Source organism: Erwinia sp. PsM31 (assembly GCF_030433775.1).
Classification (GTDB): Bacteria; Pseudomonadota; Gammaproteobacteria; order Enterobacterales; family Enterobacteriaceae; genus Erwinia; species Erwinia aeris.
Map to the genome: position 1 here is coordinate 56,718 of NZ_JARUWZ010000015.1, position 41,646 is coordinate 98,363.

The following is a 41,646-nucleotide window of genomic DNA, read 5'->3' on the forward strand; positions in this document are numbered from 1 at the left end:
TTTCGCCTGACCGGTTTTGCTTTCCTGCGGGCTGTGATAAAGGTCATAAATAACGTAGATAGTGGAATAGGGAAATAGCTGAAATGTTGGATCTGCTGGATATAAAATATCGTCATCTCTCTGAAATGAAGTCAACTGAGCTATTTGGTTTAAGAAAAAGAGTATTTAAAGACAGACTCAACTGGATGGTCAACAGCCAGGATGAGATGGAGTTCGATGAATATGATAATGAACAAACCACTTATGTTTTTGGCGTCCACCAGGATACCTGCGTTTGTAGCCTTCGCTTTATAGAAACCCAACACCCGAATATGATTACCGGCACGTTCCGGTCATGGTTTAAAGATTTTACGCTTCCCGAAGGGAACTACGTAGAGGCCAGCCGTCTGTTTATCGATAAAGAGCGGATGACGATGTTAAAGCTGCGTGAGAAACCCGTCAGCGCGCTGCTTTTTTTATCGATGATTAATTATGCACGTCACTATAAATATGACGGCATATACGCCATCGTCAGCCATCCTATGTATCTCATTTTTAAGCGTTCTGGCTGGAAGGTTTCGGTAGAGGCACAAAGTCTTTCCGAGAAAAAAGAAAAGATATTCCTGATCTTTATGCCTGTAGATGATGATAACCAGCGTATATTGATTGACCTGGTAAAATCTAAGGCACCCGAGTTAACAATGGCCCTGGATGCCTGGCCGCTCTCATTCCCCGTCGGTCAGCACCGGCCTGATTAGCTGTAGCTCAATGCTTAATCTGATGGCATGTTTCATATTGGTAACGCCCAACTTTTTCACCGCGTTACCAATATGATATTTAACCGTGGTGAGCTTGATGCCCAGAATTAACGCGATTTCCTGGTAGGATTTGCCCACGCTGGCCCAGTAAATAATCTCATTCTCTCTTTTAGAGAATATTTCCCGCGTGTTCATTTCATCAAAATCAGTTTTTCTTGCCTGCTCCTGATACAGCTCCGTCAGCTTTTCATGGGCGTTAATCAGCAGCATTTGCAATTTGCTTTTATTCGTCTGGATCACTTCTTCAATATTATCGTCACAGTGCTCGTCCAGCATGATTGAGAGCACGACAAGATTGTTATTGTGGTCGTGAAGAACAAACGTATAGCCGTTGATGATATTGTGGTTACGCGCCATATCAAAAAGCTTAGGAACCTTGACGCCCTTGTTCAGCATAATGTTTTCGTCCCATGAGAAGGGCGAAACACGGTAAAGCGCCGTGATCAGAACGGGATCGATAAACTGAAAGTTGTTTTCGACATAAACCTGAAACCATTCCGGCCTGTTAGAAATTATAGAGAAATCCGCAGGGTTGCGTTTACTCATAATCGCATAGGCATACTTAACGTTACTGAACTGAGTCAGTTTCCTCTCAAGGTAATCTTTTATGGAGGAATTGATAACCTGATTACTAAAATATGATTTAGACATGTAATTATCTCCCTGAGAAAGTGGGGCTTCCATCGTCAATAGCCGACTTTACCATGTTTTTAAAGCCAGACCTAACGATGCACCCTGCTCAGACAGGCTGCCGTAGATGAGCGGCGTTAAAGTAAATGGCGGAATAATGTTCAGCACGTCCGGCGCAGCCGAAAAATCATAGTAACTTTTTATGGAAGCTGAAGAAACAGGGTGTTGACGTAAGGGCACAATTTGATGAGAGAAGCGAGGGAGGAGAACCAAACCAGACCCTGACACGTCAATCATGAAGCAAAATTTACGTGTTTATCCAGAAAATCTGAGAGTGGTTCCCTTGGTGTTGGCAAAAAAAACTTCTAATTACTTAATAGTATTATGTATTTATTGTTTTGTTCGCCAATACAATACGACTTTCACCAACAAATTAATAGCCATACTTAAGTACAGTTAAGCACTGTCTTTTTTCAGATGGGTTTTTGCCCAGGCAATGCCTTCAGCATAATCGGCAGGTAAATCCTGCGCCAGCGCGCTCAGTGCCTGCTGAAGCGATTCACGGCTGGTATTGCAAAGGTTCAGGTGCCCTACCTTGCGTCCCGGACGCACTTCTTTTTCATACCAGTGCAGGCGAACCAGCGGGTGCTCCAGCCACGCAAGGTTAACTGCCGTGCCGATCAGGTTAATCATAACCGACGGCGTGCTGACGACGGGCGCAGGCAAAGGCAGATCCAGAATGGCGCGCAGATGCAGCTCGAACTGGCTGATGGAAGCGCCGTTCTGCGTCCAGTGGCCGCTGTTGTGCACGCGGGGCGCCAGCTCGTTAATCAGCAGTCCTTCCGGCACCACAAAGCATTCCATGGCCATAACGCCTACATAGTCCAGCTCGTTCATAATAGCGGCCAGCATACTTTCAGCCTGCTGTTGACGTTCCGCATCCGGCGTCGGTAACGCGACGCTGGCGCGCAGAATACCGTCCTGATGCAGATTGTGGGTGAGGGGATAGAAAACCGTGCGGCCGTCATGAGCGCGAGCGCCAACCAGAGACACCTCGCCGGAAAAATTAATGCCCTGTTCCACAATGCACTCGCCGTAGCAATCCGCAGGCAGGGAAGCGACATCGTTCTGCCGTAAACGCCACTGGCCGCGACCATCGTAGCCGCCCGTACGGCGCTTAACGATAGCCAGCTCGCCCAGCCTGGCGAAAACATCGGGCCACTGCGCGGCATCGCTCAGCAGCTGCCAGGGCGCGGTAGCCAGGTTCAGCCGATCCAGCAGCTGTTTTTGCGTCAGACGATCGGCCAGCAGCGGGAAAATATCGCGGTTTACAAAGGCATTATGATGCGAGAGTTCACGCGTCAGCGCCGTTTCCGGCCAGCGTTCGATTTCCGCCGTGATCACGCTTTGTTGGATAGGCAGCGCTTCCGGTTCCGCATCCAGCCCGACAGGATAAACGGCTATTCCCAGCGGTTCACCAGCCTGGCGCAGCATCCGCCCCAGCTGACCATTTCCTAATACGCAGACTGGCTTCATGCTTCCTCCCGCGGATCCGGGTTATTCAGAACTTCGTCAGTCTGGCTTTGACGCCAGGCGGACAGACGCTGGTTTAACTCCGCATCGTGTAGCGCCAGGATTTGTGCGGCCAGCAGCGCCGCATTAGCCGCGCCTGCTTTACCGATAGCCAGCGTGCCGACCGGGATGCCGCGCGGCATCTGGACAATGGAGTAAAGGCTGTCAACGCCGCTCAGCGCCGCGCTCTGCACCGGTACGCCCAGCACGGGCACCAGCGTTTTCGCCGCCAGCATGCCGGGCAGGTGCGCCGCGCCGCCAGCGCCGGCGATAATAACCTGAATACCGTTTTCTGCGGCCTGTTCGGCAAAGCTGAACAGCTTGTCCGGCGTACGGTGCGCTGAAACCACTTCACAATGAAAAGGAACGGCCAGGCTGGTGAGAATGTCCGCGGCGAATTGCATGGTTGCCCAGTCACTTTTAGAACCCATTACAATAGCGATGCGGGCCGGTGCGGCAGTAGAAGACATGCGGGTGTGACTCCTGTGATTATACAAACAGTGTCTGAAAGCTGGTCGGTCAGCCAGACAGGAAGGGCTGAGAGAATAGCATGACTCACCGGGCAGGAAAACGGTTGCGTCGGTTCAATCGCATCACGGAATGGGGAACTTCGCGCCTGTCAGCTGACCAGCAGCAGGCTTAAAGCCACTGCATCAGATGCCGGAACGTTAAGCCGGGAGGCTTTTGGCGTAGCTCAGACAGCAAGCGTTTTGGTCGACGGTAATATGGGAAGAATTTACAGGGGAAAAGCGATCAGTTCCGTTCCGGATGAGGTCACACGGATCATCGATCCTTCCGTGTGCCAGGCGCCCAGCACCACGCGTTCGGCGGGCAGACCGTTAACGGTGAGCGTATGAACGGCGGGGCGGTGCGTATGGCCATGAATAAGGCACTGCACCTGATAGCGGCTCATCGTATAGGTAACGGCTTCGTTATTGACGTCCATAATCGCCATCGTTTTGCTGCTGTTGGCCTGCTTGCTGCCAGCACGCATTTTCTGAGCGATACGCTGACGCAGCGACAGCGGCAGCGACAGGAAAAGCTTTTGCAGCCAGCGCTGATGGACCTTGCGGCGAAAGCGCTGATAGCCTTCGTCATCAGTACACAGCGTGTCGCCATGCATAATCAGCAGCGGCCGACCATACAGCTCCAGCCGTTGCGCTTCCGGCAGCAGCCGCATACCGCATGATTTTGCAAAGCGCTGACCGAGCAGGAAATCGCGGTTGCCGTGAATAAAGTAGCAGGGAACGCCCGCGAGCCTTAATTCATCAAGCGCGGCGGCGACTTTGGCGTGAAGCGGATTGGGATCGTCATCGCCAATCCAGGCCTCAAACAGGTCACCGAGGATGTACAGTGCATCGGCCTGACGCGCGTCACGCCGCAAAAAAGCAAGAAAACCGGCAGTGATTGCCGGTTCTTCTTCACACAGATGTAAATCTGCGATAAACAGCGTATGCGACATTATTCGCTAACGGTGACTTTCTGGATCACGACGTCTTCTTTTGGCACGTCCTGATGCATTCCGCTGCGGCCAGTAGAAACGGCTTTGATTTTCTCAACCACGTCCATACCTTCCACAACTTCAGCAAAGACGCAGTAGCCCCAGCCCTGCAGACTTTCGTCACGGAAGTTCAGGAAGTCGTTGTCCGCCACGTTAATGAAGAACTGCGCGGTCGCGGAGTGTGGCGCCTGGGTACGGGCCATCGCCAGCGTGCCTTTGGTGTTTTTCAGGCCGTTGTTGGCTTCGTTACGGATTTCCGCTTTGGTGGCTTTCTGCTGCATGCCAGGCTCAAAACCGCCGCCCTGGATCATAAAGCCGTTGATAACACGGTGGAAAATGGTGTTGTCGTAAAAACCTTCACGGCAGTAATCCAGGAAGTTTTTAACAGTTTCAGGCGCTTTATCGTCAAAGGTTTTGATAACGATATCGCCATGGTTAGTCTGGAAAGTGACCATATTCTCATCCTGTAAAGGTTGAAGGGGTGGATTTAGCTGCCGTCAGCGGAATAATCAGGCTGACAGGCGATAAAATAGAGGGCTCTTATATCACAAAATGTGATGACGAGTCAGCACCGCCGCATAAACGGAAGCGTGCCGAACCTTGCTTTGCGTGGCGCTTGCGTTAACAATACGGCAGAATATGCCTGTTACTATCACGATCGCACACGTTAAAAACGGAATGTCTCAATGCTAAAGATTTTCAACACCCTGAGTCGTCAAAAAGAGGAATTTAAGCCTATTCATGCCGGTCAAATCGGCATGTACGTGTGCGGCATCACCGTCTATGACCTGTGTCATATTGGTCACGGGCGCACCTTTATTGCCTTTGACGTGGTCGCCCGCTATCTGCGCTATTTAGGCTACTCGCTGAAGTACGTGCGTAACATCACCGATATTGATGACAAAATCATCAAGCGCGCCAACGAAAACGGCGAAACTATCGACGTGCTGACCGATCGGATGATCGCGGAAATGCACGCTGACTTCGCCGCGCTGAATATTCTGCCGCCGGATCTGGAACCTCGCGCTACGCACCATATCGCCGACATCATTGAACTGGTCAGCAAGCTTATTGAGCGCGACCATGCTTACGTCGCCAGCAACGGCGACGTGATGTTCTCTGTTGCCAGCGACGCCGATTACGGCCTGCTGTCGCGTCAGGATCTGGAACAGCTCCAGGCCGGTGCGCGCGTTGAGGTGGCCGCCGACGTTAAACGTAATCCTATGGATTTTGTGCTGTGGAAAATGTCCAAGGCCAATGAGCCGGGCTGGCCTTCGCCGTGGGGCCAGGGGCGTCCGGGCTGGCATATTGAATGTTCCGCCATGAACTGCAAGCAGCTTGGCGAGCACTTCGATATTCACGGCGGCGGTTCCGACCTGATGTTCCCGCATCATGAAAACGAAATCGCCCAGTCTACCTGCGCGCATGACGGCCCCTACGTCAACTACTGGATGCATTCCGGCATGGTGATGGTTGACCGTGAAAAGATGTCCAAGTCGCTGAACAACTTCTTTACCGTGCGCGACGTGCTGGGCTATTTCGATGCCGAGACCGTGCGCTACTTCCTGATGTCGGGCCACTATCGCAGCCAGCTGAATTACGGCGAAGATAACCTGAAGCAGGCGCGCGCGGCGCTGGAGAGGCTTTATACCGCGCTGCGCAACACCGATCCGCAGGCTGAAGCCGTGGGCGGCGAGGCTTTTGAAGCCCGTTTCCGCGAGGCGATGGACGACGATTTCAACACGCCGGAAGCCTATTCCGTGCTCTTTGATATGGCGCGCGACGTTAACCGCCTGAAAACCGAAGACAGGGCGGCCGCAAACGGGCTGGCGGCAAAACTGCGTCAGCTGGCTGGCGTGCTGGGCCTGCTGGAACAGGATCCTGAAGTCTTTTTGCAGAGCGGTGCGCAAAGTAACGACGATGAGGTCGCCGAGATCGAAGCGCTGATCAAAATGCGCCTGGATGCACGTAAAGAGAAAAACTGGGCGCAGGCTGACCTGGCGCGTGACAAGCTGGTCGAAATGGGGATCGTGCTGGAAGACGGCCCGCAGGGAACCAGCTGGCGTCGTAAATAAGCTAAAAAAGTTCAGGAGCCGATTGGCTCCTGAATGGTTTTTACTTTCTTCACCGACCGCTCAGCTTTTAAAATGCAGCCTGCAGCTGACTTTACTCAGCGACGGTGATGCTGTTGCCGTTAAAGCTGACGGTCTGGCCCGCAACGATTTTACAGCGTTTACGGGTTTCTGTTTTGCCATCTACCGTAACCTGGCCGTCCGCGATTGCGTCTTTTGCCGCACCGCCGCTTTCCACCCAACCTTCCAGCTTCAGCAGATCGCATAAATCGACGTGGGCATGTTTACCCAGAGAAAAAGTTGCCATTATTGTACTGCTCCATCATGAAATTCTTCGCAGGCTTGCAGGGTATTCTGAATCAGCGTTGCCACGGTCATCGGGCCAACACCGCCTGGAACCGGCGTAATATAAGCTGCCCGCTCGGAAGCTGCAGCAAAATCTACGTCACCAACCACTTTGCCGCTTTCCAGACGATTAATGCCCACGTCAATCACGATCGCGCCAGGCTTGATCCAGTCGCCAGGAATAAAGTTTGGTTTACCTACGGCCACCACCAACAGATCGGCATGTTCGATATGGTGACGAAGGTTTTTGGTAAAGCGATGGGTAACGGTAGTGGTGCAGCCTGCCAGCAGCAGCTCCATGCTCATTGGACGACCAACGATATTGGACGCGCCAACCACCACGGCGTTCAGGCCAAAGGTGTCAATGTTATAACGCTCTAGCAGCGTGACGATGCCGCGCGGCGTACAGGGACGCAGCTTAGGCGCGCGCTGGCACAGGCGACCAACGTTATAAGGATGGAATCCATCGACGTCTTTTGACGGCGAGATGCGCTCCAGCACCTTTACGTTATCAATGCCTGCCGGGAGCGGCAGCTGCACCAGAATGCCGTCAATTTCGCTATCGTCGTTCAGCTTATCGATCAGCGCCAGCAGCTCCGCTTCGCTGGTGGAGGCCGGCAAATCGTAAGAGCGGGAGATAAAGCCCACTTCTTCACAGGCACGGCGTTTGCTGCCCACGTAGATTTGTGAAGCCGGGTTCTCACCTACCAGTACCACCGCCAGGCCAGGCGCGCGTTTACCCGCGGCCAGACGCTGCTGCACTTTTTCTGCAACCTCAAGGCGCACCTGCTGCGCAATCGTTTTACCGTCAATAATCTTTGCTGCCATCAGAGAGAGGATCCATCTGTGTTGAGTTGAAACGGGAGATGGCGCCTATTCTGGCAGAAGCGCGCGCCGCTGTCAGGCACAGATTCGGAGCGGGCTGTTCAATAGTGCAGCAACAGATTGGCTTAGTAAGCAAAATCGTTGACTCGACGGCTTCGCGCCGTATAATCCGACCCTGTTCCCCATGCGCCCTTAGCTCAGTTGGATAGAGCACCGGCCTTCTAAGCCGTAGGTCACAGGTTCGAATCCTGTAGGGCGTACCAAATTCAAGTCAACACACTTCTACTGAACTCTCTCTCTTTGCTTTATACTCCCTGATATCACTGGATTTTTCTGTCGCGAGCTCAACCAAAGTCTACCTGGTTCTACCCAAATCAAGTGGTGTCTGGGGGCCTTTGCGGGGGCTCATCTCGTTCAATGGAAATTAGGGGCCCCTATGCCACTAAATGCACGGCAGATCGACACTGCAAAACCAAGAGAGAAAGAATACAAACTAACGGATGGCGGTGGGCTTTACCTGCTGATCAAACCCAATGGTGCTAAATATTGGCGCTTGAAATATCGCGTGCTGGGTAAAGAGAAAAAGCTCTCCATCGGCGTTTTTCCCGATATCTCATTGTCAGATGCTCGCTTGAAGCGAGAGGAAGCAAGCAAGGTTGTTGCGCTTGGTGGAGACCCAAGCGAAGAAAAGCGTGTTGAAAAACTGGCGCAGAAGGCAAGTGTTGAAAATAACTTCAAAGCTATCGCGCTGGAATGGCATGAGTATAAGCGTACCGGATGGTCAAAAGGCTACGCTGACGACTTAATGGAAACATTTGAAAACGACATCTTCTCAGATCTCGGCAAGCGACCCATTGCAGAGATAAAGCCGCTGGAGATGCTGACGACGCTGCGTAAGCTAGAGAAGCGCGGTGTACTCGATAAACTGCGCAAAATTCGTCAGGCGTGTAATCAGGTATTCAGATACGCGATTGTTACTGGCCGGGCGGAAAGCAATCCTGCTTCTGAGCTATCCGGTGCATTGGCAACACCAAAGTCGCAACATTTCCCTCATCTACTCGCTGAAGAACTGCCTAAGTTCTTGCAAGCGCTAGAAGCCTATTCGGGTAGCCCAATCACTCGACTTGCAACCCGTATTCTGATGCTGACCGGTGTACGTACTATTGAGCTACGTCTGGCGGAGTGGAAAGAGTTTGATCTTGATAAAGCGATCTGGGAAGTGCCTAAAGAACGCATGAAGATGCGGCGACCACACATGGTGCCGTTGTCAACTCAGGTGGTAGAAGCACTGCGCGAAATCCAAGTGGTTACAGGGCGATATTCATTGGTATTTCCTGGGCGGAATGACATCACCAAACCAATGAGTGAAGCGAGCATCAATCAGGTGTTGAAGCGAATTGGTTATCACGGGAAAGCGACAGGACATGGATTCCGGCACACGATGAGTACCATTCTACATGAACAAGGCTACAACACGGCGTGGATCGAGTTGCAGTGTAGTGGTCAACAAAAACTGGCCACCGCGTTAGAGTTTTTCCAGTATCGGTTTTCCGATTCGTTTGGTGGTAACCCACCATTATATTCGTGCGGTCTTAGTGCACTGTAATATCCAACAATATAGTCCGTTATGGCGTGAGCTGCATCGCTAAAGCTTACGTAACCCGTCACCGGCACCCATTCGCTCTTCAGACTCCTGAAGAAGCGCTCCATTGGGCTGTTATCCCAGCAGTTTCCGCGCCGGCTCATACTCTGTCTGATCCTGTATCGCCACAGTAACTGCCGGAACTGCCTGCTTGTATAATGACTACTCTGATCGCTGTGGAACATCACCCCGACGGACTTACCGCGAGTTTTCCATGTCATTTCCAGCGCTTTCATGGTGAGTCTGCTGTCCGGCGAGAACGACATTGCCTAGCCCACTGGTTTTCTTGCGAACAGGTCGAGAACAATGGCGAGGTACGCCCATCGTTTACCTGTCCAGATATAGGTCACATCACCGCACCACACCTGGTTGGGCTCCGTTACGGCGAACTGTCGCTCAAGATGATTCGGGATAGCAACGTGCTCATGACCGCCACGCTTATACCGGTGAGTCAGCTGCTGGCAACTGACCAGTCCCAGCTCTTTCATGAGCCTGCCAGCAAGCCAGCGCCCCATCTGGTAGCCTCTCTGGGTTGCCATTGTGGCGATGCTTCTTGCTCCGGCCGAACCGTGGCTGATGCCATGCAGCTCAAGTACCTGACTGCGTAATATAGCCCGTCTGCCGTCTGGCTTTTCAGGACGGTTTTTCCAGTATTTGTAGCTGCTGCGATGAACCCCGAACACATGGCAGAGTGTGGCCACAGGATAACGCGCCCTGAGTTTCCCGATTATCGAGAACTGTTCAGGGAGTCTGACATCAAGAGCGCGGTAGCCTTTTTTAATATTTCGTTTTCCATTTCAATACGTTGCATCTTCTTCCTGAGCTCACGTATTTCGATTTGTTCCGGCGTTATCGGGGAAGCTTTTGGCGTTTTGCCCTGACGCTCATCACGCAGTTGTTTGACCCATTTCGTCATCGTGGAAAGACCTACATCCATAGCCTTAGCGGCATCAGAGACGGTGTAGTTTTGATCGACAACCAGCTGAGCAGATTCGCGTTTGAATTCAGGACTAAAATTTCTTCTTTTCATTGGAGCACCTGTGTTGTTCTGAGGTGAGCATATAACCTCTGCTCAGGTGGCCAAATTCAGTAAACCACTACAGTTCTTTTTGTGTGTGCGAAGAATAGAGCTATTCTTTCTTTTTGAAACTCATCGTTGAAGGTGCGCTTATTACTACGCAACCATCAATGCCATTTATCTTCAATACCCCCTCCTTAAACTTCGTATGTTCTTGCGTTGAACGTGTGCAGTCCCACAGGAAGCTGATGATATAAGAATCCTTATAAATTTCGTCAACACGATAGAGAGAAGCGTCTTCGGCGATTTCTCCAATTAATGTTGGAAAAGATTTTTTTGTATCTTTGCGGTACTTTACTTCAATAATTGTGTGCAGTGATGGCAAATAAAGGTCAATGCGGGGATTTTTTTGCCCGACAGGCTGAAGATTCACCTCATCTGCAATATCGTTGAATATTGGTGCAAGTAGGATATAAAGCAGATTCTGAACATGATATTCATTTTCAACTTGCCACTTTACGGGTTCTGCGCCTCTGGTTCGACCTGAGTCCTCCCATGTCCACCGTTTTAACCCAGCAGGGATATGTTCCAGAAATCTTAGCAGGTCATCCAGTGTCCATCCAGACGGTGGAGCAATGGCAATTTCCTGATTAATTTGATTAAAAACGTAAAGCATTACGCACAAGAGAGTAACTGAAGGATTTTCTGTAGCTTGTGCTTGAAATTCGCTCATGAAACGTTCGACAAGAGAAAGTCGGTTCTGATGGCTATTGATCTTCAGTAACTTTCGATAATGAAGGAAGAGTGGTATGCAGGCACTACTAAAGGAGGCTGATTCGCTGTTACTGACATATGCCGCGATATCTTTCTCGAAGATACTTAGATGGTTGCTTTCAATCTGCTGAGCCAGAAACCCTGAAATCCACTTTTCGAACTCGTGATCTATGCTCTCATCTTGCATCTGTGCGGTTAGCCATTTCACTGCCATTACACCGAACATATCCGATACCCAAGGTCTCGGTGTTGAATCAATCTTGGGAGCTTGTCCGAGCAGGCGAGAGACATCTTGGACCGAGATAGTTTCATCCAGAATACCTAAACCTGAAATTGCACAGCGTTGGTATAAAGATAAGTCCGCAAAGCTAAAATTCGTAATGCAGCTTTTAACTCCTTCCAGGAGACTAAAAAAGCAGGACTTAAATGGATCAATGTGAGCGGATTCGATCACCTTACTGTGAAAATAGTCGCGTAGCTGATAAACGTTTTCTTTCTCTATAGGAACCATTGTGAATGCCCTATTTTTCCAATCATGACAGAGTCACTCCAGCCCGGAAGCTGATTCAACCATCCTAAATTATGGGCGATAAGATCGGAATAAGTGATGGTAACTGGCATGGGATTGGGGAAGTAACTACGCCAGGAGTGTGATGCGAAACTATAGAGCTGAGCACTCAAATACTTAATATCTTTGAAGGTCGAGTCTTTATGAACGTTGACGATCACACCACGTGGATGACCGTCCGTTTCTTGTCGTAATTCACGTTGGCCGATCAGGTAAACAAGCATTTCGTTTTTAGAAAGCTTGAACGTTTTTCCGCGATGCGTCGCCAGGCGTCCTTTAGGCATGGTTGCCGTTGAAGAGTCGAACATGTGGAGTCCGTGATTCTCTGAGATTTTCACGAAGGCATACTCGATCTGGTAATCTCTATACTTATCGATCACCGTACGGACTGCCTGAACCTCTTCCTTGTTAAACTTTTTGACTTGTGCATGAAAAATTAAACGAATCGAATCGCCTTTCTGCCAATTCATTCGCCTTTGTATTTTTTCTATATTCTCTCCTAGAACAGAGGTTAGGGCCTCGCAGTAAGCTTCCGGCACAACGGCATTGGACGTACTCGAAACAATGTAACTTCCGTCTCCCGAAAATACGGTGGTGATTCCCATGATGCGCTGATTGTGGGCACCACGCTCTTGGACGATATTGGCACTGCCAATGCCGATCACGAGTTCATGGGATAGAGTTGGCGATGATTTGAGCAGCCACGGTACTCCACCCATCTTCGCGTAGCAGGCTAATGACATGTTGTTAAGCGAGTAGCCGAGTGAATAATCTGACTGCGATAGCAGCTCTATTGTGAAATCCTGTACAGGAACTTGGTGCATGTAAAATAGGCTTTTACCAAGATAGTAAGGATTATCAGTAACTTTGAGTTGTTTGAATGACTGTCGCACTTGTACGAGGGCGAGATCCCAACGTCCTCCGTCATCAGCTTTTTTGCGGATTGCAGCTTCGATGGCACTTTTGTATGCATCGACGCTGTTTGTGGATGTTTCGAACACTTCAACACGACTGGTTCCAAGTGCAAATTTTCCCTCAAGACCATTTTTAAAATATTTGCTATTAGCCATGCCTTTCAGAAGCTTACGTACGAACTGCTCGACTCGCCCTCTGTCATGTTGGGCGCAGATCACGCAGATTGACGGATCGTTCCTATCGAAGGTACGTTTTGTATAGGGGCCATTTTGTGTAAGACCCTTCTCCGTCCAATCTGCTTCACCATTATCGTTGAAGACGAACACCGGCTTTTGCATTTGTGCACAATCTTTTTGAATGTCGGATGGATCCTCTATTTCGATACGCGTCCCATCGAGCAGCGAGATGTTTGTCGCTTGGATATACTTCTTAAGGGCTTCGATGCGATCTTTTTTATTCTCACCTCCGTTGAAAATGGAAACGGACTTCCGAATATGTTCGACAATGGAGTCTTTCTTCGTACCATGCGTATGAAGGATGTAGTCGTCAAAATTCGCTCGACTAGCTTCGAGATAAACGTCTTTCGCCTCAGCATGAATAGCTTGGCCATCAGGACGAATGACACTCAAAGTTCTCCCTTCGTGGCAGCTTTCTACAAAACCTAAAAGTTTTCTAAATCCGTCATCTTGCTCGGTGACGACGTAGCGACCAATAACATTAAATCCGGTTTTTAGGAAAAACAGGCAGTTCTCTTTTACTACACGACGTGTTGTGCAATCAATTATAAGACACGGTTGGCCCTGAACAGTACGGGTGTCGATTGAGTATTTGGCACAAATTTTTAAGGGATAAGTCTCACCAAGAATTGAGGCTAAAAGATTGTCTTTTGGTTTGGCACTTACCACCTCGATAGGATTGAAACCGCAAGGAGTTCGGCCCAATCCAGCGAAGTGCTTGAGCAGACCATCTTTAACCAAAGAGCAAAAGGTTCCCAAATTATCCTTTAATTGCAGTGTATGCTGTGTACCAGATTTGGGGAACGTACCATCACTCGAAAAGATCTGAATATTGTCACCCTGACGCCGGAAGACGTGCGTCTCTTTATGGGAGGAGCGGAGGCTATCTAGAGTTGTCTTGTCGTAGGGTATCTGGACAAATTTCAACTCCAATTCAGGGACTTTCAGTGGAAACGCATTCAGGACAATCGGCAAGACCCACCCCTTTTGTGTTAGTGAAAAATCCAATATACTGCGCCTTGATAATTATTCCACATAATGAAGGCTAATGCTGGCACTTAAAATGACAGGTTGTTCATATATAGTACCAAATTCGGCTTTCCCCCTTTAAGATAGATTGCATTTCTGTGTGTGAGGTTTACAAGGAAAAACTGTCAACATGCATCGCTCTGTTTCTGAGTTTTATCGCATTCCCACTTTACTTATTCGGGCGCTAAAAAGCGGAGTCTTCTCCGTGGTGGAGCTTCATCTCAGCAGGGGATTACCGAAAGATTCACGAGATTCTCTGGGAAATAGCCCATTGATGATTGCGGCCCAGAATGGACATTTCGCTATTTGCGAAATGTTGTTGCGTGCGGGTGTCGATGTTGAACATCAAAACAACCTCGGGTTATGCGCCAGTGACCTCGCACAGGAGCAAATGCTACGTGATCTGTTGGCCCGTTATCGGCAATCTCATTCGCCTGCCGGGCAGCAACCAGCGAGAGGGCCAGTCGATGATGCCGTAGTTGAGGTTGAGGTTGAGGTTGAGGTTGAGGCCGATGTTGAAGTTGAAACAGAACCTCCCGAAACCGAAGCCGCAATGGATTTCATGCTGTGGGACGCTGAAGTCGAATCGGAACCCGCCGAAGATAATCTGACATTACGACACGCTTCCGCGGAGGTTCAGCAATTATTATCCCGCTATCGCCCGAAAGATGACGCTGCTGAGTGGAGCGATATCGAACTCACGCTTCCTGACCCGCCGAAGCCAGTCTCTCACTCTTCGCAAAATTATCCTCATCTCTCAACGTTGCTCGCTGGCGCACTGAATGCCGGTCGTGTCTCTGTGCGTGACATCCGGTTTGCCGGGGAAGAGGATTTCGGTATGTCGTGGCCTGAACTACGGGTCAGCGTAGAGGCATTGATCAAGGACTTACCTCTGATTGTGGATGGCGATGATGCTTTCCCAGAAAGTGATGTCTATGGGGCATTAACAGCGAGTGACGATCTCGAACCTTGGTTTGACGCTTTCGGTGCATTGCGGCAGTCCGGCATCTTTGAACGTTATCTTGTGGACATTCGCCAATGGGATGTCGTGGATAAAACAAAGGAAGAACGACTCGGGCAGCGCATGGATACGGCGCTTATCAATTTGATGATGATCCTGGCGGAATTACCCGAAGCAGAATATCTTCAGTTGCTACATCCGAATCGACTTCCGGCGCCAGCGCCTGAGATTTCTGAAGAAGACGACGCGGAAGAAGCGGATGAGCAAATGTCTTCCGCATCCGATTACGAAGACGCCATCAGCTTTAACGATCTTCTCTTTCTGTTGAGAAGTGGAAAAGCAGAAGAGTACCAAGATAATCATATTCCCCGTCCGGAGTACGCTGACCTGCAACTGATAGTCGAGCGCGCCCGAACGCTCATCCCTGATGAATGCCATAAAATGAGTCTGTTTGTAAGTAGTTACAGAGAGGCTTGGGAGGGATTAATCCACGCTAATTTGCGTCTTGTAGTCGCGATTGCGAAAAAATACTGCGGGCAAGGATTAGATGTCGAGGACCTGATCCAAGAAGGCAATCTGGGTTTGATCAAGGCCGTTGAAAAATTCGACTATCGGCGCGGATTTAAATTCTCCACCTATGCCTCTTGGTGGATCCGCCAGAAGATCACACGTGCGATTGCCGATCAGGCGCAGCTCATCCGTTTACCCGTTCACTTCTATGAGCAATTCAGGCGCTGGCGGATCTGTCGGGATCAGTTTCTGCATCGCCAGGGGATAACGCCCACCCTCAAACAGTTACAGAAAATGACCGACCTGCCAGAGCGTCAGCTTCTTCGGATGGCTAAATATGAAGAACAGACGGCGCTGATTGGCGATTTTCATGATGACGCCCATGACCGCAAAGTGGCGTTGCCGGGGGATGCGCTGCTGACTAAAAGGGATTTTACCAGTGCCCCTGTTCAGTCTCTGGAGCTAAGAGAGCGCATTTCATCGGTTCTGGATACGCTGCTGCCACGCGAAACACAGATTATAAAAATGCGTTTTGGCATCGGCATGACGCAAGATTTCACGTTGGAAGAGGTAGGTAAACAGTTTGATGTCACGCGAGAAAGGATACGTCAGATAGAAGCCAAAGCGCTCCGTAAGCTCCGTTATCATAGCCGGGCGTCAAAATTAGGCGGCTTCGTTGAACAGTGGGAAACCGCGTTGATTGAGATGCAGGAAGAAGAAGAATGACGACCATGCGCCATGCGCCACCGAATGCAGCAATTATGATCGAAGCTCTGCGAGGGCTCGGTTACAACACCGCCACCGCACTGGCTGACATCATCGACAACAGTATTAGTGCCGGTGCCCGTAAGGTCGATCTGACCTTTTACTGGTGTGAGGCGGATAGCTATATCGCGGTTCGGGATAATGGCTGCGGCATGTCGGCCCCTGAACTGGATGTTGCAATGCGACTGGGTGTCAAAAACCCGCTGACAAAGCGCCCAGGACACGATCTGGGCCGCTTCGGTCTTGGACTCAAAACCGCCTCCTTTTCGCAATGCCGCCGCCTGACTGTCTCTTCCAAAAAAGAGGGGGTAACGACGATCCTGCGGTGGGATCTGGATATTCTCGCCGCAAGTACGGACGACGGTTGGTATTTGCTTGAAGGTGCTGACTCAGGAAGTCAGGAGGCGCTAGCAAATGCGGAACCTGACGCCCACGGTACGGTGGTGCTGTGGGACGTCTTAGACCGAATTGTCACCCCCGGCTCCGGTGAGAAAGATTTCCTCAATCTGATGGATGGCGTTGAACAACATCTGGGGATGGTATTTCACCGATTCCTTGAGGGGGGCTCTCCCAGACTCACTCTCACCCTCAATGGTCGCAAAATTAAAGCCTGGGATCCCTTTCTCAGCGGGCATCCTTCCAAGCCCTGGCATTCGCCTGCGGCAATGGCGCCAGGTGCCCCTGCCGTGAAAGTGGAATGCCATGTTCTGCCGCATCAGGATCACCTGACGACGCAGGAGTATCAACAGGCTCAGGGACCGGCAGGCTGGACTGCTCAGCAAGGATTCTATGTATACCGGAATGAGCGATTGCTGGTGGCGGGCAACTGGCTTGGACTCGGTAGTCCCCGGGCCTGGACGAAAGATGAAACCCACCGCCTTGCGCGGATCCGTCTGGATATTCCTAATGATGCCGACATCGACTGGAAGATTGATATTCGTAAATCGATGGCGCGCCCGCCTGTTTCGCTGCGTCCTTGGTTAACCCAACTGGCGCAATCAACACGTGACCGTGCGGTAAGGACATTTGCAAAACGCGGGAAAATGAATAAGCGCAAACCCGGCAAGGAACTCGTTCACCTCTGGCAGGCGCAGAAGACGTCATCAGGTGTTCGTTACCAGATTTCATTACAACATCCTGTCATCAACAATGTCCTTTCGCAGGCTGGTGAGTTATCTCCACAAATTCAGGCCATGCTAAGACTGATTGAGGAAACCGTTCCGGTTCAGCAAATCTGGCTTGATACGGCTGAGTCAAAAGAGACGCCGCGGACAGGCTTTGAAACAGCACCGCCCGCAGAGGTGTTATCCGTATTGCAGGTCATGTACAAGACCTTGGTTGGTCAGCAGGCGCTGTCACCGGCGCTAGCGAAGCAGCATCTGCAAAATATGGAACCCTTCGATAATTATCCCGAATTAATTGCACAACTCCCCGACGATCAACACGAGAAATCGCTATGAATCCCCTAGATGACACACAACTGAGTGTATTGCAGATTGTGCAGACGCTCCTGCAAGGCCAAGATAAAAGCACGATTACCCCTAGTATTCTGCGTCAACATATTGACATGGTTTGTCAGATGAAACCGGGATGGATCTGCCTTGATAACCGGGAGATTTTGGTCGAAGAGTTGATCCGCCGTTATAGCATCTGGATGGGAGAAGATACTTCTCTGAGTAATGACGAAGGGCATAGACCTTGGTTGACCGCTGATGCGAAACGCGAGTGGCGATACTGGCACCGATATCGCCAATGGCTTGGTAAAACAATGTCTTGGGGGGTACTGGATACCCTTGACCGTTCAACGGATCGTGTTCTTGGATTACTTGAGCAGCCTGGGCGGGAAGGGCGTTGGGACCGGCGTGGTCTGGTGGTCGGCCATGTTCAGTCGGGGAAAACCAGCCACTATACCGGTCTGATCTGTAAAGCCGCGGATGCGGGATATAAGATAATCATTGTGCTTGCTGGTTTGCATAATAATCTCCGATCGCAAACCCAAATGCGTCTTGATGAGGGATTTCTTGGCTACGAGACGAGTCCACTTAGAGAAAAAGTGACCATCATTGGGGTGGGTGATATTGATAGCGATCCCGTCATTCGTCCCAATTACGTCACCAACCGATCTGAAAAGGGCGACTTCAGTGCCGGAGTGGCTAAGAATCTGGGGATCAGCCCCGAGCAACGGCCCTGGCTGTTCGTGGTAAAGAAAAATAAATCTATTTTGAAGCGCCTGCATACCTGGATTGAAAACCATGTTGCCACTAGCGTTGATCCCGTCACCGGAAAGCGTTTCGTTTCGGAATTACCGCTGCTGATGATTGATGATGAAGCGGATAACGCCTCAGTTGATACGGGGGAAATCGTTTACGATGACGATGGAAAACCGGATGCTGAACATCAGCCAACGGCAATCAATAGTCTGATTCGTAAGCTGTTGGTGCAGTTCAGCCGTAAGGCATATGTCGGCTATACCGCCACGCCCTTTGCCAATATTTTTATTCACGAGAGCAATGAAACGCGTGATGAAGGCCCGGATTTGTTCCCTTCAGCCTTTATCATTAACCTCGGCGCACCTTCTAATTACATCGGCCCTGCGAGGGTATTCGGTCGGGCAACCGCGGAAGGCCGGACTGGTGAACTCCCTTTGATCAGGCGGGTGAGCGATCATTGTAGCGATGATGGAAAAAGAGGGTGGATGCCAGTTTCTCATAAGAGCTCGCACCATCCCACGCTTGATACGCTAACCCATTTCCCTGACTCGTTAAAACACGCCATCGATAGCTTTTTGCTGGCGTGCTGCGTCCGAGAATTACGCGGTCAGGGAGATAAACACAGTTCGATGCTTGTCCATGTGACCCGCTTCAATAAAGTGCAATCGGTCGTTTATGAGCATATTGATGCCTACATTCAGGATGTGAGACAGCGGTTGACGCGAAAGATTGGACATGAGCTTTTTTTACATCAGCTTGAATCACTCTGGCAGGCTGACTTTTTGCCGACTTGTCAGACGATTCGCGACGTTATGCCGCAGCAGGTTCCAGACGACCCCTTCGCGTGGCAGGAGATCGTTGACAAGCTGTATAACGTGATCGAAAACGTGTCTGTACGAATGATAAACGGAACGGCGAAGGATGCGCTTGATTATTCAGACAGTGCGACAGGTTTAAAAGTTATTGCGATTGGCGGAGACAAACTGGCTCGAGGGTTAACGCTTGAGGGATTATGCACCAGTTATTTCTTACGCGCCTCCCGCATGTATGACACGTTAATGCAGATGGGGCGCTGGTTTGGCTATCGCCAGGGATATCTGGACGTATGTCGGCTGTATACCACCGATGAGCTGATTGAATGGTTTGAGCACATTGCTGATGCATCGGAAGAGCTGAGAGAAGAGTTTGACAATATGGTCGCCAGCGGCGGAACTCCGCGTGATTTCGGGCTAAAAGTGAAATCACACCCCGTGTTAATGGTGACATCACCCTTAAAAATGCGTAGTGCGCGCTCACTATGGCTGTCTTTCAGTGGCTCGGTGGTCGAAACGATTTCATTGTTTAGAGAGCCGGAGTACCACAAGCATAACTACTCGGCCTTCCAGCGTCTGACCGGACGTGTCGGTTCTGGCGCGCCGATCCCTGAGAGACGACGCGGAGAGAAGATTGAAAAATGGAATGGAGTCATCTGGCAAAACGTATCTCCCGAGCCAGTCATTGATTTCTTAACGGAATATGAGACCCACGCTCAGGCCAGAAAAGCCAACAGTAAACTGCTGGCGGATTTCATTTCGCGGATGAATCGTGTTGATGAACTCACCCAATGGACAGTGGCGGTGATAGGGGGGGGCGTCGATCGTCATCGCGTTGTATGTGGCTTCCCCGTCCCGCTTATGATGCGTAAAGCGTCTGAGGGGGTCACTGACCGCTATTCCATTGGCCGTTTACTTTCTCCACGCGATGAAGGGATAGACTGCGATGAATCGACCTGGCTTGCCGCGCTGGTAGAAACGCAGCGTATTTTTCATGCCGATCCCGGACGTAATGAAGGGCGAGAGAAGCCCGTCATTCCTGGTGGCGTAGTACTGCGTCGGATCAAAGGATTTGGCATAAACGACATCCCTGCACAGCGTCAAAAAGGGCTACTGCTCATTTACTTACTGGACCCGCAACAGGCATTGTCGGCAACGGAATATAAGGACGATGCCTTGCCAGTGGTGGCTTTTGGCATCAGTTTTCCGGGAAGCCGCAGTGGGGTAACGGTAGAGTACAAAGTGAACAACGTACTGTGGGAGCAAGAGTATGGTGCGGCTGAGTAAAGATGATCTACTGGCGGCCTGGAAAGCCTTAGATCGCTTTCAGATAGACGAACAGCCCGGCTCACAGGGCTGGCGCGGGATTCGGCTTTTTACGCACCAGGGCTGTAGCTTTCATGCCGGGCGTCGTCAGCCTGATAATGAAGAAATGCTGATTGCCGTATTTTCTCATCCTCTTTCGTTGGGGGCGACGGCGCTGCCGTCCTGTAAAGGATTTCGCGTTGAGATAACCGGAACAGAGGAGGGGCGGCAGAATGGTTTGATGATCCGTCGCCAGCAAACGGGGAATGCGGATGTCTTTACGACGATGATTCTGGATATTCTCCATTCGCTCCTGAACGTTTCTGGACCGCGTTTGTTTGAAACCCTGCTCCGTCGGATTCGTTTATGGCAGACGTTTATGGAGCGCGATACCCGTCCACTCAGTCACGAAGAAGAAGTGGGATTAATCGGGGAATTGACGTGTCTGGAACGGTTGATCGAGAGCGGTCTTGCGTCGCCAACGGCAGTCGGAGCATGGGTAGGACCACAGCATGGGCTACAGGATTTTGAACTCGATGAACGTGCCATTGAGGTAAAAAGCACCACAGCAGAGCAGGGCTTTTGCGTAACCATCCACTCTCTTGAACAACTGGACTGGCAGCGGCCTGGCTCGCTCATGTTGTGCGGTTTGCGCTTCAGCGAGCATCCCACTGGCGCGACCCTGAATGACATTATTAACCGTCTTCGTCAGAGGTTTGAGGGAAACGCTCAGGCGGCTTGTCTTTTTGAGGGGTCGCTTTGTCATGTCGGATATTTCACTGAACATGCTGAATTCTATACACGTCATTTCTTGCTGACAGAGGCGTTTGCACTCCCCATTGAAGCGGGTTTTCCCTCTTTGACGCATGCCAATGTCCCGTTGCCGGTGGTGAGTGCGTTCTATCAACTCGAACTCCAGACACTTATTTCTCAGGCTCAAAATTTTAACCATTGCTTGTCAGACTTTGCAGGATTACCGCATGGAACTTATTGATTTTTTACGTCAAACGCAGAATGAGATTCGCAAGGAATATCAGGACCAGATGGCTCAGCCGGGGATAGAGTCGCCTTTTCAGGAGCTGATTTTTACCGATACTGTTATGCGTCATATGGCCGATATCGGCATGACATTCGACGATGCCGAGACGTGTCACTTTATGGCTAAAGTCAGTGGACACAATGTGCGTCTCAGCGGTTATGCCTTCTCAGAAGATGGCGATCAACTTGACCTCTTTGTCAGCATTTATCACGGTAGCGACGAGCTTTGTCATGTCCCGGATGCTGAGACAAAAGCGATTGCCGGCCACTGCATTCAATTTTTGCAGAAGTGTGTTGACGGTAAATTATCTTCCACGCTGGATCAGTCCAATGATGCCTGGCAACTGGTGACGACCATCGAACAGTCCTATACGGAACTGGAGCAAATCAGAGTTTATGTACTGACCGATGGTCAGGTGAAAACCCGCTGGTATCAGCCCCGCGACGTGGCCGGTAAAACTATTAAATTAGAGGTTATGGACATTGTCCGCCTGTTTAACCACTGGCAGGAAGGTAAGCCACGCGACGAACTGCAGGTTAATTTTGATGAGGTGGCGGGGGGCGCACTCCCCTGTGTCTGGATCCCGGATGAAATGGGTGAATATGATTATGCGCTGACGGTGGTTCCGGGCGAGACGCTGCGATTTATTTATGAAAAATATGGCAACCGGATTCTGGAAGCGAACGTTCGTTCATTTCTGAGCCAGACGGGGAAAGTCAACAAGGGGATTCGCGACACCTTACGTGAGCAGCCTGAGCGTTTTATGGCTTATAACAACGGCATTGTGATTGTTGCCGATCAGGTCAGACTTGGCGAAGCGCCAGGAGGTGGCCCAGGTATTGCGTGGATGCAGGGAGTGCAGATCGTCAACGGTGGACAGACGACGGCTTCCATGTTTTTCACCAAAAAGAAATTCCCGGCAACTAATCTGCGTAACGTGCGTGTACCCGCAAAAGTTATTGTGCTGAAACAGACGAATAATGCACAAGAAGAGATGTTAATTGCGGATATTTCGCGCTTCTCGAATAGCCAGAATAAAGTCAATATTTCCGATTTGTCAGCCAATCGACCGGTACATGTACAGCTGGAAAAAATGGCAAACACGGTGTATTGCCCGGACGGATATAGTCGTTGGTTTTACGAGCGAGCGAACGGCAGTTATAAGGTTATGCTGGAACGAGAAGGTAAAACACCTTCTGGAATCAAACGGTTAAAAGACGCGATCCCTGCATCACGTCGGATAACGAAAACCGATTTCGCAAAATATCACTGTGCCTGGCTCCAGCGTCCGGATTTAGTCAGCCTCGGCGGACAGAAGAACTTTGCCGCATTAATGACGATGATCGACAAGGATACTGAGCGTTATGGGGATGAACTGAACATTGAAAGTTTTAAAAATTACATCGCGCAGGCCATTATTTATAAAAAAGCCTATAAGTTGATTAATTTACTTTTCCCCGCATTTAAGGCGAATATCGCCGCCTATACCGTGGCCGCCTATTCACATCTTTATGGCAGCCAAACGAATCTGGCAGAGATCTGGAATCAACAGGGCATTGAGGAAACGATGGGGAACCGTCTTGTCAGTTTAGCCCATCGGGTGAATAGTCTTCTGACTGAATCCGCGAACGGCAGGATGATTTCGGAATGGGCAAAAAAGCCTGAATGCTGGGACTATGTGCGCAGCAAAATCTATTTCTCTGCGCAGGCAAAAACGGATGGCCTTTCGCATGTTTAAAATGAACACTGATTTCAGTATTAAAGCCTTGCACGCGTGTCGTGGGTTGCTCTCAGTGGTTGTTATGTCTGAGTGTGCCACTACATGACATTCGTTAACGTCTCTGCATGGTATGTCCAGAGTTATGTTGCTCTGGACAATTCAATTTTTTCCTCTTGCCACTTCCTTACCTCACTTCCTTCCCACGGGAGCAACATTCCATCTTAAACAGCTTACGCAATAGGCGATGAAGAATGCTAAAATTTTCCCACAAGTCCCGGCGAATTGCCCCGATCCTCTTTAAGCTCAGGGATATTAATCAACGGAGAGAAGGTCAGTGCCTTGCCGCTATTGCCATTGTAAATAGACCCGTTTTAGTTCCAGGCACTTTTTGAGATCCCTGCCAAATAATGGTGTTGTCGATATTCCTCCGGCGTCTTCTTGTTCAGTGATTCATGCGGGCGTTCGCAGTTATATTCTGACAACCATTTTTCCGTGATTTCCCGCACTTCATTCAGCGTTCTGAACAGATAAAAATCGAGTATTTCTGTACGGTATGTCCGGTTAAAGCGCTCAATGAAAGCGTTCTGCGTCGGCTTACCCGGCTGGATAAACTCGAGTTTTACTGCATGTTTCTCTGCCCATTCAGCCAGTGCCAGGGAGATAAATTCCGGGCCGTTATCCATACGAAGCATGGTCGGATAGCCACGGTTTGCCGCGATCCTGTCGAGTACACGGACCACTCGCTGAGCTGGCAGATTCAGATCGATTTCAATCGACAACGCCTCACGGTTAAAGTCATCAACGACATTGAACGTGCGAAAACGACGGCCATAAACCAGGGCATTATGCATAAAATCAACAGGCCAGCTCTGGTTCAGCGCTTCCGGCGTGACCAGTGGTGAGGGATTACGCACCGGCAACCGTTGTTTGCCCTTACGGCGAAAATTCAGCTTCAGCAGAAAGTAAATACGGTGGATCCTTTTGTGATTCCACGGGTGTCCCTGCCGTCTCAGAACCTGGAAAAGTTTCGGAAAACCGTATCGTGGGTATCGCTCGGCCACGGCCTGCAACGCGACTATAACGGGTTCGTCACGTGTGGTATCCGGGCGGTAATGGTAAACCGTTCTGTTCAGGTTCAGACTCCGGCAGGCCTGACGGATACTGAGTCCGAACGTCGTTATCAGATGAGTGACCAGCTCACGCTTACAGGCTGTTTTAAAGCTTTTTTTTCGATAACGTCTTTCAGCGCCCGATTCTCAAGACTGAGGTCGGCAAACATCTGCCTGAGCCGTCGGTTCTCGTCCTCAGGATCTTTTATCTTTTTAATATCAGAAGCTTCCATACCATCGTATTTAGACTTCCAGTTGTAGTACGTGGCTTCAGAGATCCCGGCCTCGCGGCAGACATCTTTCACAGTTCGTCCGGCTTCAACTGACTTAATCACCGTGATGATCTGATGCTCAGTAAAACGGGCTTTACGCATAGCGATCTCCTTCGTTGGCAAAATGAGTATGCCGGAAGATCTCTAAATGTGAATGGCTCGATTATGCGGGATATTTACACCCGCCATGCAGTGTTTTTGACCGGAGGCACATATTCTTGCTGAATTTCAGTCAATAAATCACTCCTCTTAATCATTTTCTCATCTCATACCTTAAATGGGTATCACGGTTGCACATCTACGCGCAAAACAATAAACTGTATAATCTTATTTTTGTTTTCTGTGAGGCTTTCGAAAAAAATATTAATAAAAGTGGATCCGAATATAGGCAATAAAAGCCACCGTCAAATTTTTATATGAAATCTTATATTTAACAACAGATTGTTTTTTTTTGATGTTTAAATTTAATTTACTGAGCGATTTTATGATTTGAAACTAGTAAGTTAAGTTTCTCCTTTTTGTCGCATTACTTTCGGGATGGTAATGTTGTGAAAAAAAACATAGAAAAATGGTTTCTGAATGGGTAATCAGAAATGGACTTTATTGGATGAGTACTATTATTAGCTGGAAGCTCAAGGAAGACGAGCAGAATTGGCTGGTATCGTTTGAGACGTTTAATGACGAGGTTAAATTAGAGTTTGAGCAGATCCTGAATGACTCCAGGTTCAGGGAGAAGCTTCAGGTACACACTGGAGAAGTTAGAACTTTGATCATCGACAATGTTCTGAGGAGCATCAATTTGAGACTTGCTCAATGAATCCGATACTATTCAACTGTTAAGGTAGATTATCTAAACTATAATGTATTTTTATGCAAAGTATCCTGTTTTGTTATTTTAAGGATACCTTGCCATCAGAGCTCTGGATATACGTTTTATCACCTATATTTATAAATGCTTTTCCATCTATGCTTCCTCTAACAACAAATGCTATGCTGTTATACACACAATTATTATGCTCGCCATTCGTATCATCAAAGCAGGTATAGTCATCTATTGAACCATCTCTGGTGCCTTTGGGAAGTTTCTCGTAACCATTGAAATTCATGACGATAACTGTGAAGTTATCAGGAGTATTAATAATTTGAGATTTATTCTGAAGTAATTCTCTGTTTTTTAACCACCATTTTATTTTTCCTTCAGTAGTCATTGGTAAGTGCTCTACAAAAACAGCACCATTATCTACTCTGACTATTTTGGTTGGCCTTGCAGCAATCCATATGCAATATGCTGATATTAAAAAAACTAAAATTGCTCCAATCCTTTTATATTTAAACATTGTTTTCTCCTGTCAATGTTATGGTTGCTTCAAAATTTGTAAAAAATGGCTTTTGAGCAAAATGCTTTGCCCTCTGTAGGACGAACCATATTCTGAAATCCAGAGTATGAATTTTCAAGTTGTAAAATACAAAGTTCCTTCCAACCGCTTTTAGCAGAAGCTGCTTTCAGCGCCGCTCGTGCTTTAATGTAATATACATCTATTTCTTCAACTGTTGGTTCAATAAAGGGAATTCCGCAAATATGCTCGATATTGTCTTTGTTGAGATATTGTAATGTTCCTGTGGTATTGTTTATCAATGCTTCAGCCATCGAAATATGTAATCCTTCCTGAAAATAAGTGATGCTTAAAAAGGGTTCTTTGTCGAGCGCAGGGTAAAGATTTATCCAGCGATCCTGTCCTTTAGATAAGTACTCTAATATGTTCTCGTAATCCGTATCAGAGAATTTTTCGGTTTTCTGCTCATTAATGGCCATTAACACCTTTCTGTAAAGCTTATCCTCTGAGCTATTTAATGCGCAAGCGCTGAGCAGCAATATAAGAAGAGCGGTTGTGAATTTTTTCATTGTACAATCAGCTCCTTATCGCCGCTTTCTATTATCTTTTCCCTGTATCCCCGCATCAAAATAATACAGCCATTGGATGCGGTTCCTCTGCCATTACCACCATGAATAAAAAACCCCTCACGCCCGCACATGCTGTTCCCGCTGTGTGGCGTAAGCCTGATAACATATCTTCCTGCCGTAGGGTGAACTGCAATCGGGCCAGTTATATGATAATTGCCGCGCGGCAGCAGCCCTTTATTCTTAACGCACTCATCATCAGGGTTGTCTTTGTAACCCGGCGATCCCGCATACTCAGCGCTAAATTTATAGTCGCCATTGCGGGAGAATTTTTTAGTTATTACATTGTAGATCCAGGCCATAATTCTATATCCTTATATTATTAAATTTATTCCATCTGCTTCGCCAGCATCTCTACAAACCGCGTGACCGGCCACCCCTTAAGATCTGAAACCTGCCCGTCGCCAATTTCCACCAGCCGTGGTTCTCCGAGCGTATTCTCAATCATATCTATCGTAAAAAACGAGCTGTCTATCCGGCTGGCTATCTCTCTTACGCTTGTCGATACATCGCCGTCGGCGGCGTAAACCTGTTTGTTCAGCACAAAATAGCGCTTTTCACTGTGAGGTTTAAAAGATTCAAAACGACGCAGGCAAATACCGCCTTCGATTTCGCCACGAAATTTTTTCAGCAGCTGAACAATCTCGCGGATCTCATTGGCGTTATGCGCAACCGATCCTCGGGACGTGGTTAAAGATTTTACGTAGTCTTTGACAAAACAGACGGGCCACTGTAGCTCAGCCAGCAGGGCATCAAAATCTACATCGGGATGAACAACTCTCGTTTCCGGCGTGAAATCGCGGCAAAGATTATACCAGCCCGGCAAATGATGGCAGCGAAGATAGTCTTCTGGCGACGTCATCATCGCGGCCCCACGCACGGTTACGGCATGATGCAGCTGCCGATATTCCAGTGCCGACATCATCCAGCCGCGCCAAATCACGTGGTCGGACAGAAAAGGCGAGGAAAAACGATAATCGCCCATAGCCGCCGCATCTGACGACAACAGCAGGCAATGCAGACCTTTTTCACGCGCGCAATAATACTCTTGCGCAAAGGCTTCATCAGGACGTTTTGGTTGAAATAACTCGCTGGGATAGATAATTTGCATCGAATTCTCCTTTTCTTTGCACAAGCAGTCCTTTAGCCCATACCCAGCCCGATAACGATATTGACAAAAGCGGCGATCGGCATCACAAAAGCGGGAAAAAAGTAATTTTTCTCTTTTTTCCTCCGGCCTGAATAAACTAATACCAGCCCAACAGCCAGAAAGGGAAACCGAGTATTAAATAAGGCACGGAAGCTCCTGAGATGAGTATGCTGGCAGCTATTTATCAGGCCGCTCAAGGTAGCAATATTTATAACGCTGTTTTGACGATAAGCAAAGCGGCATCGGCCAGCGGCAAAAGCACTTAACGCTGTAGCGGCATTTTTTACCCTGTCAAAATGAACCGTACTCAGAAATATTGGGTAAGCAGGGCGTGTGCTAAGTGGCAGGCGGGAAAGAAAATGGCTGAGGCAAATTGTTTATCGGCGGCAGGGGAAACATAGCCACCATCAGCAATCTGCCGATTAATGAGCAGCATTCATAGCTTTAACTCCATATGGCCTATAAATGTCCCGAACCTTAGCTGCTATGCTTCCTCACGTTATGGCTATATAAGCCCTGAACAAGCTAAAACCGGCATATAGCTCTATTTAATTACAACATGCTAAAGACGATAGCGGCAGAAGAGAAAAGACAATGCAGCGAGAGCAGATCATCATTTATGAGCTGGCGGCCTGGATAGACGCCAACATCCATCGGCCGTTAAAAATCGACGACGTGGCGGAAAAGGCAGGCTATTCAAAATGGCATTTGCAGAGGATGTTTCAGCGCGTGATGGGCAAAAATCTGGGCAACTACATTCGCGACACCAAACTGGCGCTGGCGGCAGGGGACTTAATCAAAACCACCGAAACGGTGATGACTATCTCACAAAAATACGGCTATGAATCTCAGCAGACCTTTACCCGCATTTTTGCTAAAAAATACCATAAGCCGCCAGCCGCCTTCAGAAAATACAATGCGTTAAAAAACGGCCCGGACTGCTGTCGAACTAACCGTTAGTTAAAGACGTTATCAAGCCAGTACCTTATACATAATCGTCACGACACAGAATCACTCGGCCAGCCGCCGTCATTCATTCAGTCATTGTCAGCAGTTATTGTCAGTCGTTCAGTCAGTCAACCCGTGAGCCGGTAAGGCCCAGCGTTGATTCCCTGCGCTGCGGCTGTCTGGCTTTAACGCTTAGTAATTAATTCGGTTCACCCTTTCTTTGTTGCCCTGTACTTTTCTTCACCGGTGCCGATAACACTCACAGAGTGATAAGCCGCGTGCCGTTGTGCGCCGCTTACCAGCGTACAAACAGTCAGGCAACCCAGAGGTAGTAATGGATAATTTCCAGAAAGAGATTGATGAGAGAGCGAATCTCGCCTTATCCAACAAGTTTGAGCTTCTGTTATTCCGTTTAGGCTCAGATCAGAACGATGCGAAATCAGAACTTTTCGGTATTAACGTGTTTAAGCTGCGCGAAATCGTCCCTATGCCGACTATTACCAAAGCGGCGGGTATGAAATCACCTCTGCTGGGCATGGCGAACATTCGCGGCCAGTTTATCCCGGTTATCGATCTGCCGGCCGTTGCAGGCTGCACGCCGGAAACAGGCTTAAACCTGCTGCTGGTTACCGAATATGCCCGCAGCACGCAGGCTTTCGCCGTGGAATCCGTGGACGATATCGTACGCCTCAACTGGAGCCAGATCCATACGGCGGAATCCGGTATCAGCAGCCGCAATATCACCAGCATTGCCTGCCTGGATGACAAAACCAACAGCATGGCGATGGTGCTGGACGTAGAGCAGATCCTGCATGACGTTATTCCTTCCGTGCGGGACGTAAAAGCAGAAGACGTTAAGGTGAAAGAGTTTAATATCAGGCCCGGATCGGTCGCTATCGTAGCGGAAGACTCTAAGGTCGCGCGCCAGATGCTGGAGCAGGGTCTGAAAGTGATGGGCATCCCTGCCGTTATGCACACCACGGGCCTCGAAGCCTGGGAAAAAATCAAGCTGATGGCGCAGCAGGCGATGACGGAAGGCGTTTCCATTCACGACAAAATCGCGATGGTATTAACCGACCTTGAAATGCCGGAAATGGACGGTTTTACCTTAACGCGCAATATCAAGAGCGATCTGGGCCTGAAAAATATCCCGGTAGTGATCCACTCTTCGCTTTCGGGCAGCGCTAACGAAGACCACGTGCGTAAAGTCGGCGCCAACGGCTACGTGGCTAAATTTGAGATCAACGAGCTTTCCGCCGTGATCCACAAAGTGCTGGAAGAAGCCGGTAACTGATTTGTTATTATCGGCGGTTAACAGGCCGCCTGATAACAATGATGTGCTGATAAGGCGAAATAAAAAAATACTGCTTCTTTAAAGTTCATATTAATGTCAGTAAATGCCTGACGATGCGCCAGAACGTTATCTATAGGTAAAGAAGGGGAAGTCATTTATTATTCAGCCGCTGTCAGACCATAAGGAGATCAGGATGACAATGCTGGAACAAATAAAAGTTCTTTATCTTAATGACGAACAGGGCGAATTTCTCAAATACGCTATTCTGGCCGATCAAACCGGACGCGCCGCGCTGGTTCTGGTGCATATCTCATTGCAGCACCAAATCGGGCAGCTGTCCTGGGCCGTCTGGACGAAAGTAGACGAGCTGAGCGTGCCGCTGGCGGAGGAAACGCCCGAAGCGGCGTTAAGGCTGGCGGTCGCGGCCTGCGTCGACCATCGCGCCAGCTGGCAAAAGTAGCGCTTAAGCTGCCTGCGGGCAGCTTTTCTACGCGGTTGCCTCGCCACATTGCTGCTGTTACTCTGACGCCCCCTGTGCCCGCAATTCCCGGTAAAAAAATGATCTGGCTGATGCTTCTGACTTTGGTGGTGGTTTTTATTATTGGCTTTCGCGTGCTGAATTCACGATCCCGCCGCGCGACCAGCGCGCTGACGAAGCGGCTGAATATCGATCCGGTCTACGTTGAATCATTGCTCAGCCTGATGGGGCGAACGGCCGGAGAAGAGTTTGTTGCCTATCTTTCTCGCGATAACGAGGCGCATTTAAGCAATGCGGCAAGCGTGCTGCTAATCTGGCAGCTTTGCCTGGTGGATGAATCGGAAGAAAATATCGCTTTCTGGCGTGGCGTACTGCGCGAAGCCTGGCTGCCGACCGAGCTTTCCAGTGAACACGTTCGGCTGGCGCTGAAATTTTTACGCGAGCTGGAGCCGGACGCGCAGGAAATGCACGCATTTCGCCTGCGCTATAACGCCCGGTTCGCACCCGATAGCAATACTGTGGAGAACGGAAGCAATAACGTGGTATCGATTCATTCTCATTCTCATCACCACTGAATAATTTTTTCCGTCTGTTCAGTGTGGGCATTATCACTTATCTGAATTATTTTTAAGCGGTTATAAGGAAATAGTGCCTTAATCGGGCAGGAAAGTAATGGCGAAGCGCTTTTTTTGTACACAACACTCGGGTATCAATTCTATTGCAGTTTTATAACAAAGTTATAAAGCTTAACTAAAAATAATTAGAGTTTAATTTTTACATTTAGAAATAATTTTATCCATAACATTACTTTTTTTCTGGTCGATAACAAAATCTATTAACTCAAATTACATTTTATTATCATGTGAGAGTCGTAATGTTATGTTGCTACAAAAAGAAACTACCCGGCGCAAGTTTTTACTGGGGTCGCTGTTAGCATTACCGCTCGGCGAGCTGGTCTTTAAAGGATTAACGGCGGCGCAGGCTGCTGAAATGGCCGCACCCGAGCTGCTCGATTATAAACCCATCTTTTTTTCTGCCGACGAATGGCAATTCGTGATGGCCGCCTGCGATCGCCTGATCCCGGCCGGTGGCAAAGGCAAGGCGCCAGGCGCGCTGGAAACCAACGTGCCGATTTTTATCGATCAGCAAATGCATGGCGATATGGGCAGCGAAATCTATATGCAGGGGCCGTTCAACCCTCATGCGCCGGCCACCATGGGGTATCAAATCCCGTTCCGTCCGCAGCAAATCCTGCAAACCGGTATTCGGCTGGTCAACAGCTGGTGCCAGCAGCAGCATCAGAAGGCGTTCCACGAGCTGGAAATAGCCGATCGTGAAGCCGTACTGACTCAGGTGCAGAAAAACCAGATCGTCTTTGCCGACCTGGGCGAAAGCGCCCTGCAGGGATCGCAATTCTTCAGCGAATTACTCTCCAATACCAAGCATGGCTACCTCTCCGATCCGATGTATGGCGGCAATAAAGGGATGAAAGCCTGGATTGCCATCGGCTTCCCCGGCGCGCGCGCCAGCTATATGGAATGGGTGAAGCAGCACAACGTGCCGTATCCGCTGGGCCCGATAAGCATTAAAGGCGAGCGAGCCTGAGTTTTTCTCTGATTACAGACTGGCAGGATTAAAAATGGCAACAATCAATAAAGAAGAAGTCGACGTTGTAGTCGTCGGCCTGGGCTGGGCTGGCTCGCTGATGAGCATCGAGCTGGCGATGGCCGGATTAAAAGTGCGCGCGCTGGAACGCGGCGGCGATCGGGGATATGAAGAGTTCGCCTATCCTAAACCGGCCGATGAATACGCCTACGCCGTACGTAATAAAGTGATGGCGACCCCGGCGGAAGCGGCGGTGACCGTGCGTTACAACATGAGCCAGACGGCGCTGCCGACGCGTAAATGGGGCGCTTTTGCGCCAGGTACGGGCGTGGGCGGTTCCGGCCTGCACTGGACGGCGGTGCTGATCCGTCCAACGCCAACCGATCTGAAGCTGAAAACCTATGCGGATCAGGCCTACAAGCCAGGCATCCTGCAGGAAGATATGCGCATCATGGACTTCCCGTTCACGTGGGATGAAATCGAGCCGTATTACACCAAATTTGAAAATATCTGCGGCCAGTCCGGCAATACCGGCAACCTGCGCGGGCAGATCCTGGAAGGCGGCGACCCGTTTGAAGGGCCGCGCTCAGAGCCTTACCCGCTGCCGCCTCTGGAAGATACGCTTAATACCAGCATGTTTGCGAAAGCGGCGAAAAAGCTCGGCTATCATCCGTTCCCGAATCCGTCCGCCTGCGTTTCCCGTGCATGGACTAACCCTTACGGCAACCAGATCGCGCCCTGTAACTACTGCGGCTACTGCAGTAAATATCCGTGCCTGAACTACTCCAAAGCCTCGCCGCAGACCGCCGTTATGGATGCGCTTAAGCGTATGGATAACTTCTCTTATGAAGTGCACGCCAACGTGATGAAAGTGGTGCTGCATGACGATAAGAAAACGGCTAAGGGCGTGATTTATATCGATGCGCAGGGCAACGAGTGCTTCCAGCCCGCGAAAATCGTGGTATTGAGCAGCTTCCAGTTCTGTAACGTTCGCCTGATGCTGCTGTCCGGCATCGGTCAACCTTACAACCCTATCACCGAAGAGGGCGTGATTGGTCGTAACTACGCTTTCCTGAGCAACGGCGGCGCCACGCTGTTCTTCAAAGACAAAAACTTTAATCCGTTCGCTACGGCTGGCGCTACCGGCCAGATGATTAACGATATTTCGCCGGGCAACTTTGACGGCCCGTCGCTGGGCTTTATCGGCGGCGCGAAAATTCACAGTTCGCAGGCTACCGGCACGCCAATCAGCACCGCGCTGCCAAAAGGCACGCCGTCGTGGGGAACCGGCTGGAAAGAGGGGCTGGAAGAGTGGTACGGCCATTCGATGAAAATCAGCATTACCACCACCTGCCAGTCCTATCGCGATATCTATCTCGATCTGGATCCGAACTACAAGGATGAATACGGCTATCCGCTGCTGCGTATGACCTTCGACTGGAAACAGAACGAGCTGAAGCTGCAGCAGTATCTGAAAGGCGTGGTCAGCAACATCACCAAAGAGCTGAACCCGGACAGCTACAGCGAAAGCTTCCTGCCGATGGACGCGCATTTTGACCTGACCAAATACGTCTCGACCCATAACGTGGGCGGTGCAGTAATGGGCGATAACCCTAAAACCTCGGCGCTGAACAAGTATCTGCAAAGCTGGGATGTGCATAACGTCTTTGTGCCGGGCGGCAACGCTTTCCCGCAAAACTTCCAGGCGAACCCGACCGATACCATCGGCGCGCTGACGCTGATGGCGGCGCAGGCAATCAAAGATATCTATCTGAAAAATCCCGGTCCAATGGTACAGGCGTAAGCGACGATGAAGATTAAACATTTTTTACTCGCCAATGCCGTGCTGCTCAGTGCAGGTTCAGCGCTGGCGGCTCCGGCAGACAACGGCGAACTGATTAAACAGGGCGAGTATCTTTCACGCCTGGGCGACTGCAGCGCCTGCCACTCGCTGCCCGGCAAACCGGCTTTTTCCGGCGGCCTGGCGATCGAGTCAAACCTGGGCACCATTTATTCGACCAATATCACGCCGGATAAAGAGCATGGCATCGGTAATTACAGCGAACAGCAGTTTTCCGACGCGGTACGTAAAGGCGTGCTGCCTGACGGCAAGCGGCTGTATCCGGCTATGCCTTATCCTGATTACGCTAAAATCAGCGACGAGGATATGCACGCGCTTTACGTCTATTTTATGCAGGGCGTGAAGCCGAGCGCGGAACAGCCGCCGGAAACCGATCTGAGCTTTCCGTTCAGCCAGCGTTGGGGCATGCGCTTCTGGAACTGGGCCTTTGCTTCCGATAAGCCTTTCCGGCCGATTGGCGGCGCTTCGGCCGAGGTTAATCGCGGCGCCTATATCGTCGAAAGCCTGGGCCACTGCGGCAGCTGCCACACGCCTCGCGGACTGGGCATGAACGAAAAGGCGCTCGACAGCGGCGACAAGGATTTCCTTGCCGGCGGCAGCCTGAACGACTGGGAAGTGCCTTCGCTGCGCGGCTTACCGCGCTGGACGGAGCAGGAAACCATCGATTACCTGGCGACGGGCCGCAACGATAAGGCAGCGGTAGGCGGCGAGATGACCTCGGTGGTGGAGCACAGCACCTCTTATATGAGCGAGGCAGATCTGAAAGCGATCACGGCCTATCTGAAGTTCCTGGGCGGCAATCCTTCACTGCCTGCCGGTGACGACAAAGCGGCCAGCGCGACGGAGGCTAAGCTGACGGCGGCCAAAAACCTGACCACCGGCGAGCGTCTCTATCTGGATAACTGCGGCGCCTGCCATTTTGTGACGGGCAAGGGCGCGCCTGGCGTCTTCCCGCAGCTGGATCAGGCCACTATCGTTAACGCAGGCGATCCGACGGGGCTTATCCATACCATTCTGGCCGGCGCACAGCAGCCTTCAACGGCGAAAGCGCCTTCCACGCTGGCGATGCCGGGCTTTGCTGCCCGCCTGAACGACGAGGAGGTCGCGCAGCTGGCTACCTTTATCCGTCAGGGCTGGAGCAATAAAGCCGCTGCGGTGAAAGCCGACGACGTGAAAAAAGTGCGCGAAACGTTGAAGCACTAGCGGTAACAGGAGAGGCGCAACGCCTCTCCTTTTTTATGCCTGAACCGCCTTTCCCGTTATATCAGAAAAAAATCCAACGTTATGCGGGCCACTTCTGTGTATTTAGCCAGCTTTACGCCTTTAACCTATATATCAAACGGTTATCAAGGATCGCCAGGCTGCGTCGTTTGCATCGCTTATCAATATGAATAATCAGTGACAGCGGAACTCCACTGTATTTTCCGCCACTTAGCTCAGGTATCAGACGTTCCGGCTAATCAGACGTTCCGGCTAAGGAGATATACCGTGCTATCGGGGATCAGAACCGCTTTCGCATCAGCATCAAGCAGCGCACAGCGCACCACTTCATCGCAAACCCGTCATGACATGCTCCGGCAGCAGGACGCTTCGCCCAGCCAACGCGGTGGCGGCACACTACAGAGCAGCGAGCCGCCAGACACCGCGGGTTTGCAGCAGGGCAGCGCGGCGCGTGCGCCCGGCCAGGGACGTTTTCGTGCCTTTAGCCATCTTCCGCTGTTTAAGAAAAACCACGCCCGCGCGACGATAGCCAACCCGGAAAGCCATCCGCTGCGCCCGCTAAACCAGCTGGACGTTGCCATTCCCTCTATAGCCGAAGGCGCGCTGGAGCAGGAGATTATGACAACGCTGGCCGACCGGCTGGCGCATCAGCCGGAGGAGAAAGGCTCGCTGGGCGTGCAGCTGACCGCAAAGCGCAACGCCGCTATCGCCGCGCCAGCGGGCCGTGACGCTCAGCGCGCGCTGCTTAAGCAGACCGTTGGCCATCCCAAAATGCACTATCAAAGCGTGGCGGCCAATAAAAACGGCCAGCAGCACGCGTTGCTGAGCGACGAAGGTAAACTGCTGTCGCTGCACTCATCGCGGGATACGCTGGTCGGCGTGGCCCACAGCAAACCGGCCTGGGCAAGAGAAGAGACGCCGGGCAGCGCATTTCCCCGGCGTAAAGCGGCAGAGGTCGTTGACCACCAGCTGACGTTCAGCGAGGACGGCGGCAGCGTGCAAATTCGCCGTAGCGATGCGCCCGGCGGACGAGCAGCCGAGGTAAAGCTGCCGGATGCCGCCGTACTCAGCCAGCTTACCGGCGTGCATCATCAGGCGACGCCCGACGGGGGCCGCGCATTTTGCCTCAGCGACAACAAACTTTATCAGCTGGCTTCGCATGAAGAAGGCTGGCAGAAGGTCGACCTTTTCGGCGACGACAAAGACCAGTCGAAGCTGTCACGTCAGGGCGACAACTCGCTCTATCTGATCCATGACGATCGCCATCTGCATCATTTATCGACGCAAACGCAGAGCGCGCGCTTTGCCGATAAAATCAGCGGCGCCTCTGTGGCGGCGGATGGTCAGGCAATCGTGCTGCTTGCCAGCGAAGAGAGCAAGCAGCAAAGCATTAAGCTGCTGCCGCGCATCGACAGCCCGGAAGCGCAACACCGTACGCTACAGCCAATACCGGCTAAAACTTCGCTGGCGGCGGTAGCGCAGACCGACAGCCTGGTTATCGCCGCCGATCATCAGGGCCGTCTGCTGGTGGCGAATCGCCCCGGCGAGGCGAACGAGCTTAATTTTGGCGACGCGCAAAGCCTGAGCCTGCGCGACGCGCTGCATCAGCAAATCGCCGACGCTATCGGCGACCGCTTTCACGTACAGAGCCTGCTGTGCGGCGAAAACGGCCAGCTGCATGCGGTGGTAAAAGACAGCATGGACAGGCAGCACGCTATCGCGCTGAACCCTCATGCAGACAGGCCGCAGATGGCCTCCGGCTGGAACCTCAGCGACAGCCTGGTGATGGATTACCAGAAAGGCCTGCCAAAACCCACGCCGGCCCGTACCGATATCGTTTCCATTGGCGCCAACGGCAAGCTGGCGCTGCACGACGGCAAGGTGCGCTTCTTTAACGAGCTAACCAGCAGCTGGGAAGCGACAGAGGTCAAAGCCGACCAGCTGCGCGCCGGGCAGGACGGCCAGGCCTGGGCGCTGAAAGATAACCAGCTGAAAAGGCTGAAGGTCAACGTAGCCAGCAACAAAATCAATTTTCAGCAGAATACCTTTGCGCTGCACCAGGTGAAAAAAAGCGTCAGTGAAGAGCTGGCGATGCCCGGTCTGGATAAAAAACAGAAAACCGTCGCGGCCAGCGCGCTGGACGACGGGCGTTTCGTCACGCTGGAAGAGCAGGGCGATATCCATTTTCATCACGTTGATACGGAAAGCCGCCGTAACAAGCGGCTGCCGCAGACGCTTTCGCGTCAGGCGCTGAGCCAGGCGATGAATCAGGCCGGTGCGGTACTGAGCCGTCTTCCTGAGGATCGGCTTGAGCATAAAGCCAAAGACATAGTGCTTGGCCCGGAAAACCGCCTGTTTATATTGAGCGATAAAGGCAAAGTTTTCAGCCTGCCTGCCGAGAGCTGGCAGCAAGGAAAAGTTACCGACATGCAGGCGGAGCGGCTGCCTGCGCCGCTGAAAGATGAACTTGGCGAAGCCGCCGAGGCGCTGCCGGTTAAATTTTATGGCAACCAGAAAGGCACGCTGCTGCTGGAGAGGGATAATAAACAGGTACTGACGCGAGACGAGCACGACTGGCATCCGGTTTCCGCCGATATTTCTGCGGGCGTGCACGATACGGAAAATCAGGCCGATCGGCATTTTGAACGACTGAGCGCCGCCACGCGCGATGCCAAATTGAGTAAAACCGGTCTTACCTACAAGCGCGAGGTCAACACCTTCGGGCAGTCCGGTCACGACGGACACAAAGTCCATACGCCTTTCCGCACGCGGCTCAGCACCTTTGTATTCCGTCCCACGCTGGAGACGCCGCGCCCGCTAAAAAACCTGGGCAATCTTGTGCAGCACGCGCACGGCGGTCGTCAGGGCCTGACGGCGATCTATCAGCAGCAGTCGCAGCAGATAGCGGCGCTGACGCAGCATCTTAAACGTCAGCCAAAAGGCAGGGCGGAAGAGCCGCTCAGCCTGAAGCTGAAAACGCTGGCCGCGCGGGAAGATTTGCCCGGCTGGTTCGGCGAAATGCAAAAATTCAATACGGTGCTGTCAGACAGCGCCGCGCATCAGGCCGGTCTGCTTCAGCAGCATTATGGCACGCAGAGCGGCGCAGGCAGGCAGCTTGATAAGCTGACCGGCAGCCTGAATCCGGCCAGCAGCCAGGGCGACGATCTGTTGAACAAGCTGCAGCAGCTTTACGCCTTGCATCCCAGCGGTAAAGGCAATCACGCGCAGCTCTCCCTGGCGGCGATGCGCGAGAGCAACGTCACGCTTTCCTGGCAAAAGCCCACGGAGGCGATCCCGGCAGGGATAAATCGCGACAAGCACGATCCGATGGGGCTGACGAAATCCCGCCTGATCCTCGACGGCCTGACCAACGTCAAAATGCACGATTTAACGACGCGCCTGACGCGCGCGCTGGATTTACAGGGAGAACCCCGTGAAAAAGCGTTGCAGGCGCTGGGGAGAGAGTTCCGCGAGCTGCGGGATGACGAGTGGGAAAATAATCCGCTTAAACAGCTCACCGGCCAGGGATTTACCGGGAACGACAGGCTGGAGGCCAACTACGACGCCATCAAATCCATGACCAAAGCGTTCAGCAAAACGAACCACGCGATGAACGTCACCACCCGCACCGTGATGCAGGCCGAGGATCAGCAGCTGCTTGCCCGCAGGCTGGAAACCACGGTGCTGGACATGGATAAGGGCGAAAGCCTCTCTTTCAGCCGGGCTTACGGCGCAACAACCACCATCAGCGCGCTGCCGGGTTCACAGGTCATTGCGGGCGTAGGCGGCAGAGGCAGTCTGGATCGCGGCTACAGCATGAGCCTGACGCGAGGCGAAGGCGGCGTGACCGTCAGCTTCGGGCGCGACGGCGGCGGCGCGTTAACCGCCTTTACCGGCCTGGGCTACAACCTGCTGACCGGCTATATGAAAGATCCGGCGCACGATGTCGCCGTCGATCAGCAGCGCAATCTGGCGCCTGCCGTTCGGCTGGGCGGGGTCTTCTCTGTCACGCCGCTGGATCTAAAAAAGCAAAACAGCGTCAGCTTCGAGATTACCGAAGCGGAACTGCCCGCTTTTATCGAAGGGCTGACGCAGGGCACGCTCGATCCGCTGGCGCTGCTCAACCGTGGAATAAATCACAGCGTGAAGCATGGCGAGGTGCTGAACGTCAGCCTGGACGCGAATGCCGCCGCGCTGGCTTCGGCGGGCGTGCCGTTGACCAACAAACATGAAAAGGATACGCCTGCCAGCTTCCGCGTGGGCGGCGGCGCTTATGCAGGCGTTAACGTGCTTTCCGGCACACGGGAAAGAGGCGCCACCACCAAAGAAAGCAGCAGCGCCATCAGCCGCAGCAATAACCGTCCGCGCGGTCTGAACAAAGCCAGCGTGGGCGTGAACTTTGCGTTGCCGACCGGCGTGCTGATTAAGGGCGAAACGGGACGGACGCCGATGTTCGCCGGGCCGGCCGCCAGCGTGCAGCTTTCGATAGATAACAGGACAAAGCAGAGCCTGGCGATAGAAACCAAAACGGCCCGGCCGCTGGCAGAAGTGCATATCGACAAGCTGACCGAAACGCTGGGGAAAAAATTCAGCGATCCGGCTACGGCGGCGCTTATCGCGTCGCTGAAGGATAAAGACGATGAAACGCCGCTGACGCCCAGGCAGAAGCTGGATAAGCTGGACGCGCATTTCTCGCCGCGCGATCTCCGCGAAAAAAGCAACGAACAGCAGGCCGCGCTGCGCGATCTTGATAAGCATCTGCGTCAGCAAAGCGCGGCGGAGCGGGGGCAAAAACTGTTGCAGGGCGGCGAATATCAGACAACCTACGCCAACCTGAGCAAGGTCGACAGCAACGGGCTGTGGCATCAGCTTTCGCATCTGCTCGACGGCAGCCTGAATGCCAGCAACGCCAACAAAATGCGCGAGCTGATGAAGGACGACCACCAGCTGCAAACCCTGATTGCAGCGCTACAGGACAACGTCAGCACCGAGGCGACCGTCACGCTGGAGCTGAAGGACGAGGTACGGGAGAGATTAGAGCAGCGCTGGTTGGAGCAGGGCAACAGCCCGGAAGAGATGCAGGCCGAGCTGACCAACCGCGATAATCTGCGGCTTAAATCCATCGCCTTCACCAAGTCGCAGGTAAAAACGGACGGCTTCGCCACGCCCGCTTTTCTGCTTGGCGGCGCCAACAGCGCTTCGGTTTCCATGAAGCGTAACCTGGGGAAAATCAACTTCAGCTACGGCGAAGATCAGGATAAACCGGTCAATTATGCGCTGGAAGGGCGTATCGCCAAAGCCACGACGGAACTTGCCGGCGCGCTGCGCCAGGGGCAGGAACAACACTTTGTGCTTAAAAGCTAACGGAGACAGGCATGAACGCAACAGAGCAGCTTAATCACTTCCTGGCCGGGTATGGCCGCCGCCTCAATCTTAGCCTGAGCCTGAAAAACGGCGTGTGCGCGCTGATGCGCAACCGGCACGAGGTTGCCATTATCGAACTGCCGCCGGACAGCGACTGCGTGATTTTCCACCGCAGGCTGGAGGATCTGCAAAGCGCTGCGGAAAGTCACTTGCGCACGCTATTGGCGCTGAATTTTGAGATGAATGCGATGCGCGGCTGCTGGCTGGCGATGGATGGCGACGACGTTCTGCGGCTTTGCAGCCAACAGCCGCTGGCCTCTCTGGATGCCACAGGCTTTAGCGCAGCGCTGAATGCGTTTATCGTGCAGGCAGACGAAGTCGGCGAATTTCTGGCCGAAAATCACCGCGCCGCCTGACTTAACGCAAATTATTGCCGGGCAGCGGATCCACAATTCATTCACAGTGTTAAGAAAGGGTCAGGGCGAGGTAAAGTACGGTAATTAAAGAGGTTTTAAGACAGTTAGCGATATTTTTAAGGCCAGGGTTAGACGATAGTGTCGTTCGACGGTGCGACAAAAGCCGTGAGCAAATCGAGGATATAACCATGAAAAAAACGACCCTGGCGCTGTTGATTGCCGTATTTTCAGCAAGCTCGCTCTTTTCAACCGTTACGCAGGCCGACGGCCCTCCGGGACAGGCGTGGCATCATCAGGGCGGACATGAAGGACACGGCGGCCCGGGCGATCGTGACAGGCCTGGACGTGGCCCGGATCGCGGCCCCGATTTCGATAGTCACAGAGGTCATGGCCCCGATCGCCATTTTGAAGAGCGCGACCGTTTTGCCTGGCAGGGGCATGAATTCCATCGCGGCCAGCCGTTGCCGCCTCGCTTCCGGGGTAACGATTACCGGGTAAACGACTGGCATGCTCGCGGCCTGCACGAGCCACCGCGCGGCGAGCGCTGGGCCTCTATCGACGGTAACTATGTGCTGATTGCCGCTGCGACAGGCGTCATTACCTCTATTCTGCTGAACAACGCTTTTCACTAAAAGCCACTTGCCGACATCGCAGGATGTCGGCATATTTTCACGCATTTCACGCATTTCACGCATTTCACGCATTTCACGCATTTCACGCAT

At 51.4% G+C, this 41,646-nt stretch carries 34 protein-coding genes, 1 tRNA gene and 2 pseudogenes; 20 read left to right on the plus strand and 17 right to left on the minus strand.

The annotated features are described in order from the left end of the window. Positions 1–83: 83 nt before the first annotated feature. Positions 84–737, plus strand: coding sequence for an acyl-homoserine-lactone synthase (locus QCD69_RS13350; RefSeq protein WP_301252373.1), 654 nt, complete (start codon positions 84–86; stop codon positions 735–737). Here the strand turns inward: QCD69_RS13350 and QCD69_RS13355 are convergent. The 6 genes from QCD69_RS13355 to ppiB all read right to left on the minus strand — a co-directional run bounded on the left by QCD69_RS13355 (position 705) and on the right by ppiB (position 4,955). Then, positions 705–1,448: a helix-turn-helix transcriptional regulator gene (locus QCD69_RS13355; RefSeq protein WP_125288482.1), complete on the minus strand. Its 744-nt coding sequence runs from the start codon at positions 1,446–1,448 to the stop codon at positions 705–707. The genes QCD69_RS13350 and QCD69_RS13355 overlap by 33 nt on opposite strands. Before the next feature lie 48 nt (positions 1,449–1,496). After that, on the minus strand, positions 1,497–1,724 hold the full coding sequence (locus tag QCD69_RS13360) for a hypothetical protein (protein ID WP_253454993.1): 228 nt from the start codon (positions 1,722–1,724) through the stop codon (positions 1,497–1,499). Between the two features lie 159 nt (positions 1,725–1,883). Further along, positions 1,884–2,963, minus strand: coding sequence for a 5-(carboxyamino)imidazole ribonucleotide synthase (gene purK / locus QCD69_RS13365; protein ID WP_301252375.1), 1,080 nt, complete (start codon positions 2,961–2,963; stop codon positions 1,884–1,886). After that, positions 2,960–3,469 (minus strand): 5-(carboxyamino)imidazole ribonucleotide mutase, encoded by a 510-nt coding sequence (purE, locus tag QCD69_RS13370; protein WP_253454991.1) that lies wholly within the window; start codon positions 3,467–3,469, stop codon positions 2,960–2,962. The genes purK and purE overlap by 4 nt, the downstream gene beginning before the upstream one ends. Positions 3,470–3,735: 266 nt before the next feature. Further along, entirely contained in the window at positions 3,736–4,461 is a 726-nt protein-coding gene (lpxH, locus tag QCD69_RS13375; RefSeq protein WP_253454990.1) for a UDP-2,3-diacylglucosamine diphosphatase, read from the minus strand. Next, the gene (gene ppiB / locus QCD69_RS13380; RefSeq protein WP_125288486.1) at positions 4,461–4,955 is read right to left on the minus strand and encodes a peptidylprolyl isomerase B; all 495 of its coding nucleotides are present in this window, start codon (positions 4,953–4,955) and stop codon (positions 4,461–4,463) included. The genes lpxH and ppiB overlap by 1 nt, the downstream gene beginning before the upstream one ends. 231 nt (positions 4,956–5,186) lie before the next feature. On the opposite strand from ppiB, the gene cysS reads away from it, so the two are divergent. Further along, positions 5,187–6,575 (plus strand): cysteine--tRNA ligase, encoded by a 1,389-nt coding sequence (cysS, locus tag QCD69_RS13385; RefSeq protein ID WP_301252376.1) that lies wholly within the window; start codon positions 5,187–5,189, stop codon positions 6,573–6,575. Positions 6,576–6,666: 91 nt separating this feature from the next. Here cysS and ybcJ read toward each other — a convergent pair whose 3' ends face one another. Further along, the gene (gene ybcJ, locus QCD69_RS13390) at positions 6,667–6,879 is read right to left on the minus strand and encodes a ribosome-associated protein YbcJ (RefSeq protein ID WP_301252378.1); all 213 of its coding nucleotides are present in this window, start codon (positions 6,877–6,879) and stop codon (positions 6,667–6,669) included. Then, a complete protein-coding gene (gene folD, locus QCD69_RS13395) occupies positions 6,879–7,745 on the minus strand; it encodes a bifunctional methylenetetrahydrofolate dehydrogenase/methenyltetrahydrofolate cyclohydrolase FolD (RefSeq protein WP_301252380.1) in 867 nt (288 codons plus the stop codon). The genes ybcJ and folD overlap by 1 nt, the downstream gene beginning before the upstream one ends. Before the next feature lie 183 nt (positions 7,746–7,928). On the opposite strand from folD, the gene QCD69_RS13400 reads away from it, so the two are divergent. Both QCD69_RS13400 and QCD69_RS13405 read left to right on the plus strand, forming a co-directional pair. Continuing rightward, positions 7,929–8,005, plus strand: a tRNA-Arg gene (locus QCD69_RS13400). Positions 8,006–8,178: 173 nt separating this feature from the next. Then, positions 8,179–9,348, plus strand: coding sequence for a tyrosine-type recombinase/integrase (locus tag QCD69_RS13405; protein WP_301252381.1), 1,170 nt, complete (start codon positions 8,179–8,181; stop codon positions 9,346–9,348). On the opposite strand, the pseudogene QCD69_RS13410 reads toward QCD69_RS13405, so the two are convergent. The 3 genes and pseudogenes from QCD69_RS13410 to QCD69_RS13420 form a co-directional block, all read right to left on the minus strand. Next, a pseudogene (locus QCD69_RS13410) lies at positions 9,246–10,414 on the minus strand (IS3 family transposase). The gene QCD69_RS13405 and the pseudogene QCD69_RS13410 overlap by 103 nt on opposite strands. Before the next feature lie 100 nt (positions 10,415–10,514). Beyond that, positions 10,515–11,687 carry a hypothetical protein gene (locus QCD69_RS13415; protein WP_301252382.1) on the minus strand — a complete coding sequence of 391 codons (1,173 nt, stop codon included), beginning with the start codon at positions 11,685–11,687 and terminating at the stop codon, positions 10,515–10,517. Next, the gene (locus QCD69_RS13420) at positions 11,675–13,903 is read right to left on the minus strand and encodes an argonaute/piwi family protein (protein ID WP_301252383.1); all 2,229 of its coding nucleotides are present in this window, start codon (positions 13,901–13,903) and stop codon (positions 11,675–11,677) included. Before QCD69_RS13420 ends, QCD69_RS13415 begins: the two co-directional genes overlap by 13 nt. A gap of 151 nt (positions 13,904–14,054) precedes the next feature. On the opposite strand from QCD69_RS13420, the gene mzaA reads away from it, so the two are divergent. Genes mzaA through mzaE form a run of 5 tightly spaced genes read left to right on the plus strand, consistent with a single transcriptional unit; the run spans position 14,055 to position 23,264 of the window. Next, positions 14,055–16,121, plus strand: a complete 2,067-nt coding sequence (mzaA, locus tag QCD69_RS13425) for an MZA anti-phage system associated sigma-70 family RNA polymerase sigma factor MzaA (protein ID WP_301252385.1) — start codon at positions 14,055–14,057, stop codon at positions 16,119–16,121. Next, on the plus strand, positions 16,118–17,620 hold the full coding sequence (gene mzaB / locus QCD69_RS13430; protein WP_301252386.1) for an MZA anti-phage system associated ATPase MzaB: 1,503 nt from the start codon (positions 16,118–16,120) through the stop codon (positions 17,618–17,620). Before mzaA ends, mzaB begins: the two co-directional genes overlap by 4 nt. Then, positions 17,617–20,469 carry an MZA anti-phage system associated Z1 domain-containing protein MzaC gene (mzaC, locus tag QCD69_RS13435; RefSeq protein WP_301252387.1) on the plus strand — a complete coding sequence of 951 codons (2,853 nt, stop codon included), beginning with the start codon at positions 17,617–17,619 and terminating at the stop codon, positions 20,467–20,469. The genes mzaB and mzaC overlap by 4 nt, the downstream gene beginning before the upstream one ends. Beyond that, complete coding sequence (gene mzaD, locus QCD69_RS13440; protein WP_301252388.1) at positions 20,453–21,481, plus strand: MZA anti-phage system associated PD-(D/E)XK motif protein MzaD; 1,029 nt, start codon at positions 20,453–20,455, stop codon at positions 21,479–21,481. Before mzaC ends, mzaD begins: the two co-directional genes overlap by 17 nt. Beyond that, complete coding sequence (mzaE, locus tag QCD69_RS13445; RefSeq protein ID WP_301252389.1) at positions 21,468–23,264, plus strand: MZA anti-phage system associated AIPR family protein MzaE; 1,797 nt, start codon at positions 21,468–21,470, stop codon at positions 23,262–23,264. Before mzaD ends, mzaE begins: the two co-directional genes overlap by 14 nt. Before the next feature lie 353 nt (positions 23,265–23,617). Here mzaE and QCD69_RS13450 read toward each other — a convergent pair. Further along, positions 23,618–24,729 (minus strand): IS3 family transposase gene (locus tag QCD69_RS13450; protein ID WP_301252390.1). Its coding sequence is split into 2 segments (ribosomal slippage): positions 23,618–24,459 and positions 24,459–24,729, totalling 1,113 coding nucleotides; the frame shifts between segments, so codons are not numbered across the junction. A 466-nt stretch (positions 24,730–25,195) separates the two neighbouring features. On the opposite strand from QCD69_RS13450, the gene hxsD reads away from it, so the two are divergent. After that, entirely contained in the window at positions 25,196–25,444 is a 249-nt protein-coding gene (gene hxsD / locus QCD69_RS13455; protein ID WP_301252392.1) for a His-Xaa-Ser system protein HxsD, read from the plus strand. Positions 25,445–25,517: 73 nt separating this feature from the next. Here the strand turns inward: hxsD and QCD69_RS13460 are convergent, their stop codons facing one another. The 5 genes and pseudogenes from QCD69_RS13460 to QCD69_RS13480 form a co-directional block, all read right to left on the minus strand. Continuing rightward, complete coding sequence (locus QCD69_RS13460) at positions 25,518–25,964, minus strand: DUF943 family protein (protein WP_301252393.1); 447 nt, start codon at positions 25,962–25,964, stop codon at positions 25,518–25,520. Continuing rightward, a pseudogene (locus QCD69_RS13465) lies at positions 25,957–26,061 on the minus strand (DUF3289 family protein); the annotation flags it as partial. The gene QCD69_RS13460 and the pseudogene QCD69_RS13465, both read right to left, overlap by 8 nt. A gap of 465 nt (positions 26,062–26,526) precedes the next feature. Then, the gene (locus QCD69_RS13470; RefSeq protein ID WP_301252394.1) at positions 26,527–26,889 is read right to left on the minus strand and encodes a tlde1 domain-containing protein; all 363 of its coding nucleotides are present in this window, start codon (positions 26,887–26,889) and stop codon (positions 26,527–26,529) included. A 26-nt stretch (positions 26,890–26,915) separates the two neighbouring features. Then, a complete protein-coding gene (locus tag QCD69_RS13475; protein WP_301252396.1) occupies positions 26,916–27,698 on the minus strand; it encodes an ATP-grasp domain-containing protein in 783 nt (260 codons plus the stop codon). 346 nt (positions 27,699–28,044) lie between these two features. Further along, entirely contained in the window at positions 28,045–28,173 is a 129-nt protein-coding gene (locus tag QCD69_RS13480) for a hypothetical protein (protein WP_301252397.1), read from the minus strand. A 158-nt stretch (positions 28,174–28,331) separates the two neighbouring features. Between QCD69_RS13480 and QCD69_RS13485 the strand changes: the two genes are divergently transcribed. The 10 genes from QCD69_RS13485 to QCD69_RS13530 all read left to right on the plus strand — a co-directional run bounded on the left by QCD69_RS13485 (position 28,332) and on the right by QCD69_RS13530 (position 41,556). Continuing rightward, complete coding sequence (locus QCD69_RS13485) at positions 28,332–28,697, plus strand: helix-turn-helix domain-containing protein (protein ID WP_253454982.1); 366 nt, start codon at positions 28,332–28,334, stop codon at positions 28,695–28,697. A 322-nt stretch (positions 28,698–29,019) separates the two neighbouring features. After that, on the plus strand, positions 29,020–29,979 hold the full coding sequence (locus QCD69_RS13490; protein ID WP_301252398.1) for a chemotaxis protein: 960 nt from the start codon (positions 29,020–29,022) through the stop codon (positions 29,977–29,979). Between the two features lie 193 nt (positions 29,980–30,172). Then, entirely contained in the window at positions 30,173–30,439 is a 267-nt protein-coding gene (locus QCD69_RS13495; RefSeq protein ID WP_253454980.1) for a hypothetical protein, read from the plus strand. Between the two features lie 98 nt (positions 30,440–30,537). Further along, positions 30,538–31,032, plus strand: coding sequence for a DUF1198 family protein (locus QCD69_RS13500; protein WP_253454979.1), 495 nt, complete (start codon positions 30,538–30,540; stop codon positions 31,030–31,032). Between the two features lie 304 nt (positions 31,033–31,336). Then, positions 31,337–32,062 carry a gluconate 2-dehydrogenase subunit 3 family protein gene (locus QCD69_RS13505; protein ID WP_253454978.1) on the plus strand — a complete coding sequence of 242 codons (726 nt, stop codon included), beginning with the start codon at positions 31,337–31,339 and terminating at the stop codon, positions 32,060–32,062. Between the two features lie 34 nt (positions 32,063–32,096). After that, a complete protein-coding gene (locus QCD69_RS13510) occupies positions 32,097–33,866 on the plus strand; it encodes a GMC family oxidoreductase (protein WP_125288500.1) in 1,770 nt (589 codons plus the stop codon). 6 nt (positions 33,867–33,872) lie between these two features. After that, positions 33,873–35,126: a c-type cytochrome gene (locus QCD69_RS13515; protein WP_253454977.1), complete on the plus strand. Its 1,254-nt coding sequence runs from the start codon at positions 33,873–33,875 to the stop codon at positions 35,124–35,126. A 285-nt stretch (positions 35,127–35,411) separates the two neighbouring features. After that, complete coding sequence (locus QCD69_RS13520; RefSeq protein WP_301252402.1) at positions 35,412–40,508, plus strand: AvrE-family type 3 secretion system effector; 5,097 nt, start codon at positions 35,412–35,414, stop codon at positions 40,506–40,508. A gap of 11 nt (positions 40,509–40,519) precedes the next feature. Next, positions 40,520–40,924 carry a type III secretion system chaperone gene (locus tag QCD69_RS13525; RefSeq protein WP_253454975.1) on the plus strand — a complete coding sequence of 135 codons (405 nt, stop codon included), beginning with the start codon at positions 40,520–40,522 and terminating at the stop codon, positions 40,922–40,924. A 188-nt stretch (positions 40,925–41,112) separates the two neighbouring features. Next, complete coding sequence (locus QCD69_RS13530; RefSeq protein ID WP_253454974.1) at positions 41,113–41,556, plus strand: RcnB family protein; 444 nt, start codon at positions 41,113–41,115, stop codon at positions 41,554–41,556. Positions 41,557–41,646 lie beyond the last annotated feature (90 nt).

What these genes read in the sequence shown, in the direction of transcription:
- ppiB (WP_125288486.1), bottom strand. Translation starts at nt 4,955, where the DNA reads ATGGTCACTTTCCAGACTAACCATGGCGATATCGTTATCAAAACCTTT.
- folD (WP_301252380.1), bottom strand. Translation starts at nt 7,745, where the DNA reads ATGGCAGCAAAGATTATTGACGGTAAAACGATTGCGCAGCAGGTGCGC.
- QCD69_RS13355 (WP_125288482.1), bottom strand. Translation starts at nt 1,448, where the DNA reads ATGTCTAAATCATATTTTAGTAATCAGGTTATCAATTCCTCCATAAAA.
- mzaE (WP_301252389.1), top strand. Translation starts at nt 21,468, where the DNA reads ATGGAACTTATTGATTTTTTACGTCAAACGCAGAATGAGATTCGCAAG.
- QCD69_RS13500 (WP_253454979.1), top strand. Translation starts at nt 30,538, where the DNA reads ATGATCTGGCTGATGCTTCTGACTTTGGTGGTGGTTTTTATTATTGGC.
- mzaB (WP_301252386.1), top strand. Translation starts at nt 16,118, where the DNA reads ATGACGACCATGCGCCATGCGCCACCGAATGCAGCAATTATGATCGAA.
- QCD69_RS13480 (WP_301252397.1), bottom strand. Translation starts at nt 28,173, where the DNA reads ATGCTGCTCATTAATCGGCAGATTGCTGATGGTGGCTATGTTTCCCCT.
- QCD69_RS13405 (WP_301252381.1), top strand. Translation starts at nt 8,179, where the DNA reads ATGCCACTAAATGCACGGCAGATCGACACTGCAAAACCAAGAGAGAAA.
- QCD69_RS13510 (WP_125288500.1), top strand. Translation starts at nt 32,097, where the DNA reads ATGGCAACAATCAATAAAGAAGAAGTCGACGTTGTAGTCGTCGGCCTG.
- cysS (WP_301252376.1), top strand. Translation starts at nt 5,187, where the DNA reads ATGCTAAAGATTTTCAACACCCTGAGTCGTCAAAAAGAGGAATTTAAG.
- hxsD (WP_301252392.1), top strand. Translation starts at nt 25,196, where the DNA reads ATGGTTTCTGAATGGGTAATCAGAAATGGACTTTATTGGATGAGTACT.
- mzaD (WP_301252388.1), top strand. Translation starts at nt 20,453, where the DNA reads ATGGTGCGGCTGAGTAAAGATGATCTACTGGCGGCCTGGAAAGCCTTA.
- QCD69_RS13525 (WP_253454975.1), top strand. Translation starts at nt 40,520, where the DNA reads ATGAACGCAACAGAGCAGCTTAATCACTTCCTGGCCGGGTATGGCCGC.
- QCD69_RS13350 (WP_301252373.1), top strand. Translation starts at nt 84, where the DNA reads ATGTTGGATCTGCTGGATATAAAATATCGTCATCTCTCTGAAATGAAG.
- QCD69_RS13515 (WP_253454977.1), top strand. Translation starts at nt 33,873, where the DNA reads ATGAAGATTAAACATTTTTTACTCGCCAATGCCGTGCTGCTCAGTGCA.
- mzaA (WP_301252385.1), top strand. Translation starts at nt 14,055, where the DNA reads ATGCATCGCTCTGTTTCTGAGTTTTATCGCATTCCCACTTTACTTATT.
- QCD69_RS13530 (WP_253454974.1), top strand. Translation starts at nt 41,113, where the DNA reads ATGAAAAAAACGACCCTGGCGCTGTTGATTGCCGTATTTTCAGCAAGC.
- QCD69_RS13470 (WP_301252394.1), bottom strand. Translation starts at nt 26,889, where the DNA reads ATGGCCTGGATCTACAATGTAATAACTAAAAAATTCTCCCGCAATGGC.
- purE (WP_253454991.1), bottom strand. Translation starts at nt 3,469, where the DNA reads ATGTCTTCTACTGCCGCACCGGCCCGCATCGCTATTGTAATGGGTTCT.
- QCD69_RS13415 (WP_301252382.1), bottom strand. Translation starts at nt 11,687, where the DNA reads ATGGTTCCTATAGAGAAAGAAAACGTTTATCAGCTACGCGACTATTTT.
- mzaC (WP_301252387.1), top strand. Translation starts at nt 17,617, where the DNA reads ATGAATCCCCTAGATGACACACAACTGAGTGTATTGCAGATTGTGCAG.
- QCD69_RS13490 (WP_301252398.1), top strand. Translation starts at nt 29,020, where the DNA reads ATGGATAATTTCCAGAAAGAGATTGATGAGAGAGCGAATCTCGCCTTA.
- QCD69_RS13485 (WP_253454982.1), top strand. Translation starts at nt 28,332, where the DNA reads ATGCAGCGAGAGCAGATCATCATTTATGAGCTGGCGGCCTGGATAGAC.
- QCD69_RS13360 (WP_253454993.1), bottom strand. Translation starts at nt 1,724, where the DNA reads ATGATTGACGTGTCAGGGTCTGGTTTGGTTCTCCTCCCTCGCTTCTCT.
- lpxH (WP_253454990.1), bottom strand. Translation starts at nt 4,461, where the DNA reads ATGTCGCATACGCTGTTTATCGCAGATTTACATCTGTGTGAAGAAGAA.
- QCD69_RS13460 (WP_301252393.1), bottom strand. Translation starts at nt 25,964, where the DNA reads ATGTTTAAATATAAAAGGATTGGAGCAATTTTAGTTTTTTTAATATCA.
- purK (WP_301252375.1), bottom strand. Translation starts at nt 2,963, where the DNA reads ATGAAGCCAGTCTGCGTATTAGGAAATGGTCAGCTGGGGCGGATGCTG.
- QCD69_RS13495 (WP_253454980.1), top strand. Translation starts at nt 30,173, where the DNA reads ATGACAATGCTGGAACAAATAAAAGTTCTTTATCTTAATGACGAACAG.
- QCD69_RS13505 (WP_253454978.1), top strand. Translation starts at nt 31,337, where the DNA reads ATGTTGCTACAAAAAGAAACTACCCGGCGCAAGTTTTTACTGGGGTCG.
- QCD69_RS13475 (WP_301252396.1), bottom strand. Translation starts at nt 27,698, where the DNA reads ATGCAAATTATCTATCCCAGCGAGTTATTTCAACCAAAACGTCCTGAT.
- ybcJ (WP_301252378.1), bottom strand. Translation starts at nt 6,879, where the DNA reads ATGGCAACTTTTTCTCTGGGTAAACATGCCCACGTCGATTTATGCGAT.